General features: G+C 63.5%; 43 protein-coding genes and 1 pseudogene (2 of these 44 cut by a window edge). 20 read left to right on the top strand and 24 right to left on the bottom strand.

Annotation, left to right across the window (positions count from 1 at the left end; genetic code table 11):
• Both SH412_RS27785 and SH412_RS27780 read left to right on the top strand, forming a co-directional pair.
• A protein-coding gene (locus tag SH412_RS27785) for a phytanoyl-CoA dioxygenase family protein (RefSeq protein ID WP_336521299.1) crosses the window boundary here: on the top strand, positions 1-449 show its 3' portion. Its footprint begins 352 nt before the window's first position; only the last 449 of its 801 coding nucleotides appear in the window; its start codon lies off the left edge, out of view; the stop codon is at positions 447-449.
• Between the two features lie 53 nt (positions 450-502).
• Positions 503-1,579, top strand: a complete 1,077-nt coding sequence (locus SH412_RS27780) for an App1 family protein (RefSeq protein WP_336521298.1) — start codon at positions 503-505, stop codon at positions 1,577-1,579.
• A 71-nt stretch (positions 1,580-1,650) separates the two neighbouring features.
• Here SH412_RS27780 and hemP read toward each other — a convergent pair whose 3' ends face one another.
• Positions 1,651-1,839 carry a hemin uptake protein HemP gene (hemP, locus tag SH412_RS27775; protein ID WP_336521297.1) on the bottom strand — a complete coding sequence of 63 codons (189 nt, stop codon included), beginning with the start codon at positions 1,837-1,839 and terminating at the stop codon, positions 1,651-1,653.
• 232 nt (positions 1,840-2,071) lie between these two features.
• Here hemP and SH412_RS27770 point away from each other — a divergent pair, with 232 nt between their 5' ends.
• Positions 2,072-3,055, top strand: a complete 984-nt coding sequence (locus tag SH412_RS27770; RefSeq protein WP_336521296.1) for a DUF1559 domain-containing protein — start codon at positions 2,072-2,074, stop codon at positions 3,053-3,055.
• Between the two features lie 62 nt (positions 3,056-3,117).
• On the opposite strand, the gene SH412_RS27765 is transcribed toward SH412_RS27770, so the two are convergent.
• On the bottom strand, positions 3,118-4,098 hold the full coding sequence (locus SH412_RS27765) for an AAA family ATPase (RefSeq protein WP_336521295.1): 981 nt from the start codon (positions 4,096-4,098) through the stop codon (positions 3,118-3,120).
• Between the two features lie 122 nt (positions 4,099-4,220).
• On the opposite strand from SH412_RS27765, the gene SH412_RS27760 reads away from it, so the two are divergent.
• Positions 4,221-5,018 (top strand): LOG family protein, encoded by a 798-nt coding sequence (locus SH412_RS27760; protein ID WP_336521294.1) that lies wholly within the window; start codon positions 4,221-4,223, stop codon positions 5,016-5,018.
• 364 nt (positions 5,019-5,382) lie between these two features.
• On the top strand, positions 5,383-6,747 hold the full coding sequence (locus SH412_RS27755) for a sulfatase family protein (RefSeq protein WP_336521293.1): 1,365 nt from the start codon (positions 5,383-5,385) through the stop codon (positions 6,745-6,747).
• A 647-nt stretch (positions 6,748-7,394) separates the two neighbouring features.
• On the opposite strand, the gene SH412_RS27750 is transcribed toward SH412_RS27755, so the two are convergent.
• The gene (locus SH412_RS27750; RefSeq protein ID WP_419555811.1) at positions 7,395-8,696 is read right to left on the bottom strand and encodes an IS4 family transposase; all 1,302 of its coding nucleotides are present in this window, start codon (positions 8,694-8,696) and stop codon (positions 7,395-7,397) included.
• 819 nt (positions 8,697-9,515) lie between these two features.
• Between SH412_RS27750 and SH412_RS27745 the strand changes: the two genes are divergently transcribed.
• The 3 genes from SH412_RS27745 (at position 9,516) to SH412_RS27735 (ending at position 12,902) form a co-directional block, all read left to right on the top strand.
• Complete coding sequence (locus SH412_RS27745) at positions 9,516-10,097, top strand: ECF-type sigma factor (RefSeq protein WP_336521292.1); 582 nt, start codon at positions 9,516-9,518, stop codon at positions 10,095-10,097.
• A 140-nt stretch (positions 10,098-10,237) separates the two neighbouring features.
• Entirely contained in the window at positions 10,238-12,565 is a 2,328-nt protein-coding gene (locus tag SH412_RS27740) for a bifunctional serine/threonine-protein kinase/formylglycine-generating enzyme family protein (RefSeq protein ID WP_336521291.1), read from the top strand.
• A 127-nt stretch (positions 12,566-12,692) separates the two neighbouring features.
• Positions 12,693-12,902, top strand: a complete 210-nt coding sequence (locus SH412_RS27735; RefSeq protein WP_336521290.1) for a hypothetical protein — start codon at positions 12,693-12,695, stop codon at positions 12,900-12,902.
• Between the two features lie 304 nt (positions 12,903-13,206).
• Here the strand turns inward: SH412_RS27735 and SH412_RS27730 are convergent, their stop codons facing one another.
• The 4 genes from SH412_RS27730 to SH412_RS27715 form a co-directional block, all read right to left on the bottom strand.
• The gene (locus SH412_RS27730; RefSeq protein WP_336521289.1) at positions 13,207-14,226 is read right to left on the bottom strand and encodes an SIS domain-containing protein; all 1,020 of its coding nucleotides are present in this window, start codon (positions 14,224-14,226) and stop codon (positions 13,207-13,209) included.
• Between the two features lie 113 nt (positions 14,227-14,339).
• Positions 14,340-15,548, bottom strand: coding sequence for a diphosphate--fructose-6-phosphate 1-phosphotransferase (locus SH412_RS27725; protein WP_336521288.1), 1,209 nt, complete (start codon positions 15,546-15,548; stop codon positions 14,340-14,342).
• A 173-nt stretch (positions 15,549-15,721) separates the two neighbouring features.
• The gene (locus tag SH412_RS27720) at positions 15,722-16,480 is read right to left on the bottom strand and encodes a glutamine amidotransferase (RefSeq protein ID WP_336521287.1); all 759 of its coding nucleotides are present in this window, start codon (positions 16,478-16,480) and stop codon (positions 15,722-15,724) included.
• Positions 16,481-16,673: 193 nt separating this feature from the next.
• Entirely contained in the window at positions 16,674-18,506 is a 1,833-nt protein-coding gene (locus SH412_RS27715) for a M3 family oligoendopeptidase (RefSeq protein WP_336521286.1), read from the bottom strand.
• Positions 18,507-18,758: 252 nt separating this feature from the next.
• Between SH412_RS27715 and SH412_RS27710 the strand changes: the two genes are divergently transcribed.
• Positions 18,759-20,081 (top strand): nucleotide sugar dehydrogenase, encoded by a 1,323-nt coding sequence (locus SH412_RS27710; RefSeq protein WP_336521285.1) that lies wholly within the window; start codon positions 18,759-18,761, stop codon positions 20,079-20,081.
• Positions 20,082-20,262: 181 nt separating this feature from the next.
• A complete protein-coding gene (gene sthA, locus SH412_RS27705; protein ID WP_336521284.1) occupies positions 20,263-21,684 on the top strand; it encodes a Si-specific NAD(P)(+) transhydrogenase in 1,422 nt (473 codons plus the stop codon).
• Between the two features lie 157 nt (positions 21,685-21,841).
• Here sthA and SH412_RS27700 read toward each other — a convergent pair whose 3' ends face one another.
• Together SH412_RS27700 and SH412_RS27695 are read right to left on the bottom strand one after the other, a co-directional pair.
• Positions 21,842-22,525, bottom strand: coding sequence for a class I SAM-dependent methyltransferase (locus tag SH412_RS27700; protein WP_336521283.1), 684 nt, complete (start codon positions 22,523-22,525; stop codon positions 21,842-21,844).
• Between the two features lie 19 nt (positions 22,526-22,544).
• A complete protein-coding gene (locus SH412_RS27695) occupies positions 22,545-22,952 on the bottom strand; it encodes a GNAT family N-acetyltransferase (RefSeq protein WP_336521282.1) in 408 nt (135 codons plus the stop codon).
• A 352-nt stretch (positions 22,953-23,304) separates the two neighbouring features.
• On the opposite strand from SH412_RS27695, the gene SH412_RS27690 reads away from it, so the two are divergent.
• From SH412_RS27690 to SH412_RS27680, 3 genes are all read left to right on the top strand, one after another.
• The gene (locus tag SH412_RS27690; protein WP_336521281.1) at positions 23,305-26,640 is read left to right on the top strand and encodes a transglutaminase family protein; all 3,336 of its coding nucleotides are present in this window, start codon (positions 23,305-23,307) and stop codon (positions 26,638-26,640) included.
• A 140-nt stretch (positions 26,641-26,780) separates the two neighbouring features.
• Complete coding sequence (locus SH412_RS27685) at positions 26,781-29,312, top strand: circularly permuted type 2 ATP-grasp protein (protein ID WP_336521280.1); 2,532 nt, start codon at positions 26,781-26,783, stop codon at positions 29,310-29,312.
• Positions 29,312-30,211, top strand: coding sequence for a transglutaminase family protein (locus tag SH412_RS27680; protein ID WP_336521279.1), 900 nt, complete (start codon positions 29,312-29,314; stop codon positions 30,209-30,211). The genes SH412_RS27685 and SH412_RS27680 overlap by 1 nt, the downstream gene beginning before the upstream one ends.
• Positions 30,212-30,237: 26 nt before the next feature.
• Here SH412_RS27680 and SH412_RS27675 read toward each other — a convergent pair whose 3' ends face one another.
• Positions 30,238-31,566 (bottom strand): DUF1501 domain-containing protein, encoded by a 1,329-nt coding sequence (locus tag SH412_RS27675; protein WP_336521278.1) that lies wholly within the window; start codon positions 31,564-31,566, stop codon positions 30,238-30,240.
• Between the two features lie 227 nt (positions 31,567-31,793).
• On the opposite strand from SH412_RS27675, the gene SH412_RS27670 reads away from it, so the two are divergent.
• The 3 genes from SH412_RS27670 to SH412_RS27660 all read left to right on the top strand — a co-directional run bounded on the left by SH412_RS27670 (position 31,794) and on the right by SH412_RS27660 (position 33,830).
• Complete coding sequence (locus tag SH412_RS27670) at positions 31,794-32,855, top strand: DPP IV N-terminal domain-containing protein (protein ID WP_336521277.1); 1,062 nt, start codon at positions 31,794-31,796, stop codon at positions 32,853-32,855.
• A 95-nt stretch (positions 32,856-32,950) separates the two neighbouring features.
• Positions 32,951-33,310 (top strand): exodeoxyribonuclease VII small subunit, encoded by a 360-nt coding sequence (locus tag SH412_RS27665; RefSeq protein ID WP_336521276.1) that lies wholly within the window; start codon positions 32,951-32,953, stop codon positions 33,308-33,310.
• Positions 33,311-33,686: 376 nt separating this feature from the next.
• Entirely contained in the window at positions 33,687-33,830 is a 144-nt protein-coding gene (locus SH412_RS27660; protein ID WP_336521275.1) for a hypothetical protein, read from the top strand.
• A 76-nt stretch (positions 33,831-33,906) separates the two neighbouring features.
• Here SH412_RS27660 and SH412_RS27655 read toward each other — a convergent pair whose 3' ends face one another.
• The 3 genes from SH412_RS27655 to SH412_RS27645 all read right to left on the bottom strand — a co-directional run bounded on the left by SH412_RS27655 (position 33,907) and on the right by SH412_RS27645 (position 36,980).
• Positions 33,907-34,779 (bottom strand): UDP-3-O-acyl-N-acetylglucosamine deacetylase, encoded by an 873-nt coding sequence (locus SH412_RS27655; protein ID WP_336521274.1) that lies wholly within the window; start codon positions 34,777-34,779, stop codon positions 33,907-33,909.
• Between the two features lie 346 nt (positions 34,780-35,125).
• Entirely contained in the window at positions 35,126-35,821 is a 696-nt protein-coding gene (locus SH412_RS27650) for an OmpH/Skp family outer membrane protein (RefSeq protein ID WP_336521273.1), read from the bottom strand.
• A 250-nt stretch (positions 35,822-36,071) separates the two neighbouring features.
• On the bottom strand, positions 36,072-36,980 hold the full coding sequence (locus SH412_RS27645; RefSeq protein WP_336521272.1) for an acetamidase/formamidase family protein: 909 nt from the start codon (positions 36,978-36,980) through the stop codon (positions 36,072-36,074).
• A 421-nt stretch (positions 36,981-37,401) separates the two neighbouring features.
• On the opposite strand from SH412_RS27645, the gene SH412_RS27640 reads away from it, so the two are divergent.
• Both SH412_RS27640 and hemQ read left to right on the top strand, forming a co-directional pair.
• On the top strand, positions 37,402-37,776 hold the full coding sequence (locus SH412_RS27640) for a hypothetical protein (protein WP_336521271.1): 375 nt from the start codon (positions 37,402-37,404) through the stop codon (positions 37,774-37,776).
• 63 nt (positions 37,777-37,839) lie between these two features.
• Complete coding sequence (hemQ, locus tag SH412_RS27635) at positions 37,840-38,682, top strand: hydrogen peroxide-dependent heme synthase (RefSeq protein WP_336521270.1); 843 nt, start codon at positions 37,840-37,842, stop codon at positions 38,680-38,682.
• A 332-nt stretch (positions 38,683-39,014) separates the two neighbouring features.
• Here hemQ and SH412_RS27630 read toward each other — a convergent pair whose 3' ends face one another.
• The 6 genes and pseudogenes from SH412_RS27630 to SH412_RS27605 form a co-directional block, all read right to left on the bottom strand.
• Positions 39,015-40,793, bottom strand: a complete 1,779-nt coding sequence (locus SH412_RS27630; protein WP_336521269.1) for an ArnT family glycosyltransferase — start codon at positions 40,791-40,793, stop codon at positions 39,015-39,017.
• On the bottom strand, positions 40,790-42,883 hold the full coding sequence (locus SH412_RS27625) for a M3 family metallopeptidase (RefSeq protein WP_336521268.1): 2,094 nt from the start codon (positions 42,881-42,883) through the stop codon (positions 40,790-40,792). The genes SH412_RS27630 and SH412_RS27625 overlap by 4 nt, the downstream gene beginning before the upstream one ends.
• Before the next feature lie 176 nt (positions 42,884-43,059).
• Positions 43,060-44,799 (bottom strand): SMP-30/gluconolactonase/LRE family protein, encoded by a 1,740-nt coding sequence (locus SH412_RS27620; protein ID WP_336521267.1) that lies wholly within the window; start codon positions 44,797-44,799, stop codon positions 43,060-43,062.
• Positions 44,800-44,851: 52 nt separating this feature from the next.
• Positions 44,852-46,270: a sulfatase gene (locus SH412_RS27615; protein WP_336521266.1), complete on the bottom strand. Its 1,419-nt coding sequence runs from the start codon at positions 46,268-46,270 to the stop codon at positions 44,852-44,854.
• Between the two features lie 229 nt (positions 46,271-46,499).
• Positions 46,500-46,838 (bottom strand): tetratricopeptide repeat protein, encoded by a 339-nt coding sequence (locus tag SH412_RS27610; protein WP_336521265.1) that lies wholly within the window; start codon positions 46,836-46,838, stop codon positions 46,500-46,502.
• Positions 46,838-47,273 (bottom strand): annotated as a pseudogene (locus tag SH412_RS27605) (transposase); the annotation flags it as partial. The gene SH412_RS27610 and the pseudogene SH412_RS27605, both read right to left, overlap by 1 nt.
• A 448-nt stretch (positions 47,274-47,721) precedes the next feature.
• Between SH412_RS27605 and SH412_RS27595 the strand changes: the two are divergent.
• On the top strand, positions 47,722-49,338 hold the full coding sequence (locus SH412_RS27595) for an ArnT family glycosyltransferase (protein ID WP_336521262.1): 1,617 nt from the start codon (positions 47,722-47,724) through the stop codon (positions 49,336-49,338).
• Positions 49,339-49,354: 16 nt separating this feature from the next.
• Here the strand turns inward: SH412_RS27595 and SH412_RS27590 are convergent, their stop codons facing one another.
• From SH412_RS27590 to SH412_RS27575, 4 genes are all read right to left on the bottom strand, one after another.
• The gene (locus tag SH412_RS27590) at positions 49,355-51,022 is read right to left on the bottom strand and encodes a tetratricopeptide repeat protein (protein WP_336521261.1); all 1,668 of its coding nucleotides are present in this window, start codon (positions 51,020-51,022) and stop codon (positions 49,355-49,357) included.
• Positions 51,023-51,769: 747 nt separating this feature from the next.
• Positions 51,770-52,759, bottom strand: coding sequence for a DUF1559 domain-containing protein (locus SH412_RS27585; RefSeq protein WP_336521260.1), 990 nt, complete (start codon positions 52,757-52,759; stop codon positions 51,770-51,772).
• 613 nt (positions 52,760-53,372) lie between these two features.
• Complete coding sequence (locus SH412_RS27580; RefSeq protein ID WP_336521259.1) at positions 53,373-54,254, bottom strand: ThuA domain-containing protein; 882 nt, start codon at positions 54,252-54,254, stop codon at positions 53,373-53,375.
• A 59-nt stretch (positions 54,255-54,313) separates the two neighbouring features.
• On the bottom strand, positions 54,314-55,102 hold the full coding sequence (locus SH412_RS27575; RefSeq protein WP_336521258.1) for a carboxylesterase family protein: 789 nt from the start codon (positions 55,100-55,102) through the stop codon (positions 54,314-54,316).
• Positions 55,103-55,491: 389 nt separating this feature from the next.
• Between SH412_RS27575 and SH412_RS27570 the strand changes: the two genes are divergently transcribed.
• The gene (locus tag SH412_RS27570) at positions 55,492-57,315 is read left to right on the top strand and encodes a chloride channel protein (RefSeq protein ID WP_336521257.1); all 1,824 of its coding nucleotides are present in this window, start codon (positions 55,492-55,494) and stop codon (positions 57,313-57,315) included.
• A gap of 21 nt (positions 57,316-57,336) precedes the next feature.
• Here SH412_RS27570 and SH412_RS27565 read toward each other — a convergent pair whose 3' ends face one another.
• Positions 57,337-57,671, bottom strand: the end of a protein-coding gene (locus tag SH412_RS27565; RefSeq protein ID WP_336521256.1) for a DUF4956 domain-containing protein. It continues 352 nt past the right edge of the window; only the last 335 of its 687 coding nucleotides appear in the window; its start codon lies off the right edge, out of view; it ends in the stop codon at positions 57,337-57,339.

The raw sequence follows: 57,671 nt of genomic DNA, 5'->3' as shown, positions 1-57,671 counted from the left end.
ACGGCTACTGGTACAACAATGGCTGTCTGTTCCCGGACATGGGAAGCTGCATGATCGCGGTCGACCGGGCGACGCGCGAGAACGGCTGTCTGCAGGTCGTTCCCGGTTCGCATCTGCTGGGACGGATCGACCACGGGAAGGTGGGCGAACAGACCGGGGCGGATCCGGAGCGGGTGCAGGCCGTGCTGCAGCGGCTGGCACTGGTCTATTGCGAGCTTGAGCCGGGCTCCGCGATTTTCTTTCACTCCAACGTGCTGCATCGCTCGGACCAGAATACGAGCGACCAACCGCGGTGGGCCTTTATCGCCTGTTACAACACGCGGCATAACGATCCCTGCAAGGAGTCGCGGCACCCGCGGTATTCGCCGCTGGAGGTCTGGGACGACGGTCGGGTGCGGGAGGCGGGCCGGCGGCAGCGGCAGGCGCTGGAGCCTGTTGCGGACGTCTGAACCGGCCTGAGCGCTCCGCGGCCACTGCTTCTGACTGATTCGGGAATGATTGCGTGAGTCTGTTTCGACCGTTCCATCCGCCCCGCAAGACTCTCTCGCTGCACGAGCAGATCGTGTTCTATCCGTCGTACGCTTCGCGTGCCGCAGGAGGATGGAACATTGTCATTCAGGGGGTCGTCTTCGATTCCCGGATGACGTGGCTGCGGCGGATGCCGGTCATGGGACTGCTCCGGCGGGCGATGCGCGTCGATCACAGCGCCCTCGATTTCTTCCGCGACCGGATGCGGCACTTTCTGCTCGACTGCCCGCACGGACGGCAGATCGTCGTCGATATCGCGGGACGGCCGCAGGTCATCACCGAGTCGGGCGTGGCCGGGCTGTTCCGCAGCGAGGTAGCCGTCAGCGAAGACCAGCTCAGTGCGTTTCCGCAGGAGATCGTCGGCGGGGCGCCGTGGGTCGAGTTCCAGGCGGTGCTGCCGACGGGCGATCATCGGGAGTTTGTGGGGCGGGCGCAGCTTGTGGAGCCGGTGGGGGTCTCGGTGATTTCCGATGTGGACGACACGATCAAGCACAGCAACGTGCCGAATCGGCGGGATCTGTTCCACAACACGTTTGCGCGGTCGTTCAAACCGGTGGTCGGAATGCCGGAACTGTATCGGGACTGTCACGCGGCCGGGGCTGTGTTTCATTACGTCTCGGCGAGCCCGTGGCAGCTCTTCGGGCCGTTGAGCGAGTTCTGGAAGGCGGAGGGATTTCCTCCCGGATCGTTTCACCTGAAGCGGTTCCGGATCCGGGATACGGCCCGCAAGCTGCGGATGTCGCGGCAGGTGCCGCACAAGCGGGCGGCGATTGCGCCGATTCTGGACGCGTTTCCCCGGCGGAAGTTTCTGCTGTTCGGGGATTCGGGGGAGCAGGATCCGGAGATTTACGGACAGTTCCTGCGCGAGCGCCCCGAGCAGATCGCCGGGGTCTTTATCCGCGGGATTCGGGGCGAATCGCGGCGCGACGGCAAGTTGCAGAAGGCGTTTGCCGGGACGGACGAGTCGCGCTGGAATGTCTACGCGGACGGCCAGGCGATGCGGGATGCGGCGCTGGCCCGGCTGAACCAGGCGTTGATGGTTGATCGTTGATGGTCGATGGTCGAATTCTTCTGAACGATCAACGATCAACGATCAACGATCAACGATCAACGATCAACCACTCATTTGTTGAGAATGAGCTTGCCGGTTTTGGTCAGCCGCAATCGGTAGACTTCGCCGTGATGCTCGATCAGCAGCTCGTGCCCCCCCTGGAAGAGGTCGTCCGAGGAGACGGTTCGGGGTGGGGTGACGGCGGATTCGCGGACGGGTTCCGGCGTCTCCGGCGGGTTGGAAGTCTTTTCTGAGAGCACAGTTGCGCCTTTTTTCGTCCTCGGCCGATTGGGTCGCGAGGCGCTGTGGCGAGAAAATGAGACGGCTGGCTTGCGTGGCTGGCTGATGTCGTTACCATATTGATATTGAGACTCAATGTCAATGAGTCGCCGTTCGTCCCGCCAGCCAGCTTCCTGCCAGCCACGTCGCGGACACGGTATCCGGCGGTTTTCCGCCGGTCCGCAGGTCCTTCTCGTCGTCAGGAACCTTCGCATGTTGCGCCAGCCCGCCCGCAAGCCAGCCAGCCGCTCTCACGGATTCACGTTGATTGAACTGCTCGTCGTGATCGCGATCATCGCGATTCTGATCGCGTTGCTGCTGCCCGCCGTGCAGCAGGCGCGAGAGGCCGCCCGACGGACGCAGTGCAAGAACAATCTGAAACAGCTCGGCCTGGCGCTGCATAACTACCACGACACCTTCACGGTGTTCCCGCCGGGGGGGACGTACTACGCGAACATTGCGAGCCAGCCGGGGAGCTGGTCGACTCAGTCCCGGCTGCTGCCGTATGTCGATCAGGCGAATCTGCATAATCTGATCGACTTCAGCCAGGGCTACAGTGCGCAGACGACCGTCTCTCAGATTCGCATCGCCATGTTCATCTGCCCGAGCGACGTCAACGATCGCGCCAACGGCGCGCACTGGCCGATCACGTATGCGGCGAACTTCGGCGAGTGGCTGTTGTGGAATCCGACGAACAACCAGTTCGGGTCAGGGGCCTTCGGTCCGAACAGCCGGACTGGAGCGCGCGATTTCACTGACGGGACCAGCAATACGATCGGCTTTTCGGAAGTGAAGGCGTGGCAGCCGTATCTGCGGATGACGAGCGGGACGCCGACTCGACCAACCAGCCCGATGGGCGTCGCCAGCCTTGGCGGAACGCTCCGGCTGACCGGCCACACCGAGTGGGTGGAAGGTCGGGCCGCTCAGATGTCGTTTACCACGACGTTCGGGCCCAACGCGGAGTGCTTATACGATGACGCCGGCACGCCGCGAGATATCGACTTTATGGCGGTTTCCGAGGGAAGCAGCGCGACGGAGTCGTCGTTCGGGTCCCTGACGTCGCGCAGCTACCACACGGGGATCGTGCATTCGCTGCTGATGGACGGCTCGGTTCGGAGCGTCAGCGAAAACCTCGACATTAACGTCTGGCGCAACCTGGGGACGCGGGCCGGAGGCGAAGTGGTGTCGGAGTTCTAGCTGCGGCCTGACGGATCGCACGGAGCGTCGGCGGAGTCCGGCGCTTCGCGGCGGTGGGGGCGTCAGATTTCGTCGTCTTCATCTTCGAAATCGTCGTCATCATCTTCGTCGTCATCGTTGTCCGGGTGGAGCGGGTCCTGGGGGTTGAAGAAGAAGTCGCCCAGGCCCATCGGGAGCGTGGATCCGCCCAGCGTCTGCTGGCGTCGCGCGGCGAGGCGGTCGAGGTCGAGGGCTTCGTCGCCCAGGCAGGCGATCAGCGCCTCCTGCCAGAAGTGATCCTTGCCGACGGGGTGCGACGGGTCCTGGGCCAGCCGCTTCATGGCATAGCGCAGCACGTTGATGCCGTCGCGCGTCGAAAAGTCGAGATTGAGGTCGTGAGACTGCTGCAGGAACTCCACCGTGAGCTGCAGCATTTCCGCCTCGGCGAACGGCAGGTGGTAGCGCAGAATCGCCAGTTCGTCGTCTCGATTGGGATGGCCGAGCGTCAGCGTCGGCTGCAGCCGGCTCTGGATGTAGTCCGGAATTTCGAACGTCGATTCGTCGTCGTTCATGGTGACGGCGCAGCGGAAGTCGCGGTGGGCGTGAATGGAGATTCCCGCCACAATCGACTCGACGTACCGCCGGTGGTCGAGCAGCGGGGCCAGACTGGCCCAGGACTTCTCGTTCATCCGGTTGCCTTCGTCGAGAATGCAGATGCCCCCCCGGACCATCGCCGTCACAAGCGGCGAAGCGTGGTACTTGATCTGCCCGTCCTCGGCGAGAACGGGAGTCACCAGCAGGTCTTCGGGGCGGGTGTCGGCGGTGCACTGATAGATGTAAAGCTCCTGCTGGCGGACGCGGCCGGCGGCGACCGCCAGGGTGGTCTTGCCGATGCCGGGAGCGCCGACGAGCCGCGGCGCCAGAGGCTGGTCTTTGTCGTCGACGACCAGCCAGCAGGCCAGGAGTTGCTTGAGGACCTCGCGCTGGCCGATCCATTCGCCGGGCGAGTTGTCCGACTGGCTGAGGTTCAGGCGGACACCACCGATCTCGACATGCTCTATCATGAACCGTTCGTCTTTCCTACATTTTCCGCGGCGCGTCGAGCGCGGCTGACCGGCGATCCGCCGGACGACGTCGCCCCCCGTCGCATCATAGCCGTCCCGGGTCCTCTTCGCACGATTGCACCATGTCAGAGATCCGCTTCAAACCGGGACGGGCGCCTGCGCGATTGTGGATTCCCCCGGCGCCGGAGCGTTCGCTGCTCGAAGATCGGCGGCTGCTGGGAGGGCCGCGGTCGCGAACGGCGGAGTTCTTCCGAGTCCTGCGGATCGTCTGGGAGTTTATTTCCGGGTTCCAGAAGCTGCACTGGCTGGGACCGTGCGTCACGGTCTTCGGATCCGCCCGGTTCGACGATCCGCACCCCTATTACCAACTGGCGCGCCAGGTCGGCGCGGCCGTGGCGCGCGAGGGGTTCACGATCATCACTGGCGGGGGGCCGGGGATCATGGAAGCGGCGAACCGCGGCGCCAAGGACGTGCGGGGCCGGAGCGTCGGCTGCAATATCGTGCTGTCGCACGAACAGCACGCCAATCCCTACATCGACAAGCTCGTCACCTTCCGCTACTTCTTCGTCCGCAAGGTGATGCTGGTCAAGTACTCGCAGGCGTTTCTGATTTTTCCCGGCGGTTTCGGCACGCTGGATGAAGCGTTCGAAGCGGCGACGCTGGTGCAGACCGAGAAGATCTCCAATTTCCCGCTGATTTTCGTCGGTTGCGATTACTGGCAGCCTCTTTTCGACTTCCTGCGCGACCGGCTGCTGAAGGACCACGCCATCGATCCGCTCGATCTGGACCGGCTGGTCCTCACCGATTCCGTCGAGGAGATCATCGAACACCTCAACGGCTGCCCGTCAGTGCCGCAGAAACGCGAGGGGGGACGGGTCGTCACCCGCAAGTGGCAGTCCCAGCCAGGATTCAGCGAATAGGGGAAAAGCGACCAGGGAATCGTCAGCGAGTGCCGAACGATCTCCCCTGGACTTCCACGAAAGCCTCCGCCCGGAATTTCCGGGATGAGCTCCTGCGATGCCGCCGCACGGCACGCGAAGATCTCGGGACCTGTCGCAATCTCGATCAACGCCTGCCGATGGGACGAAGTGATCCCGACGGTTCTCGAATTCACGACTTGGCGCGCATTCTGTTTGACCTCCACCCGATTCGGCCTAAGAATGGAGGTCCCGTCGCAGACTTCACCATTCACAGCGCTGATCAGCAACCCGTCCGGCGACCCGACGACGTATTTTCCTATCGCCTTGCTCGTCGTGCCCGATCAGGCAGGAGGTTCACTCGCTCATGCTCGACCAAGCGGTCCCTGTGTTGCGCTGCGCCGCGCTCTGTCTGGCTCTCGTTCTGGCCGGCTGGTCCTCCGCGTCGGCTGCGGACCGGCCCAACATTCTGCTGATCCTGGCGGACGACTTCGGCTGGGGAGATCTCGGCAGTTATGGGGGCAAAATTGCCCCGACGCCCCGGCTCGACCAGTTGGCGGCGGAGGGGACGCGATTCACGCAGTTCTACGCGGCGGCGCCGATCTGCTCTCCCTCGCGTTGCGGCCTGCTGACCGGTCAGTTTCCCGGTCGGTGGCGGCTCAACAGTTACCTGCAGACCCGGGCCGGCAACCGCTGCTGCGGGCAGGCGGACTTTCTCGACGCCAAGGCGCCGTCGCTGGCGCGGATGCTCAAGGAGGCCGGTTACGCAACGGCTCACGTCGGCAAGTGGCACCTGGGGGGCGGTCGCGATGTCAAAGAGGCGCCGCTGTTCGAAAGCTACGGGTTCGTCGAGTCGGCGGGGACCTGGGAGAGTCCCGAGCCGCACGCCAAGCTGGGGAAGCCGTTTCCGCCGTGGGACCGTCGGCTGGCGCCGGGGCAGGTGTCGCGCTGGGAGCGGACGGGCTGGATGGTCGATCATTCGCTCGATTTCATCCGTCGCCACAAGGACCAGCCGTGGTTTGTCAATTTGTGGCTCGATGACACGCACGATCCCTATGTTTCCGCCGAAGCCGACTGGAATGGCGACTTGAAGACGCGGGGCAAGTTTGTGGAGGTGCTGGAGCGGCTGGATCAGCAGATGGGGCGGCTGCTGGACGGTCTGGCGGCGGCGGGAGAAGACCGGGACACGCTGGTCTTGTTTCTGGGAGACAACGGGCCGAGCCCCACCTATGGGCGCGAACGGACCGGCGGGCTGCGAGGGGCCAAGCTCAGTCTGTACGAGGGGGGGATTCGCACGCCGTTGCTTGTCCGCTGGCCGGGCCACGTTCCGGCGGGGGCCGTCGACGAGACGACGGTGGTGTCTGCGGTCGATTTCGTGCCGACGGTCTGCGCGCTGACGGGGGCCGCGGCGCCGCTGGCCTATGATTCGGATGGCGAAGATCAGTCCGCCGCGTTGCGGGGCGAAGCCCGGCTGCGGACTCGGCCGCTGCTGTGGGAATATGGTCGAAATGCCAACTGTTTCCGCTACCCGGCTGACGCGGAAGAGCGTTCGCCAAGTCTGGCAATCCGGGAGGGGGAGTGGAAGCTGCTCGTTCAAAACGACGGCAGCGGGGTCGAGTTGTACAACCTGAGCAGCGATGCTCAGGAGACGAGCAACGTTGCCGATCAGCAGCCGGAGATTGTGAAGCGGCTGACGGAGCAGGTGCTGGGCTGGAGGAAGACGCTGCCGTAGAGGGGGGCAGGTGCGCGAGTTCGGGGCGGGGAGACGCAGTGCAAAATGAAAAGTGAAAAATGCAAAGTGCAAAATGAAGGAGGCGGAAGGTGAATGGACGAGCGGCTGGCCGTTTAGGATTCCCCTCGTTCCCAGGCTCCGCCTGGGAACGCACTCTTGGGACGCTCCGCGTCCTCTTCTTCCCCTCCTTACCCACCACCTCTTCGCCCTCTCCTCCCCATCCACGACCCACCAACCACCTCTTATGTGAATTCCGCGCAACAAACTCGCTATTTATGACGGGGACATAGGAGCATGCGCGTCGGCGGGCCACCGCCGGCGTTCCGGACGATTCCCGTCAAACCGGGCCTGATCAGGGCCCAGCGACGGACCGTTCGCAAGAACGGTCCGAGGGGCGCACCCCGTGTGCGCACAGCCTCGACGTCGAGCTTTCCCCGTTCACCCGGCCAAACGACCGGCGAACCTGATCAAGTCATTGAACCGCCGGGACTTCCACCGGCGCAACATCACCGCCAGACGGACTCCGGCGGGACGGCCGTAAGAAAGCCGACCCGCCGGAGCCGATCGCGGTACGTACGGCGGACGTCCTCGTCCGCCGCGTAGGGCGGGCTCCCGCCCAATCTCGTTCGGCACGGTGCTTGCATAATCTATGGCGGCTGGGGGAAGGCGGCGAGGAGTTCTTCGTCGTCGGCCCAGCCGGTCATGTAGAGACAGACCATTTCATACGCTCGACGCGACAGGTTGCCTCCCGTCGCCAGGGCCAGGAGCAGCCCGGCGAGCAGCGAACAGTAGAGCTGGATCTCCACGCCCCGCGTCTTCGCCGAGAGCAGTTGCTTGCAGCCCAGCACCTGCTTCAGAAACCGGAAGAACAGCTCGATCTGCCACCGGCATTCATAGATTAGCACCACCTGTTCGGCCGGGAGATCCAGCAGCGTCGTGGCCAGGATCAGGCCTTCCCGCCCGGTCTGGTCGCTGCGAAGCCGCCCCTGCCTTGCCGAACTCGGTCGACCGGGCACTGGCTCGACGGTGATCCGCCGCACGACGTGATTGGTTCTTGCGGGACTGGCTCCGCTGCCGCCGCCCAGCGCGATCAGTTCATCCGCCACGACCCCCGCGGCGCGATCGGCTTCGGTGAGCGCGGGGAGTTGAACCGCATGACCGTTCGCGTCGTTGACCAGTCCCTCGACCACGCGACCGTCCCCGCGATTGAGCCGGCAGACGTAGTCGCAGCGGGCTTCGACCAGTTCGTTGAACACCACGGCCGAGCGATAGCCCCGGTCCAGAATATAAAGGTCTCCCGGCGCACCGGCGGGTTGCGGTTCGCGGGCCTGGATCTGCTGGAGCGTGACGGCGCGCTCGGAGTGCGGCCCTTTGGCCGGCTCCTCGGTGAGGGTCGAGGCCACGACCCTCTGGTCGTGAATGCGAAGCTGGGTGTGCAGCCGCCACTGGCCTTGAGAACCGCGTCCCAGCCGGGCGGCGATCTGCGGCAAGGCCGACAGCACGGTCCCGTCGACGGCGACGAGACGTTCGACGATCGGGTTGGGAAGGCGTCCCAGCCGACCGCTGCGGCTCACGCGGAACTGATGCCGGGCGAACTGGCGGCGGAGTTCGTGAACGAGTCCTTCCAGGAGCGAGGGATCGAAGACGGACGAGGCCTCGGAGAAGGCCCCGGCCGAGACCTTTTGCCCGCCGGCGAGCTGTTGGACCTTTTTCAGTCCCGAGGCTGCGACGAGCGCCCGGGCGGACTTGAGAACGGGGTTGAAGAAGCCGATCAGGAGGAGCGCGGCATACTGGCTGTAGAACAGCTGCCGGTTGCGAGCGGTGTCGCGTTCTGTCCCGCAGGGAGCCAATCGTTGCAGCAGCGGAAAGATGCGCCGCAGCAGGACGGTCCCGGCCAAAGGACCAATCAGCTCCCGCCGCTCCTCCTCCGTCAGCCCCTTCTCCGCCATCGCCACTCCCTCCGCAGGGAGAAAGACTACAATCTCAATCGGCCTGCGCAAAAAGCGTGCCGAACGAGATTGGGCGGGAGCCTGCCCTACGTGAATGACGTCCGTGGTACGTACCGCGATCGGCTCCGGCGGGTCGGCTTTCTTACGGCCGTCCCGCCGGAGTCCGTCTGGCGGTGATGTTGCGCCGGTGGATGTCCCGGCGGTTCAGTCACGTTGATCAGGTTCGCCGGTCTTGCGGCCGGGTGAACGGGGAAAAGCTCGACGTCGAGGCTGTGCGCACACGGGGTGCGCCCCTCGGACCGTTCTGGAGAACGGTCCGTCGCTGGGCCCTGATCCGGCCCGGGTGAAGGGGTCATTCCGGACGCCTGCGGAGGTCCGCAGACACGAGTGCACTTCCTTGACCCCTTCATAAATAGGGGGTTTGTTGTGCGGAATTCACATAAGCGGTGGTTGGTGGGTAGTGGCTGGTGGATGGGGAGGAGGAGGTGGCCTCGGTTGCGAGTCTTCTCGCGACCGGGGCCACGAAGCCGAAGGAGGCAGAATTCAACAATTGCGACTGATCGGCCGCCTGTCGCTCTGCGACCCCGGTCGCCGTCGGGACGGCAACGGGGCCACCGGCCGTCATCCGAAGATGGTGCACCGAAATCACCTGACATCTGTCCCGGATGTCGCGTTTCAGTTAAGCTATCATTCCCGCGCATTTCTGTCCGCGGTTGATCAACTGTGGCCAATTTGAGGCGGCGGCGTCTACTTCTCTGGACACGACTACGAGACGATCCGCATTTGACGTGCGTCAGCGGACCGGGGTTTTGATGCCGATTGAACGAGAAGCACAACGTCACGCAGATACTCCAGAACGCCGAACGGGGCGATCCGACGACCGCAGAGGCGTTGTTACCGCTTGTATATGGCGAACTCCGCCGACTGGCTGCAGAGCAGTTGGCGAGTGAACAACCCGGACAGACTTTGCAGGCGACCGCGTTAGTGCATGAGGCGTGGCTGCGACTGGTCGATGTCAACTATGTTCAGAACTGGTCCAGCCGACGGCATTTCTTCGGGGCCGCAGCAGAAGCGATGCGGCGAATCCTCGTCGATCAAGCCCGCCGTCGGAAACGGAACAAGCACGGGGGCGACTTTCGGCAGATCACCATTCCGCTTGAAGAGGTATCGGTTGCCAAGGAGGACGGCCTTCTCGAAATCCTCGACGACGCGCTCGGCCGTTTTGAGCAGGTCGACGCCGTTGCCTGCCAACTGGTCAAACTTCGGTATTTCGTCGGTTTGTCGCTTGCTGACGCTGCCCAGGCCCTGGAGCTGCCATCCCGAACTGCTGATCGAATCTGGGCTTACGCCAAGGCGTGGCTGCTGCGGGAAATCCAGCGGGAGCTTACTGATTCTTGGTGATCAAATTTGTCAAAGTACGTCTCCATTTTGTTGGCGCAATTGATCCCCGAAAAGCGCCACGGATTTTCAGACGGGCTTTCCTGATTATCCATTGACCTCGACGACGTCCTGGTCGGTGTACTTGATAGCGGGACGACATCATGAACGAACGCGACATTTTTCTGGCGGCCATCGAGTTCGCCGATTCGGCCCAGCGCACCGACTATGTGGAACAGGCCTGCGGGACCGATGCCGCACTTCTCGCGCAGGTCGAGGCCCTGCTCAAAACCCACGCCCAGACCAGCCAATTCCTTGAGACCCCCGTCGCAGCCAATGACTCAGTGGCTCAAACCATCGCCACGCAACCTTCGGAGACCGGCGGCGATTCCGCCGCCGAGCGGGCCTCGGGCGAGGCAGAGTTCCTCAAGTACCTGAAGTCGGCCGAGCGGCCGGGCTGGCTGGGACGGCTGGGGCACTACGAGATCGAGGCGATTCTCGGTCGCGGTGCGTTTGGCATTGTCGCCAAGGCGTTCGATGAGAAGTTGCACCGGGTGGTGGCGATCAAGCTAATGAATCCCGAGTTGGCCGCGACATCGCCCCCTCGCCAGCGGTTCCTGCGCGAAGCCCGTACGGCCGCCGCCGTCATGCACGAAAACATCGTAGCCATCCACGCGGTGGAAGAGGAGCCGATTCCCTACCTGGTGATGGAATGCATTCGCGGCCAGACGCTCCAGCAGCGGATGGATGCGCGGGGGCCGTTCGAAACCCAGGAGATCCTGCGGATCGGCCAGCAGGTCGCCGCCGGTCTGGCCGCGGCACACGGCGCGAAGCTGATCCATCGCGATATCAAGCCGTCCAATATTCTGCTTGCGGGCGGTTCCGCCGAGCGGGCGAAGATCTCCGACTTCGGGCTGGCCCGCGCGGTCGATGATGCCACCATGACCTCCAGCGGCCTGATTGCCGGGACTCCGATGTACATGGCTCCCGAGCAGGCGCGGGGGGAAACACTCGACCATCGGGCCGACCTTTTCAGCCTGGGGAGCGTCCTGTACCAAATGGCGAGCGGTCGCCCCCCGTTTCGCGCGGCCAACACCGTGGCCGTCCTAAAGCGGGTCTGCGAAGACACGCCGCGGCCCCTGGATGACGTGCTGCCGGGGATTCCCGGCTGGCTGGAAACGATCATCTTCAAGCTGCTCGAAAAGAAACGGGAAGATCGGTACCAGACGGCTCAGGAACTGGCAGACCTGCTGGCTCGTTGCGAGAGCGAATTGCAGCATCAGGGCCAAGTGACTTGCGTCAAGGGAAGCCCCCGCGTCGCGGAAACACGGAACTTTCCACCAGCGAGATCGACCGACCGGGGAGCGCGGTGGAAACCGATCGGAGGCGTCCTCACTGTGACAGCGGTAATCGGGTTCGCCCTGATGAACAGCGGGAAGAAAACGTCCCAGTTGGACACAACCAGTCCTCGCACTCCCTCGCCGATCAAGGACACGGCGGTGAAGCCGCCGGAAACCATCGGCTGGCAGGGCTGGCCGGCGGACGCCCCGGCCCCGGCGGTTGCGCCGTTTGATGCGGCCCAGGCGAAGAAACATCAGGAGGACTGGGCGAAGTACTTGCAGATCGAAGTCGAGTACACGAACACGCTGGGCATGAAGTTCGTGCTGATCCCGCCGGCGGAGTTCACGATGGGGAGCACGCCGGAGGAGATCGCAGCGGCCCTCAAGAACGCTGATCCGAACGACAAGCTTCAGGATCAGCGCATCAAGTCGGAAGCCCCGCAGCACACGGTGATCCTGACGCAACCGATCTATTTGGGCGTGAATGAAGTGACACAGGCCGAATACGAAAAAGTGATGGGCGTGAACCCGTCCTATTTCTCACCGATGGGTGCTGGAAAAAACGCGATCGCCGGACTGGAGACGGCAGAGCATCCGGTCGAAATGGTGAGTTGGAATGACGCGGCCGAGTTCTGCACCAGGCTGAGCAAGCAGGAGAAACTCGCGCCGTTCTACTTCCGGTCCGGTCGTACGATCACGCCGCTGGACGGGACCGGTTACCGCCTCCCCAGCGAGGCGGAATGGGAGTTCGCTTGCCGCGCTGGCACCGCGGAAAAATACTGGATTGGCGGCAAAGATGAAGACTTGTTGCCGGCCGGTTGGTTCGTTAAGAACTCGGGGGATCGGACACACGCGGCGGGCGAGTTGAAGGCGAATCCGTTCAGGCTGTCCGACATGCACGGCAATATCTGGGAATGGGTGCAGGACGGTTGGGATGCGGCCTCCGATCGTCAATTCCACGAGAAACCCGCGGTTGACCCAATCAGCCCTTTTTCCGCCGGTTCCAAGCGCGTGTACCGGGGCGGCAGTTGGCACCACTCCGCCTCCGACTGCCGGTCGTCGAATCGCCTCACCAACGTCCCGGCGTTCCGTAACTACTACCTCGGTTTTCGAGTGTCGCTGGTAGTTCGTGGCTCGCGTGTTCGTCGTTGATCTCTGTCCTCTGAATCGTCTCTGAGCCGGGTGAAATGGCCGCGGCTCCTGCGATCGTCAAAATTTAGAACCCATGTCGACCCCTGAAACACCATTGTTCGTGAAGACCCTTGACGTTCTCTAGTGGTTGTTCCGTCATACCCAGCGGTTCCCGAAACATCTGCAGCAGTCGTACACGCTCAAACTGGAATTGCTGGCCTTTGACTTCCAAGAAGCAAGTTTTATAGCCAATACCGTGCGCGGCGCGACGAGCCAGTTCTTTCCGAACGTGCTGCTCGACCCTGTAGACCATTTCGTGAAGGAAGATTTGCGGATTCCCGCTTACGTCCGGAAGTAACCGCTCACGCCCCGCTCAGCAGTGACGGAGCCGGTTGACGGGCGAAGGGGGCTGCGACGGCGGCGGCGACGTACCTGAAACTGTTGCGACGTTGCCGTTGGCGGGTTTCGACAACATTCAGGATCGTCTCCACGCGGATGCCTCCGGTTGCGAGTCTTCTCGCAACCGGGGCGTCGAAGCCGAAGGAGGCAGAGTTCAACAAGCGCGACTGGTCAGCTTCCTGTCGCTTCGCGACCCCGGTAGCCGTCGGAGGCAACCGGGGCCCCCCGCCTCCCTCGCTGCAGAGCTGCTGTTTCCCTCCCGATCAGCCCGTGAACTCGTTCCCCACTTTGCGGGCGCGCGTCGGCTTGTCGACGTTGATGCCGAGCTTCACGCCGATCTCGACCAGCAGGTTCCAGCCGGCGGCCAGTTCCACGAAGCCGCTCAGCTCGCCGGCGTCGGGGATCTGGATCGTGGGGAACATCGTCGGCCGGCTGGAGATAGCGATCACCGTCAGGCCGACCCCCTTCACCAGGCAGTCGTGGAACTTCTGCTCGGACTCGGGATACGGATCGATCCAGACGACCACGTCGTCCGCGTTCATAATTTCTTCGATGCCGTGGACCGCGTAGGTTCCTTCGAGGAAATCGCTCCGCTTGCGGGTGATCTCGTTCGCCTTGAGGGCCAGCTCTTCCGCCACGCCGTCGTTCCGCCCGGCGATGTAGATCGTCCTGGCCGCGCAGAGTTTCTCGGTCAGCGCGGGATCGATCGGCTGCGTCAGCGCCTGCTGGACGGCGTCGGCGAGCCCCGGCAGCTTGCCCGCCAGCGTGGTTTCCCCGGCGACCGCTTCCACCAGGGCCTGGCAGAACAGGGCCTGTTCGATGACGCTCTTCGTCGCCGCGACGGCCCCTTCCTTGCCGCAGCCCAACACGAAGCCTTTGGCCGCCAGGCTTTCCAGCGTCGACTGCGCCATCGCCGTCAGGCTGAAGAGGGCCGGGTGGTCGGCAGCCTTCAGGTCGTTGTAGAGGCGGATGACTTCGGCGGTCCGGCCGGAGTTGGACATGGCCAGCACGGCCCAGTCCTGGAGCTTGTACTCCTGCGACTGCCGCCCGGCTTCGGTGTGCAGCACCAGCGGCCAGCCGTTGATCCGCGACCGCCGGATGGCGCTCTTCCCCGGAAACAGCCGGCTGGAGCCTTCGCCGGTGAAGAACAGTTTGCCCTTCGAGCGGATGGCATCGACGATCGGCGCGACGACGTTCGGATCAAAGCTGCGGATGACCTCGGGGGTCTGCAGCATGTCCTTGACGAGGCCGAAATCGGAGTAGGGGGCGGTGTTGGATTGCATGGGGATGGCTTCCGGGCGGTAGGGTGAGTCGAGTCTTCGAGGCTCACCACGCTATGTCATAGATCTGAATTCAAAGATGGTGGGCCTCGCTCCGCTCGACCCACCCTACAACACTACGGCTTCGCGCGTTTGCCGGCGAGGGCGACGTACTCCGGAAGGTCGCCGATGAGCGGCTTCACGTAGTTCAGAAAGGCCTTCGTCACGTCGAAGCCGTCCTTGCTGATGAACTGGTCGGGCATCGGGCGTTCGTGGTTGGCGACTTCGCTGAGCGACGCCGTTCCGAACTCGATGCGGTAAGGTTCGCTGGCCTTGTTGGCCCGGATCATGGTGACCATCACGCCAGACTGGCCCTGGGTGGCCAGCTTGACGGCCTGCTGGCCGCAGGCGTAGGCTTCGGCGAAGTCGAGTTTAACGCCCCGGTCCGCGGCGCACATCGGCAGGGACTCGGTCACCTGGAACTCGCCGCGCCAGCCGAACTCGTCGCTGATGATGCGGTGCAGATACATCGCGGCGCTGGTGCCCCCCATCGCGCCGAACTCGACGTTGCCGAACTTGTCCTTCGTCTGCGAATTGCTGACGGGGACGCCTTCCGCCGTGCAGATCCCTTCGCCGCAGACGATCGAGACGAAGCCGTACTTCTTATGCGCAGCCGCAACGGTCTGCAGGAAGGCGTCCCGATTGAAGGCCCGTTCGGGGAGGAGCAGGATGTGCGGTGCGCCGTTGGCCGAGCGGCCGGCGGCCGCCGCGGCGGGGAGCCAGCCGGCGCTCCGGCCGATCGACTGGTAGATCACGAACTGATCGACCTTCTGCATGTCGCGGGCCAGCACGCCGGCCTGCATGACGCTCAACGCGACGTAGCGGGCGGCGCTGGGATAGCCGGGGGTGTGATCGGTGCCGAACAGATCGTTGTCGACGGTCTTCGGGACGCCGACGCCGAGCAGCTCGTGGCCGTTCTCGTTGGCGTACTTCACGACTCGATGGATGGTATCCATCGTGTCGTTCCCGCCGGCCATGAAGTAGTAGCGGATGTCGTACTTCTTGAGCTGCTTGAGGATCGTCGGGAAGTGTTCTTCCTGGAGCTTCAGCCGGCTGGAGCCGAGCGCGCTGCCGGGGGTGTGACGGAGCCCCTTGCGGACTTCGGGCGATTCGCTGCCGAAGTCGATCAGGTAGTCCCCCAGCACCCCTTCGATGCCGAACCGCATGCCGAAGACGCGGCCGATGGCTTTCGACTTCAGCGAGGCGTCGACGACACCGGCGAGGGAGGAGTTGATCACAGACGTCGGGCCGCCCGACTGTCCCACAAGGGCATTTCCGCGAAGCATGAGAGCTGAGCTTTCCGGCCGGGGGCCACAGGGTATTAAACGCTTCGGGTGGCCGGGGCTGGACCGCAGGGAAGCCCCGGTTTTCCAACGTTCCGGGGCATCGCGAAGACGCTCCTGCCCCGGCCACCCGTTTCTGTCTCGTCGTGGAGTCATCTCCCAGTGAGCAGGCTGGATTATGCGAGACGGCCGGTCCAACTCAAGAGTTGCCGCCAGAAATCCGCGTACCAGCCGCCGACTTCGACGCCCGGCGCCCCTGCGGCCTGCGCCGTCACCCGCCGATCGCCCCAGTCGACAAAGCCGCCGACCCAGTGGGGGGCGACATCGCTGAGAAACGCGGCAGTCCGGCCCCGGCCATGTTCGCCGACGACCAGCGCCGGCAGTTCCGGCCCGAAACGCGCCTGCCAGGGATGCGGGCCGGCGGCGGACATCTGGAGCGGCCGGGCGGTCAGGAGGACCGTTCCCGCTGGTGCAGCCGTTACGCGGTTCATGCCGCCGATGGCGGGGGGAGTGCTGGACCACGGCAGGCCGGCGATCGCCGGATGGTCGGCAGCCGCCACCGACAGAAATGCGGACTGGGGAAAGTTCACCCGGTCGTCGACGTTGCCGATCCGGACGGGCAGCGCGTTCCCGACATCTGTCCCGTCCCAATCCCCTCCCAGCCCGTGGAAGGACTCCCAGCCGCCGATCATCAGCAGCCCGGCTCCCGCTGAGACCTGTTCGACCAGCGCGGACTGCACAGTGGCCGGCATCTGCGCAGCCGGGTAGTCGCTGACGATCAACAGCTTCCGCCCGGTTCCGAGCGTCTCCTCGGAGAGCGGGCGATCGCTGGGAACATAGTCGAACGACCAGCCGCAGGCGGTCATCAGCCCGGCGAGGTAGCTGGCGGCTCCGGCAAGTTCAGTGTCGCCGCAGTAGAGGATCGGAGCGGTCATGCGAGTCTTCCGTAGGGCAGGCTCCCGCCTGCCGGATTGGGGCGCCAAGAATCGACGGCGGGTGGCGGGCCCAGAGGCTTTGCGATGGGCGTGGTATTTCGTTCCTTTGGTCTGAAGACCACGCCCTTCGAGGACTCAGGGCGTGCCACCCGGAATCGCCATCGATCTTACATTTCGGCCGGCACAGCCGGCCCTACACCTGCTGACACTTCCCGACGACTTCGTCGGCAAGCTGGCAGAACTGTTTGACGCGGGCCTCGACGATGTCGAGGCTCTTGTGCCAGAAGTCGGGCTTGCGCAGGTCGAAGCCCAGCGTGCTCTGGACCGCTTCCTCCGCATCCATGCAGCCGGTGGCCAGCAACAGCTTGCGGTAGTCCTCGGCGAAGCCCGGCCCCGCCTCCTGGCCGACCGCGAAGACCCCCATCGAGAGGAGGTAGCCGAAGGTGTAGGGGAAGTTATAGAACGGCCAGCCGGTGATGTAGAAATGGAGCTTCGAGACCCAGAAACGCGGGTTCCAGCCGCCGTCGGCGAGCGCCCCCAGATAGGCCTCCTGCTGGGCCTGCTGCATCAGCAGATTCAGGCGTTCGCTGTTGACTTCGCCGGCGGCCCGTTCGCGATGGAACTCGTTCTCGAACAGGAAGCGGGCGTGGATGTTCATCAGGAAGCCGACCGCGTCGCCGAGCATCCCTTCGAGCATATTGAGCCGCTCGCTGGTCGAGGTGGACTGTTCGAGCCGGCGGGCGCCGAGGACGGCTTCGGCGAACGTGGAGGCGGTCTCCGCCAGGTTCATCGGGTAGTCCTGGAGCAGAATCGGCTCGTCGCGGAGGACCCACGAGTGATAGGCGTGACCCAGTTCGTGGGCCAGCGTCGACATGGCGTCGGCGGAGTCGGTGTAGGTCATAAAGATGCGGGTCTGCTTGGACTTGGGGAAGCCGGTGCAAAATCCGCCCTGTCGCTTGCCCGCGCGATTCTCGGCTTCGATCCAGCCTTTCTCCAGGGCCATCCGGGCGAATTCGCCGAAGTCGGGACTGAACCGCGTGAAGGACTCGATGATCCAGTCGCCCGCCTGGTCATAGGGAATCTTGTCCGCGCCGACGGCTCCGGGAAGCTGCGGCAAGGGGGCGGACAGGTCGTACCAGGCAAGCTGCTTGAGGCCCAGAAGCTGGGCCTTGCGCTCCAGATAATCCTTCAGGACCCCTTTTCGCTCCGTAATGACCTGCCACATGGTCGTCAGCGTTTCGCGGGTCATCCGGTTCAGACGGAGCGGAACTTCCAGGTAGTCCTGGATCCCCGCCCGGCGGTATGTCGTGAGCCGGGTGCCGGCGATGTGATTGATCGCCTCGGTGCAGGGGAGCGTGATGCTCGACCAGGCGGCGTCCGCGGCAAAGAAGTTGTTCTCGCGGACCGACCGCTCCGCGGAATCAAAGTGGACCTGTCCGACCGACTTGGTAACCGGCTGGCCCTTTTCGCTCACGGTGACCCGCAGGCTGCCGCACAGCCGATCGTAGAGCCGGCCCCAGGCATGCAGGCCGTCCACGGCCAGGTCGGCGGCGAGCAGTTCCTGCTCGCGCGGCAGCCGGAGTGCGGCGTTCTTCTGCCGGGTCCGGACAAAGTACGCGATCTGCTCCAGACGAGGGTCAGCCTTGAGCAGCGCGTCAAGCTGTTCGCTCGACGCCTCCTTCAGGGCGAATTCGAGATTCGTCGTCACTTCTTCCCGTTGCGGCGAGAGGGCCGCGACCTCGGCATCGAGCTGCAGGAAGATCGGATTCTCCGCCTCCGCCGCGCAGTGGCACTCCAGGAAGGCCCGCAGATCCCCGCTGATGGCGTCGAGCCGGCCGTAAGCTTCCAGAAACCCGGCCCACTGGTCGGCGGCGGCGGGAGTCACGGCAGGCAAGCTGCGCGACACGGTCACCAGTCCCAGCAGCTCCTGCTTGTACTCGTTCAGGCAAGTGCGGAATTCGGGGGACGACGGATGGGGCAGCAGGCTGGCGAGATCCCAGACCTGGGGAAAGCGACCGGCGGTCATAGACGCTCCTTCGGGACCGGACAAGGCGGCAGGGAACCCGCAATGGCATCGTTGTAGCCCGTCGGTCCCGTCCCGTTCAAGGGTTGAAGCCCCTTTTTAACCCGTCCGAACGGTTTCGGCAAAACCTTAATACAACTCACGTTGCGACGATTTCCGGCGACTGTTACGATCCTGGTCCCGCAGTCGTCCGGAGTCCGTTTCCGACGCTTGCGCTGAAGTTTTTCCCGGGTCGGGCCAAGGATGCAGGGATCAATGAGTCACGGACTGGCCGAAAAGATTCGCGACAAGCAGGCCGTCGTGGGCGTGATTGGCCTGGGATACGTCGGCTTGCCGCTGATCCGGGCGTTCACGAGCAACGGCTTCCGCTGCATGGGTTTCGACGTCGACCAGGTCAAGGTCGACAAGCTGCTCGCCGGGCAGAGCTATATCAAGCACATCGACGCCGGGGCAATGTCGAAGCTGATCGAGACCGACCGCTTCGTGCCGACCGCCGACATGACCCGGCTCAACGAAGCCGACTGCGTCATCATCTGCGTCCCGACGCCACTGAACGAAACGCGCGACCCGGACCTCAGCTATATCGAAGGAACCGCCCGCTCGATCGCCGCAACGCTCCGCCCCGGACAGCTCGTCGTGCTGGAGAGCACCACCTATCCCACCACCACGCGGGACGTCGTCCTGCCCATCCTGGCCCGATCGGGACTGACCGCGGGAGCCGACTACTTCCTGGCCTTCAGCCCCGAGCGGGAGGATCCCGGCAATCCAACCTTCAGCGCCGAGGGAATCCCGAAAGTCGTCGGGGGCTACGACCCGCTCAGCACCGAACTGGCCTGTGCGCTGTACTCGTCGGCGGTGGTCACGGTCGTGCCGGTATCGAGCCTGGAAGTGGCGGAAGCCTGCAAAATCCTGGAGAACACTTACCGGGCCGTGAATATCGCTCTCGTCAACGAGCTGAAAATGCTCTACGACAAAATGGGGATCGACGTCTGGGAAGTCATCGAAGCGGCGAAGACCAAACCCTTCGGCTTCCAGGCGTTCTACCCCGGACCAGGTCTCGGCGGGCACTGCATTCCCATCGACCCCTTCTACCTGAGCTGGCTGGCCCGGAAGTATGGCGAGCAGACGCGGTTCATCGAGCTGGCCGGCGAGATCAATACGCACATGCCGACGTATGTGATCCATCGCCTGGGCGAGTTTCTCAACGACCTGGGCAAGCCGATCAAAGGGAGCCGGATCTGCCTGCTCGGAGCCGCCTACAAAAAAGATGTGGACGATCCCCGCGAGAGCCCGACCTTCGAATTGATGAAGCTGCTGCGGCAGCGGGGGGCGGTGCTGAGTTACAACGACCCGCACGTCCCCCAGCTCCCCAGAATGCGGCACCATCCGGACCTGCCCCCGATGAGCAGCCAGGAGCTGACGCCCGAATTCCTGGCCAGCCAGGACTGCGTGCTGGTCTCGACGGAGCATTCCGCGTACGACTTCGCGTACATCGTCCGGCATGCTCAACTGGTGCTCGATACCCGCAACGCGACGCGAAACGTGGTGGATGGTCGTGAGAAAATCCGCAAGGCCTGACCGGCGCCGGCCTCGTTCCGGAGCAGGTTTGCCTGTGCTTTACGCAAGCCGTCGCGGATCGGTGGCGACCGGGGTTCGCGGCGACCCGCAAATTGGCTAAAAGGCGGCGGGAACCCTGCCCCCGGCCTGCACGGATTCGCGGCACGCAGTTCGCTGTTGTGCAGCCGGGATCAGCAACAGAATGGACCTCGCGACGGAGGCGGTGATGACGGAAGTGGCGGAATTCGACGTAGTGGTCATCGGGACCGGTCCCGGCGGCGAAGGAGCCGCCATGCAGGCCGTCAAACACGGCAAATCGGTGGCGGTTCTCGAACGCGATCCGCTGATCGGCGGAAGCTGTACGCACCGCGGGACGATTCCCAGCAAAGCGCTGCGCTACGCCATCTTTCAGATGATGGAGGTCAACCAGAGCACCCTGTTCCGCGAGCACGGGATTTCGGCCCAGTTCACCGTTCAGGAACTGCTGCGGCGGGGCCGGTCGGTCATCGAGGCCCAGGTCAAGATGCGCACCGCATTCTATGACCGGAACGACGTTCCGATCTTTCGCGGGCAGGCGGTCTTTGTGGACTCGCACACGTTGGCGATTCACGAACCGGCGGGGGCCATCAAGCTCGTCAGCGGCAAGAGCATCGTCATCGCGACCGGCGCCAGGCCCTACCGGCCCGACAACATCGACTTCTCCCATCCCCGGATCTTTGACAGCGACTCGATTCTGACGCTCGGCCAGCACATCAAGTCGATCACGGTCTATGGCGCGGGAGTCATCGGCTGCGAATACGCCTCAATGTTCCGCAACCTGGAGATCAAGGTCAACCTGGTCAATACGCGGGACCGGCTGCTGGAATTCCTCGACGAAGAAATCGTGGATGCGCTCAGCTACCACCTGCGCGATCGCGGAATCCTGATCCGCCATCGCGAGGAGTGCGAAAGCGTCGAACCCTGCGACGACGGCGCGATTCTGCACCTCAAGTCCGGAAAGGCCCTGAAGACCGACGCACTTCTCTGGGCGGCCGGGCGGACCGGAAACACCGACGGGATCAACATCGAGTGCACCGGCGTGGTTCCCGACAAGCGGGGCAACCTGCTGGTCAACGAGAACTTCCAGACCTCGGTCCCCCACATTTACGCGGTCGGCGACGTGATCGGCGCGCCGGCGCTGGCCAGCGCCGCCTATACACAGGGACGTTATGCGGCGGGGCACATTCTGGGCGAGAACTGCGGCCCGACCCCCTCCAACATTCCCACCGGAATCTACACCAGCCCGGAGATCAGCTCCCTGGGCAAGACCGAGCGGGAGTTGACCGACGAAAAGATTCCCTACGAGGTCGGCCACGCACACTTCAAAAGCCTGGCGCGTGCACAGATCACCGGACAGACTGTCGGCATGCTGAAGCTGCTGTTCCACCGCGAAACGACCGAGATTCTCGGCATTCACTGCTTCGGGGCGAGTGCGTCTGAAATCATCCACATCGGCCAGGCGATCATGTCCCAGCCGAAACCGCACAATTCGCTGCTGTACTTCATCAACACCACGTTCAACTACCCGACAATGGCGGAAGCATATCGGGTGGCGGCCCTGAACGGATACAACCGGCTGTTTTGAAGAGAGCGAACAGGGAATGGGGAATAGCGAATAGCCAGAGACAACGGGCTGATCGCGAATCGCTCATCGCAGATCGCCAGACAGGAGGAGACTTCGGTTCTGGCGATCAGCAATAAGCCTCTTCAATTCGACATTTCTTCCGCGAGAGATCCTCTCTTCAATCAACCTTCTGGAACCGCACGAAGTACGACTCTTGCAGCAGGTCCTGCTTCTCGTCGATCTGGCGGAAGCCGGCGCTGACGACTTCTCTCGTAAAGACCTCCTGCCCTGCCCGCACATGGTCCAAGGTCCATTCCGTGCTCTCCCCCTCGATCCGGCGGAAGTCGATCAGGATCACCTGACCGCCCGGCTTCAGGGCCCGATGAATCGACCGCATTGTCTTTTGCGGATACTCGAAGTGATGGTAGGTGTCGCAAATGAATGCGACATCGATGGACGCCGGCGGCAGTTCGGCGGAATCCGCCTTGCAGACGACCCCGACGATATTTTCGAGCTTGTCCTGTTTCGCCGACTCTTCGACGTGCCGGACGAACGACTCGGTGATGTCGACTGCGTACACCGTCCCCTCCGGTCCGACGAGCGGAGAAAACATCCGCGTGAACAGACCGGTCCCGGCGCCGATATCGGCAAGGATCGTCCCCGGCTTAATCTCGCAGGCGTCGACGATCTTCTTGCGATTGTCGTAGACGTCCCGGCCTTCCTTCTCAAAGCGCTCAACGAACTCCGGGACTTTGGCGTTCTCGAAGCTCTTGTTGATCCCCGGCTTCACGCTCTTGTCCTGAGCGAACGTCGCCGCCCCGAGCAGCGACACGAAAACCAGCGAAACCATCGCGCGAATCATTGGAATCGTCTCCGGAAACTCAGTCCGACTGGCGGGGCAGGTACCAGCAGGAATCATGTGGCGTAAATCCGATATGTGGATAATACTCGCGGGCCTTCGGCGCGGCGAGCAGGATCAGCATGGCGTCCGGGCCGCCGGCTTCGCGGGTCCGGCGGATCAGTTCCTGGCCGATCCCCTGCCGCTGAAAGGCCTCATCGACCGCCAGGTCCGACAAGTAGGTGCAGAAGGAAAAGTCGCTGAGCGCCCGCGAGACTCCGACCAGCAGCCCGTCCGATCGCGCCGTCACAATCAGATCGGCTTCCCGCAGCATGCGGCCGATTCGTATCGGATCCGACACCGGTCGACGTTCGGCAAGGGTCGAGCGACTCAGCAGATCGATGAACTCCTGCACCGGCAGATCCGGCTCAAGGGCGTATTCCAGCGGCATGGCAGCGAACTTCCCGGATCAAGCGCGAATCGATTCGTTTTCAGCCTGATATTGAACCGGGACGGACGGGAAATGGCGAGGGCCGGTTCACGCCGCCACACGCGCAATCCCAGACTCTGCAAGGTCGCCCGGCGGAGACTGCACAGTTTTCAGGCAGTCGCCCGATCTGCAGGCACTTGAAACTCAGCCGATTCCTGCGTTGGCGAATCCGGCGCGGCAGTTGCATGGTACATTCGCATGAAAACTGCGCAGGTGTTGCGCCTCGAGGGCCGGTCCGGTTGGAAACGGAGCTGCTGAATCGGCACCTCACTGTCCAGTTTTACGCTGATTCAAATTCCACAACCGGTGATCCATGACCATCCGTGTCGCTCTGCATCATGTGACCGAGTATCGCTTCGACCGGCTGATTACGCTCGGTCCGCATATCGTCCGGCTGCGTCCGGCGCCCCATTCCCGGACGCCGATCGACAGTTATTCCCTGCAGGTCGATCCGACGGAATACTTCCTCAACTGGCAGCAGGATCCGCACGGGAACTTCCTGGCGCGATTCGTGTTTCAGAAGCAGACCAGCATCCTGCGGATCGCCGTCGATCTGGTCGCCAATATGACGGTCATCAATCCCTTCGATTTCTTCGTCGAGGAGGATGCCGAACACTACCCGTTCGAGTACGACGATGATTTGTCCCGGGATCTCCGTCCCTTTCTCGAACGACTGGGGGGCGGCCCCCACTTCTCGGAGTATTTGAGAACCGTCAACGTCACTCCCCGCCGAACGATTTCGTTCCTGGTCGACTTGAACGCCCGGTTGCAGCGAGAAATCAAGTACCTGATCCGGATGGAGCCCGGCGTTCAGACCCCCGAAGAGACGCTGACGAAGCGATCGGGGTCGTGTCGGGATTCGGCGTGGCTGCTGGTGCAGCTCCTGCGGCACTTTGGTCTGGCGGCCCGGTTCGTTTCGGGCTACCTGATTCAGCTCGCTCCGGACCTGAAGCCAATTGAAGGCCCCGTGGGGCCGACGCAGGACTTCACGGATCTGCACGCCTGGACCGAAGTCTTTCTGCCCGGGGCCGGGTGGATCGGACTCGACCCGACATCGGGGCTGATGACCGGCGAGGGGCACATTCCGCTGGCCGCGACGCCCGTGCCTCAGACGGCGGCGCCGATCAGCGGCCTGCTCGATCCCTGCGAGGTCGAGTTCGACTTTGAGATGAGCGTCACGCGGATTCACGAGGACCCGCGCGTCACAAAGCCGTACAGCGAAGAAGAATGGTCCGCCATCGACGCGGTCGGGCATGCGGTCGACGCGAGGCTGGATCAGCACGACGTCCGGCTGACGATGGGGGGAGAACCGACTTTCGTTTCGATCGACGACATGGAGGGCGAGGAATGGAATACGGGAGCCGTCGGCGCGATGAAGCAGCACCTGTCGGACGTGCTGATTCGCCGGCTGCAGTCGCGATTCTCGCGCGGCGCGCTGCTCCACTTTGGCCAGGGAAAATGGTATCCCGGCGAGTCGCTCCCCCGCTGGGCCTACAGTTGTTTCTGGCGCAAGGACGGCGAACCGATCTGGCAGAATCCGGAGCTGCTGGCCGAGCTTTCCGCGCCGACCGGCGTCACCTGCCAGGCCGCCGAAGAGTTTCTCGTCGAGTTCTCCGAACGCCTGGGGGTCGGGGCGAAGTGGATTCGACCGGCCCATGAAGACGTCTGGAACGTCATCGAACAGGAACAGAAGCTCCCCGTCGACGTCGACCCGCGGGACTTCGATCTGGATGCCGACGAGGAACGCCGCCGGCTGGCGCAGACGATTGAGAAGGGCCTCAGCCGCGTCTCCGGCTACGTTCTGCCGCTGACGCGGGCGTGGTGGCAGGCGAAGCCGGAATGGATCAGCGGTCCCTGGCCGTTCCGGTCGGAGCGTCTGTTTCTGATCCCGGGGGATTCGCCGATCGGGCTGCGCCTGCCGCTGGACTCGCTGCCGGCGGGAGGGAGCCGGGACAGCCGGACGGTGTACGCGATCGATCCGTTTGCCGGGCGGCTGCCGCTTCCCGGCTATGTGGAAATCCGCCGGGCGGCCCGAGCCATGCGGGAAATCGAGTCGGAAGTGACGATCGAGACACAGTCGCACGAGGCCCCGGAGAACGGTCACAAGCGCGAAGAGCGTCACCAGCCGCCGCTGTCGTCGCCGGGCATGGTGCGGACGGCTGTGTGCGTCGAGCCGCGCAACGGCCGCTTGCACGTGTTCATGCCGCCGGTCACTTCTCTGGAAGATTATCTGCACCTCGTGGCGACGATTGAAGAGACCGCGGAATCACTGCAGCAGCCGGTCGTGATCGAAGGCTACCTGCCCCCTCACGACGACCGGCTGAACGTGATGAAGGTCACGCCAGACCCGGGAGTCATCGAAGTCAACATTCATCCGGCTCACTCCTGGGACGAGCTGAAAGACATCACCACCGGCGTTTACGAGGAGGCCCGTGAAGCGAGGCTGGGAACCGAGAAGTTCGATCTCGATGGCAAGCACTCCGGGACGGGGGGCGGGAACCACATCGTCCTCGGCGGCGCGACGCCGGCCGACAGTCCGTTCCTCCGGCGGCCGGATGTTCTGCGGAGTCTGATCGGCTACTGGAACAATCACCCGGCCTTGTCCTACCTGTTTTCCGGGCAGTTCGTCGGTCCGACGAGTCAGGCGCCGCGGGTCGATGAAGGTCGGCGGGATGCGCTCTATGAGCTGCAGATCGCGTTCGACCAGATTCCGGATCACGGTCATGTTCCGCCGTGGCTGGTCGATCGGATCTTCCGCAATCTGCTGGTCGATCTGACGGGGAATACGCATCGGGCGGAGATCTGCATCGACAAGCTCTATTCCCCGGATCACGCCACCGGGCGTCTGGGACTGGTGGAACTGCGCGGGTTCGAGATGCCCCCCCACTCCCGGATGAGCCTGACTCAGCAGCTCCTGGTGCGGGCGCTGGTCGCCTGGTTCTGGGAAACGCCGTACCGCGTAAACCCGATTCGCTGGGGGACGACGATTCACGACAGGTTCCTGCTGCCGCACTACCTGAAAGAAGACCTGAAGTCGGTGATCGGCGACCTGCAGAGCGCCGGGTTCGCGTTTGAAAATTCGTGGTTTGCGACGCACGTCGAGTTCCGCTGCCCTCTGGTGGGCGACGTCGAACATCAGGGGGTCCGACTCGAGCTGCGGCAGGCGATCGAGCCGTGGTACGTGCTGGGCGAAGAGGCCGGTCGCGGCGGAACCGCCCGGTATGTCGACTCCTCCGTCGAACGGATGCAGGTCCGAGTGACGGGAATGTTCTCCGACCGATACGCGGTCGTCGTGAATGGCGTCGAACTCCCCTGGCAGGCCACCGGGCAGACTGGCGAATACGTCGCCGGGCTGCGGTATCGGGCCTGGCAGCCGCCGAGCTGTCTGCACCCGACCATCCCGGTTCACACGCCGCTGGTGTTCGACATTGTCGACCGGGTCCACGGACGATCAATGGGGGGCTGCCGATACCACATCGACCATCCGGGCGGGCTGAATCCGGGTCTCTATCCCGTCAATTCACTGGAAGCGGAAAGCCGCCGGGCGGCGCGATTCTACAGATTCGGCCATACGGCAGGCGGAATCACCCCTCAGACGGTCCCTGTCCATCCGGACTATCCTTGCACGCTCGACCTGCGCCGCGTCTAATCGGGGTATCGAGAGATGAGCGTCGAACAGGGACCGTCCGGCGGATGAGAAGCGGTGCGCGACCGGGACCTGTTCTGCGATTTCGTGTATCGTGCGTTCCCTCGGTCGTTTTCATCCCTCTGGCTCAACTTTGAACCACTATGGCCTCTGTGGCGACACCATCGACTGTTTCGCTGCAGGACTATGCCCCGCCGCCGTGGGTCTATGACGAAGTCTTCCAGGCCGACCGTTCGCCACGACCGCACTGGAACCGCTTCCTGGAGGCCTTCCGGAACGTCAGCCCCGACGAGCTGACGCAACGGACGATCCAGGCCGATCGAGTCCTGAAACAGAACGGCGTCACCTACAACGTCTTCGGAGACGGCGGCGAGTCGCAACGGCCCTGGCGACTCGACCTGCTCCCCGCCATCGTTGCGGGCGAAGAATGGGACCGGGTCGAACGGGCGCTCGATCAGCGAGCCAAACTCCTGGACGCAGTGATCCGCGACCTCCACGGACCGCAGAAGCTTCTGAAAGACCGCTGGCTCCCTCCCGAAGCCGTCTACGCCCATCCGGGCTTCGTCCGCGCGTTCCACCACTTGCGACCGTCGACGGAGCAGGCCCTGACGCTCTACTCGGCCGAACTCGCCCGACTCCCGGATGGCGGCTGGCAGGTGATGGCCGACCGCTCCGAAGCCCCCCCCGGAGCCGCGTTCGCCCTGGAAAACCGAATCGTCACCTCGCGGGCCATGCCGCAGGTGATGCATCGCGTCGGAGTCCAGCGACTGGCGCCGTTCTTCGTCCGCCTCCTGAACGCGCTCAAGCAGCGCGGATCGCGACCGTCGGAGAACCTGCGCGTCGTGCTCCTCACGCCGGGCCCCAGACACCCGCTGTACTTCGAGGACATTTATCTCGCCCGGTATCTCAATCTGACGCTGGTCGAGGGCGGCGACCTGGCCGTCCGCGAGGACCGCGTCTATCTCAAGACCCTGGGGGGGCTGCTGCCGGTCGACGTCATCTATTCCCGGGGGGCCGAGGCTCAGATCGATCCGCTGGAACTCGGCGGCTCCGCACCGCATGGCATCCCGGGAATTCTGCAGGCGGTCCGCAAGGGCCATGTGGCCATCGCCAACACGCCCGGCTGCGGCCTGATCGAAACGCCAGTCTTCATGGCGTTTCTGCCGGAGTTGTGCCGACGTTTCACCGGGGAAGACCTCCACCTGCCATCGGTCCCGACCTGGTGGTGCGGGGACCCGCAGCAGCGGCAATACGTCCTCGACAATCTGAATTCGCTGGTCATCAAACCCGCCTATCAGAAGAGCGGCGGCGAAGAGATTCTGCCGGGTTCGCTGAGCGCCGGCCGCCTCGCGGAACTGCGGGCAAGGATCATCGCCCGCCCCCACGCCTTCATCGCCCAGGAAACCGTCCATCGTTCGGCGTCTCCCGTCTGGTCGGACGGCGGCATCCACTGCGGACACCTGGCCCTCCGCGTCTTCCTGGTCGCCGACTCGCCGCACAGCTACAGCATCATGCCCGGCGGCCTGATTCGCGTCGCTACAACCACGGCCCCCATGGAGCTGTCGATCACCGCAGGTCTCGGCAGCAAAGACCTGTGGGTCCTGTCGGACGGTCCCATCGAACACGTAACGCTGCTGGAACCGGACGATCAACCGGTGCCCCTCCGCCGCACTGGCGCCGCATTCCCCAGCCGGGTCGCCGACGATCTCTTCTGGCTGGGACAATCGCTCGACCGGGCCGACTTCCTCTGCCGTCTGCTGCGACCGGTCGTCGACCGCCTCACGGCAGAGTCCGAAGAGGACTGGCCGGAACTCCCCGTGCTGATCCGGGCTCTCGCCGACCAGGGTCAGATCGAACCCGGCTTCGCCGTCGACGGCCTCGACGAACAGTTGCCCGAGCTGACGGAAAATCTCCCCAAAGTCATCTTCGATCCCGCCGAGCCGCGGGGCCTCGCCGCGGCGATTTCCGAGATGAAACGACTGGCCTCGCTGGCCCGGGACTGGCTCTCGCCCGATACCTGGCGGACGATTCATCACATCACCACGATCTTCCAGACTGCGGGCGGACGACGGCGCGTCGACCTCGCCGATGCCTACGGCGCCCTCAATCAGTTGATGGTCGACCTCGCCGCCGTCAGCGGACTGATTCAGGACGGCATGATTCGCGGCCCCGCCTGGAGACTGCTCGACATGGGCCGGCGGATCGAGCGCGGCCGCATCACCGCCAGTCTGATCGTGAGCACGCTGCAGACCGGCAAGGTCGCCGACAAAGCCGTCCTTCGAGTTCTGCTGGAGATCCTGGACTGCCGCATGACCTATCGTTCGCGCTATCTCGACAATGTCCAGCAGAACGCGGTCCTCGATCTGGCGGTGACGGACGAGACGAATCCCCATTCGGTCGCCTTCCAGGTCGTCACGCTCGCCGATCACGTCGACATGCTGCCGCGCGATCTTGTCGCGCCCCTGCGGACCGAAGAGAAACGGCTGGCGATGGCCGCCGTCCACGACGTGCGGATGCTGACCCCCGAACAACTTACCGATTCCCCGCCCCTCGAAGTCGAGCGGGTCCTCACCGATCTGGAGCACCAGCTCCGCACGCTCTCCGACACTCTGACCCGCAAATACCTGGTCCATTCCGGAGCACCCAGGCAGATTACCGACTCGGAGGGACGCTGATGCGCTATCGCGTCACTCACACCACGACCTACTCGGGCGACGAACCGGTCTCGGTCTGTCACAACGAAGCCCGACTGCGTCCCCGGCGGCTGCGCTATCAGATCTGCCGATCGCACGAGCTCCACATTCTGCCCGCCCCGGCGATCCAGACCCTGCGGTCGGACTACTTCGGAAACGACGTCTCCGTTTTTTCATTCAACCAGGGCTACGACACCCTCAAGGTGACCGCCGTCAGCGACGTGCACCTGACGCCGCACGGCCGCGCCGCCAACGATCCGAGCCCCCCGTGGGAGGAGGTCCTCGAGAACCTCACCTCGCGACCGACCGAGTCGGATCTCTTCGCCTGCGAATTCGCCTACGAATCGCCGCGAGTGCGTATCTCCCCCAAGCTGGCCGACTACGCCCGCACATCGTTTCCCGCCGGCCGGCCGATGCTGGCTGCCATCGCCGATCTGACCTCGCGAATTCACCGCGAATTCAAATTCGACTCACGGGCCACCCACGTGCACTCGACGGTCGACGAAGTGTTTGAAATGCGCCGCGGCGTCTGCCAGGACTTCGCGCACGTCGAAATCGCCGCGCTGCGGTCGCTGGGGCTCGCCGCCCGCTACGTCAGCGGCTACTTGCGAACGTACCCGGCCGCCGGGCAGCCCCGTCTCGTCGGCGCCGATGCGTCGCACGCCTGGCTGTCGATCTACTGCGGCACGCTGGGCTGGGTCGATCTCGACCCCACCAATAACGTGTTCCCCGACACCGAACACATTACCATCGCCTGGGGCCGAGACTACGACGACGTCCCCCCCCTGCGGGGCGTTTACATCGGCGGCGGGCGGCACGCGCTGTCGGTCGGCGTCGATGTCCTGCCGATCGAGGACGAACCCGCCGTCGAGATCGCGTAGCGTCACCATCGGCAGCCACTGCCCATTCAGATCAGATCCCGCACCGGACGAAAATCTTCCGGCAGCGCCGTGACCGGGCGGTCATTGGCGTCGCGAACGAACTCGTGCGGATCGACGCCCAGCCGGTGATAAACCGACGCCAGGATTTCCCGGTAATCGATCGGCCTTTCCGCCGCGTACGCCGCCGTCTTGTCGGTCGCTCCGACGACGCGCCCGCCTGAAACTCCGCCCCCCGCCAGCAGCGCCGCCTGGACCGGAGCCCAGTGATCGCGTCCTGCGTCCTTGTTGATCTTCGGCGTCCGTCCGAACTCGCCCCAGACGATCACGCTGCAGTCGCGTTCGAGACCGCGCTCGTGCAGGTCTTCGATCAGCGACGAGATCCCGGCGTCAAAGGTCGGCAGGTGAGCCTTCATGTGCCCGAAGTTGTTGCCGTGCGTGTCCCAGAAGCCATACGCGACCGTCACGACGCGAACCCCCGCTTCCACGAGACGGCGGGCGATCAGCAACTGATCGTTCCACATCGGAGCGCCGTCCCCCAGATGCTTCGCCGAACCCCGCCCATAACGGTCGCGGAGCTTCGGGTCCTCCTTCTCGAGATCCAGGGCTTCCACGACGCGCGAAGACGTCAGCACATCGAACGCCCGGTGATAGCTTTCGTCCATCGCGTCGATGTCCGCATCGTCGACGGTCCGTCGAAAGCGGTCGATCTGTTCGAGCAGTCGGCGGCGATCCGAGAACTTGGCGTGCTCGACGTACCGCAGTTTCATGCTGGCGACGTCTTCGCCGTCGGCGCGGATCTGATTGAACGCCGGGCCCAGGTAGCCCGCCCCCGTGCTGTTGTAGGGTCGGTGCTGCATCGTGGGGAACAGGTCGACGAACGGCGGCACCACCGGATGCGTCGGGCCAAGAACCCGCGCCGCCAACGACCCGAAGTTCGGCCGACCATCCCGCTGGGTCTCACCCATCGTATAGCCGGTCAGATTCTGAAAGCTGGAGTGCTCGTCGCGCTGGCCCACGACAGACCGCACCAGCGTGCAGCGGTCCATGACTTTCGCCATGCGCGGCAGCAGCTCGCAGACCTGCAGGCCTGGAACCGAGGTGTCGATCGGTTTGAATTCGCCGCGGACCTCGGCCGGAGCCTCGGGCTTCAGGTCGAACGTGTCCTGGTGGGCCAGGCCGCCCGACAGGTAGACCATGATCACCGACTTGTGCCGGCCGACCGCTCCGCCAGCGGACTCCGCCCGCAGCAACTGCGGCAGCGTCAGGCCGCCGAGAGCAAGTCCGCCGACCTGCAGAAACGACCGCCGACTGACGCGGTCGCAGTAGCGCATCCGGGGGCCGGAGAGAGTGAGCATGGCAGGCTTTCGGCGGCGGGCGGGAAAATCGGGCGGTCTCTTCGAATTATATCGGAGATTTCCCCTGCGAACGCAAGAGGGAGAGCAGGAAGCGGAAAGCTTCCGGCGAAAAGCGGAAAGCCAGAGAAGACGGTTCGCGAGGATGCCGACTTCCGACCACAGCGGTTAAACTGAGGGTGCCGCCCGTTATGCGGAGCGGGACCAGAATTCTTCCGGAGCTTGAACAGATGCTCTCAATATCGACTTTCGGTCTGGCCGTCACGCTGGCGGCTGTCGCAACGGCTCAGCCCGTCCGAACGGTGGAAACCGACGCCGCGGCGGAAGCGAAGAGCCTGGAAAACATCCGCCAGGTGACGTTCGGCCTGCCGCGGGCCGGCGAAGGGTACTTCTCACCCGACGGCAAATCGATCGTCTACCAGGCGTATCCCATCGGTTATCCGTTCTATCAGATCTACGTCCAGCCGCTCGACGGCAAGGAACCGCGGCTGGTCAGCACCGGGCGCGGACGAACGACCTGCGCGTATTTCTCGCCCGATGCGAAACAGATCCTGTTCGCCTCCAGCCATACCGATCCGGAGATCGAGCAGACGGAAAAGAAGGCCCGCGACGAGGCCGCCGCGGGCGGGCGGAAGCGCTACCAGTGGGACTTCGATCCGCACATGGACCTCTACGTCATCGGCGTCGACGGAACTGGATTGCGGCGGCTGACTGACACCCCCGGCTACGACGCGGAAGGGAGCTTCTCGTCGGACGGCAAGCACATTGTCTTCACGTCGAGCCGGGATGGCGACGCGGACATCTACATCATGGACGCGGACGGCGCCAACGTGCGGCAGATCACCAACGCGCCGGGTTACGACGGCGGCCCGTTCTTCTCGCCCGATAACAAATGGGTGATCTTCCGCAGCGACCGTCACAAGGAGCACATGCTGCAGCTCTTTGCAGTGTCGGTCGACGGCAAGACGGAAGTGCAGCTCACCAGCAACGACAACGAGGTCAACTGGTGCCCCTACTTCCACCCGAGCGGGAAATACCTGATCTGGGCGCGGGCCGACTACTCGCGCGGCCCGATGGGGGCCCACTTCAACCTGTTCACCATGGAAACCGATTGGACCGACACGGACTTTAAGGGGGGAGCCGTGAACCAGGTCACGTTCAGCACCACGGCGGACATTCTGCCGGTCTTCAGTCCGGACGGCACAAAGCTCATGTGGACCAGTACGCGGACGCCCGACGGCAGCAGCCAGCTCTGGATCGCCGACTGGAAACGCGGTATGCCGAAGCCGTAGCGGACCGTTTCCTTACTCTGGAATGCGGCAGTCAAAACCTGTTCCGGTCCGCACATCGGACCCTACGCAGATCCCATCAAAGACGAAGTTTCCTCATGGCCAAGCGCAAAGTCACCGACGACGAAGCACCCGGATTCGAAGATTCGCTCGCCGAGCTGCAGCAGATCGTACAGAGCCTGGAAGAGGGTTCGCAGGGTCTGGAGGAGTCGCTGCAGCAGTTCGAACGCGGCATCGGTCTGCTCCGCTCCTGCTACGCGCTGCTCGAATCGGCTGAGCAGAAGATCGAACTCCTGACCGGCTTCGATGCGGAAGGGAAACCACTGACCGAAGCGTTCGACGCCTCGTCCACGCTCTCGACGAGCGAAGGGGCCAGCCGGCGACGAAGAGGATCTGCTGCGCCGGCCAAGTCCGAAGATGGCGAAGACGCAGCCAGTGGAGCCGGGGCCTTGTTCTGAAGCCTGTACGTCGCGTCTCTTTCCCCGCGGGTGACATTGAAGCCGGCTCGGCCCGTCTGATCGACGGGCGGAGTGAATGGTCCGTCGTCAGTGGTCAGTCGTGAAAGACGGCGCCGAGAATTCTCCTGCTCTAAGTCACCGATCGCGATTACGAAACGCCATCGCAAGTGTCTGCACAACAAGACGTTACGAAACACAGCCGGCTTTCACTGCGAATACTTGGAAAAGCGAGCGGCATTCCAAATCCAGACACTGTCCGGCGCGCCTCACGATCGTGGCCGGTGATTTGGCATTCCGCCTTCAGCTTCCCTGGCTCGACCCGGATTGCAGGTGTTTGGTTTCTGTCGCCCATCAGAGAGGAGGAGGCCATCAGGTTGTGAAGCCAGCGTTCGCGGTCGCGTTTGCCATTGAGCCGATGGGCCGGGCTGTCGCGGGGGCGCAGTCGGTCGCTGCGGGGGGCAAACGGGCGGAAGTTCCAGAGCAGCGCCAAACCCCGCAGGCGACGCTCCGGGGAGCTTAGATGGCCGTGCCGGCCGCGGCCGGCATACACTCCGTCGCCCCAAAGAGTCAGCCGCTTTCTGCTGTCCGCCCTCTCGTCATGCCGCCCGGACGGCGACTTCCGCCTGGCTGGCGAGGATTTCTCGGCAGATGGCGTGATTCATCGCGTGGCCCGAGCGGTAAGCCCGGATGTGGCCCTGCAGGTCGCAGCCGAGGAGTGCGAAATCGCCGATGCAGTCCAGGATCTTGTGCCGGACACACTCGTCCGTCGCCCGCAGTTCGTTGCCGATGGGGCCATCCGGGCCGAAGATCAACAGGTCCTTTTCGGTGACGCGCGTGCCGTAACCCTGAGCTTTCAGGGCCTGCACTTCCTGCTCCAGAACGAAAGTCCGGGCGAAGGCCAGGCCGGCGACGAACAGTTCCGGGCTGAACTCGATTGTCAGGACCTGCGGGCGGATCGGGGAGCGGGGGCCGTAGTCGAGTTCGTACGTGATCGCGAGGAGCCGGCGCGGAATCGGAGCGGCGACGACCTGACAGTCGGCGGCTTCGGAACCGGTGCGGGACTCGTGCTGAATCACGAGCAGGGGTTGCGGGGCGGATTGCTCGACAATTCCGGCTTCGAGCAGCTCGTGGACGAAGTGCAGGCTGCTGCCGTCTCCGCCGGGCGGCTCGGGGGCGTCGAGCTGCACCAGGCAGTTGTCGATCTGCAGTCCGGCGAGGGCCGCCATCGTATGTTCGATCATTTCGACGGTCGCGTCGCCGAGCGAGATCGCGGTCCGGCGTTGTCGGGGGACCACGAAGTCGAGGCGTGCGGGAATCGGCTGTGTGCCGGGAAGGTCGACTCGCTGAAACGCGATGCCGTGGTTCTCCGGGGCGGGGAGGAATCGCAGTTTGACATCCGCTCCGGTGAAGAAGCCGATGCCGTGGACCTCGGCGGATTGCGCCAGCGTGCGTTGAACGCGGACCGACATGGGGGATCTCCCGGAAGGCGGCGCAGTGAGTCTGGATCGACGGTCGAAATTGGGTGAGTCGGGACTGCAGGGAACTGAGCGGATACAGGCCGGTCGGCTATCACCAGCGTCGAATGCGAGGCGCGCCGGCTTTTCTCTGTGGACGGCACTCCGACCACTTCGAAAACCCTCACCCTGGCGCTCTCCCACTGAAGACAGCGGGAGTGGGGACAAGGCTGAAAGACGCACTGTTTCAGAATCGATGCCGGTGATTTCGAGCCGGGGACCCGATCGGCGAAAAGCCGGTCCCGGAGAGATCCGGGACCGGCCGAGTGCCTGACCAGAAGTCGCTGAAGCTCGAGGTCGACTAGCGCGGGGCGCCGGCGCCGGCCGGGGCGGGACGGGTGGCGGACGTCGGAGCCGGACGGCTCGCTCCGCCCGAAGACTTCTCGTAGTTGCGATTGAGGAATTCGACGACCGACAACGTGATGTCGTCATCGCCGCGGTGGTAAACCACCTGACGATTCATCCCCTGGATCAGTTCCTGTGGGTTTTCGGTGTTGAGGTCTTCGCGGGTGAAGCGGATCACCAGGGTGTACTGGAAGTGCTCGGCATACCGCTTCACGGCGTCGGAGACTTCGAGGTAGACCGTGTGATAGATCTGCGATTCCTTCTTGAGGAAGTCGCGCTGCATGCTGCGGCGGAAGGCTTCGGCTTCGGCCGACTTGCCGGCGAGCATCTTCTCGGCGGCGGTGAACTTGTCGCTGCCTTCGGCGAAGGTCTTCATGGTCGCCTGGATCTGCTGGATCTCCTCGACCATCGCCTTCATCTTGGCCTCGCCCCCTTCGATCTCGCTCTTGAGATCGAGACGGAGCTCGTCGAACTTTTTGTAGTTCTTGAAGACGTAGGCCATGTCGATCAGGCCAACCTGATGCGGAAGCTTGGCCGCAGCGGCTGCGCCGCCAGCGGCCGGACGGGCCGCCTGCCCGAAGGCAGTGGCGGGGAAGGCGAGGACGCCGGACAGGACGGCGACCGCGGCTGCCGACAGAAGAGCTTGTTTCACGGCTGAGGCACTCCTTTGCATGGCCGAACGGCAAAATAGGGGTACAGGCAGCAGACTGGTCGATCCTCGACGCGTAGTCAGTGTGCCATCCCGGGTCAGGTGACAGGAAGCGGGCGTATTCTGCACACTGCGGGAAGACCGTCAATACGACTCTGTGGCGACTTTGGGGCCGCCGGAGCGGAATTGCAGGAACTTTGCCCGAACGAGGGCTGCTGCGGCACAATCCGCCGGTCGGTTCTCCACCGGGGCCTCATGCAGCGGGAAGCCAGCGTTTCGCCAGCCGGCAGACCATGGTGAAAGCTGGATCGAAGACGTTGCCCAGGTCGTAGCGGACGCACTGGGCCAGCAGGAGATTGGCGCCGAGGGGGTCGAGGCCGTAGTCCTGCTGCAGCCAGCGGAGCATTTCGGTGGTGGCGTGCTGGACGCACTGGTCGAGGGGCCGGGCGTTGCCGACCGTGAAGATGTGTTCCGCATTTTCGCCCCGGGGCCAGCCGATGGCGTGTCCCTTGAGGACGTCGAGGGTGACCTGGACGTCCATCGAGATTTCGATTCCGCTGCCGACGATTTCTCCGCACCCCTGTGCGGCGTGGCCGTCTCCGAGGAAAAACAGAGCGCCGGGCTCGAAGACCGGGAAATAGACCGTCGTTCCGGCGACGAAGCCGCGATAGTCCATGTTGCCGCCGTGCTCGGCGCTGGTCGCCGTGGAAATGGCCTGCTTCCGGGGCGGCGCCACGCCGAAGCAGCCCAGCATTGGTTCGATCGGGATCGTCAGATCCTGCAGCCGCGAGGGGGGACCGATCAGTTTCGCAGTTCCCGCGACGGCGTCGACGTTCCATTCCGCGAGCGGGGCCTCGGGGAGTTCGCGGACGTATACCGGATCGACGACATTCGGGGCCACGGACGAGCCGCACCAGCCGTAGGAACGGCTGGGGACGATGCGGTCGAGGCGGACGACGAGCGTATCGCCTGGTTCGGCGGTCTCAACAAAGAACGGCCCGGTCATGGGATTGCCGCGGGGACAGACCTGTTCCCGGCGCTGATCGAAGCCGCGGGCGTCGACGGTTGTGGTGGCGATCGAATCGCCCGGCCGGACGGTCAGGACGGGGGCGTACGGTCCGAGGGCGTGGTGGTAGTGAGTCGGGAGAAACTGGTGCAGCACGGAGGGCTCCTGCGGGAGAGTTTGCGGTATGTTAACAGGGAATTCTGTCGAAAATGCGAACCAGAATCGGCAGTCTGAACGGGAGGCCCCCGGCGGCACTGAGTGTCGTCGGTTAATGGTGGTGGAAAGTCCGCGACCGGCGGATTGCTCGGCATCAGACCGAGGTTCGACGAAGAGGCCTCCGATGTACGACGGACGTCCTCGTCCGTCGGCCGCGTGGATCAGGCCGTGCCGCCGACGATCACGACGGACGTGGACGTCCATCGTACGGGGATTGCGCGGGCGGGCGTCAACACCTGTGGACGACCAAATACCGACTGCACCCAGTGACATTGACGGACCGGCGCGCGGATGGCGAATCGAACTGCGGCGCGTTACAAATGCAGGGAGATCCTACTCCCCGCGACCGAGGACCGCAGCGATGGGCTTATTCGGTTCCAAAGACTGGAACGTGCTGGCGATCATTTTCGAGCGCAAGGATCTGTACCGGGTCAACGGTCAGCGGGCGAAGGGGGGGAATGCGACCAAGGTGCGCGACGGCGCCAAGCACCATGCCCGGACGATCTACTGGGCGGTCTTCGATCAGAAACGAAAGTTTCTTGAAGGCGAAGCGGGGCCTGGCGCGAACATGGTCGACCCGCAGATCGTCGCCCGGTTGCAGAAAGAGTTCATCACCAATATGACGGTCCAGATGGTCCTCGGCCTGCTGGAGCGGGGCGAAATGACTATGGCCGCCAAGCCCCTCGGCTGGACCGGTTACCCGAAGGTCGAATACGCCGAAGACGACGAACAATAGGCCGCCGTTGCTGACGAGCGCCCCGTCATCACGATTGATCCCGTTCAGAGAGTCCTGGTTCCCATGAGTCATCCCGGTCACGCTTCGCAAGAGTTGCCGCCTCCTTCGATCGAACTGAGCGAGGGCTGGCACTGCCTGCATATTTATTACCGGATCAACGCAGCGGCGCTCGCGCAGCTTTCTGAAGAGGAGCGAGCGGCGGGCCGGGAAACCGTCGCCCATCTGCTCGATCCCGAACGTCCGGGCGCACCGACACGAATTCAGACGTTCGTCGTCTCGGGTCACAAGGCGGACCTGGGGCTGATGATCATGGACCCGAATCCGCTACGAATCGACGGCATCTGCCAGGCGCTCCGTTCGAGCCCGCTGGGAACGGTGCTGGAGCCGACGTATTCGTTCGTTTCCATTACGGAAGTTTCCGAGTACGTGCCGACGGTCGAGCAGTACGGCGAGAAGCTGAAGCACGACGGCCTGGTTCCCGGGAGCCAGGCGTTCGAGGCCCGGATGAATCAGTACGGACAGCGGTTGCCGATGATGAACAAGCAGCGGCTCTGCCCGGACTTCCCGCCCTGGCCGGTCCACTGTTTCTACCCCATGAACAAGATCCGCCATCCGCTGGCGAACTGGTACATGGAGCCGTTCAGCAAGCGGTCCTCGCTGATGGCGGAGCACGCGACGAGCGGGATCAAGTTTGCGGGCAAGGTGAGCCAGCTCATCACCGCTTCCACCGGGCTGGACGACTGGGAGTGGGGCGTCACGCTGTGGGGACGGACGCCGGAGTACATCAAGGAAATCGTCTACACGATGCGGTTCGACCAGGCTTCCGCGAAGTACGCCGAGTTCGGGCCGTTTTACGTCGGCTACGTGATGTCGCCTGTCGATGCACTTGCGCACGTGCAGATTTGATGAGTCGCGAGACGAGAGTCGAGAGCCAGAAAAGCCGGATCGGGCCGTCGTGTCCTACTGGCAGTTTGCTGCCAGTGCTGATGTATGGCAAAACTGCACGCGTGGGCGAGCCGCCCGTGGCCCACGCTGACTCACGTTCACAAGTCGCTGACCGCCCACCGTTTTGACCCCTCCGGGGTCGAAGATCATCTGCACCGCTTCTTCAGTCCCCAAAAAACGAACCAATGTCGCCGAGTACGTCAGTTCTGGGCGGCGCGCCCGGCGCTGGAATTCCGGAACATCTTCGCGATGCCCCGGTCTGTTCGAGCACCGGGACTTCCCCAAAGCGAAGTCTACTCTTTTAGCCGGTAAACCCGCTGCGTCATGGTTTTCCGCTCCGGATGGGCGGCGAACGTGGCCGGCGCATCGAAGTCAAACAGCACGATCCGGCTGGGATGAACTTCGAACTCGTCGACCAGTTCGAAGCGGTCGGCGACCGGTTTCCAGGCGTTCTGAAACGTCTCGTCCCGCCCGGCCATGTAGCCCATGACCAGATAGACGGGGGCCGGCGGGGGCTGATTGAGGAATTTCAGGTCGTTGACCTGCGCCGTGGCGAAGTTCTGCCGGCGGAGAAGCTGGTGGAACAGGGCTGGGTCGCCGGTGAGGAACGTGACGGGATTCTGACCGGCGTTCTGGTCGCGCAGGGTCCGGGCGATTCGTCCGGCGGACTCGACGGCGGCGAAGCGGTTCTCGCCGGGCCAGCCGGACAACTGGGCGATCCTCAATGCTCCGCCGATCGCCGCCGCTAGGAGAATGGGAATCGCAATCACCCATCTCGAACGGACGCCGATGACTGCTGTCCGCGAAACTCCTCGGGCCAGCAGCCCGCCCCAAAGCAGGGCGGCAAACTCAAGCCAGGGGAGCATCAGGCGTGGGTAAGGGCGATAGAATGGCGTGGAAAGGGTGAGTCCCAGCACCGCGGCGAAAACGAGGCACCACGCAGTCAGAGCTGCGGGAGCGACCGAGCCGGCGCTGGTCTCTGCTGCGTTCCGGCTGTCCCTCCACAACGCAGGAATCGCGGCCAGGCCGAGCGGAATCGAAATCGCCGCAAGAACGCCGCTCCCGATCAGCGTCCAGACAATGAGCCCGCCAGCCAAGGCTGCTGGAATGAACCGAACCCGGCCAATCACGAAAGCTCCGAGCAACGCCAGCGCCAGTCCGAAACAGATCCAGATCTGATCGTAACTGGCAATCGCCGAGAGCTGCTGCACGGCCGCGGCCGGCCATTGATCGAGGCCGTGCACGTAGCCTTGATGGTTCGCCGCGATTTTGTCGTAGCCGCCGACTTTGGCGGCGTCCCACCACCCGACGGGGGACCAGGCGACGACGGCGACGATGGTGGCCATCAGCGAAGTCCGCACCCAGAATCCGAATCGACGCTGGCCTGGCGGCAGGACGAGTTGAGCCGCCATTCCGCCCGAGATCCCAATCGCCAGCACCAGCCAGCCGTTGTACTTGGTCCACCAGGCGATCGCCGTGATCAGTCCGGCGATGACGGCATCACGCGACGAGCCCGTGACCAGCGCTTTCCAGAACCAGTACGCGCCCCAGAGCACGGCGAGTGTCAGCGGGACATCGGTCAGCGCCGAAGCGCCGTAGGCACTGTGAATGCCGCTGACGGCCACAATTCCCGCAGCCGTCAGCCCGGCCGCGGGGCTGAACCAGCGGCGGCCGATCCACCACAGACTGGGGATCGTGACGACGCCGCACAGCCACGACGGCAGCAGAGGCCACCAGACCGGCAGAGAACCGAACACCATCAGGCCCGCGATGTCGAACCATTCGATCACCAGCGGCAACAGCGGCGGCGCAAAGAACTGCCGCCCCGGCCACTCGTAGCCCGACTCCGGTCCAAACAGCAGATTCGAGGCATAAACGGCCTCGTCGAAATGCTCCACTGCAGAACGCGAAAGATCTCCCAGTCGCAGACCGACGCCCACCAGCAGAATGATTGCCAGAACGAGTCGTTCGGTTCGGCCGATGGACGTGAGCGACGAATCGGAAGACTCGCCCTTCGCGGACTCAGGGCGTGCCACCCGGGGCGAGGGATCGCGTGCCCGTTTCGCGGTCATGCCGGCTCCAGCAGACCGGCCTGGCGGAGCAGCGCTTCGACCTGCGGATCGCGGCCGCGGAAGTCGCGGAAGACGTCCATCGGATGCCGGCTCCCCCCCAGTGAGAGGACCGTATCACGGAACTTGCGGCCCGTCTGGCGCACCGCTTCCTCATTGTCGAGCCCGGCGTCTTCAAACGCGCCGAACGCATCGGCGCTGAGAATCTCCGCCCACTTGTAACTGTAGTAACCGGCCGCGTAGCCCCCGGCGAAAATGTGCTGGAATGAACAGAGGAAGCGATCCTCCGGCAGCGGCGGCAAGACGCTTGTTTTCTGGGCGAGACGCCGGTTGACGTCGAAGACGGTCTCGGTCCCGTCCGGATCAAACGTGGTGTGCAGTTCCAGATCGACCATGCCGAACAGGAGTTGCCGCAGAATCATCGAACCGGCCCGGTAAGTCCGGGCGGCGCAGAGTTTCTGGAATAGTTCCTCGGGGAGTGGCGCGCCGGTCTCGAAGTGACCGGTCATCCCCATCAATGTCGGCCGGTGGTAACACCAGTTTTCCATGAACTGGCTCGGGAGTTCGACGGCGTCCCACTCGATGCCGTTGATCCCCGCAGCGTCGGCCTCGTCGACCTTCGTCAGCATGTGCTGCAGGCCGTGACCCATCTCGTGGAACAGCGTCTCGGCCTCGCGAAATGTCATCAGGGCTGGACGACCGCCGACCGGAGGCGTCTGATTGCAGACCAGGTGGGCGACCGGCAACTGAAGCGTGCCGCCGATGCGCCGACGTCCCAGGCAGTCGTTCATCCAGGCCCCGCTCCGCTTATTCTCGGGACGCGAGTAGGGATCGAGGTAGAAGCCGGCGATCTCGCGACCGGATTCGTCGTCGACGCGGTAATACCGTACGTCGGGATGCCAGACGGAAACTCCGGCGGGAACATGCTGAATCCGGATGCCGAACAGCCGCTCGCAGAGCGAGAACAGCCCGGCAAGTACCCGTTCGAACGGGAAGTAGGGCCGAAGTTCTTCGTCGGTGAAGGCGAACCGCTGCTCGCGCAGCCGCTCGGCGTAGAAGGCGAGATCCCAGAGCTGAAGCTGGTCCCCTTCGCCCCGTTCGCGACGGAGCTGCTTCAAATCTTCCAGATCGCGCTGCCCGGCTGGCCACGCGGCGACGCGCAGCCGCTCGAACATCTCCTGAATCGCCGCCACGCTCGGCGCCATTTTCTTCGCCAGGCTGACTTCGGCGTAGTTGTCATAGCCCAGCAAATGAGCGGACTCGCGGCGGAGGCGGAGAATCTGGCGGATGAGATCGGAGTTGTCGTGCGGCTCCTGCGAAGCCCGCGTGACAAACGCGCGGTAGAGGGTTTCGCGCAGGTCCGGGATCCGGCAGTGTTCGAGGAACGGATTGAGCAGCGGGACTTCCAGCGTGATTCGCCAGGGACCGGCTTCCGGCGTGGCGGAAACCGCAACGTCGGGATGAGCCTTGTTCCAGGTCTGCGCCGCAAGCTGGCGGAGCGTCGCCGGCCAGCCCTCGGCATCGGCCTGCAATGTAATATCGAGGGCGTAAGCCTTCGTCACATCGAGCACATTGTTCGAAAACTGCGTCCCGAGCTGCGACAGCTCCTGCTCGATCGCGTTGAAGCGTTCCTTGGCGGCTCCTTCCAGAGCAATGCCGGCCAGTTCGGCATCTTTGATGCGGTCCGTCACGATCCGCTGGCGGGCCGACGACAGGTCGGCCCAGCCTGGGCTGTTTCGCAGCGCCACGAGCGCCCGATAGATCGGCTCGCTCTGCCGGACGCGCAGGCCGAAGGAGACGATCTCGGGCAGGGCCGCTTCGTACGCTTCCCGCAGTTCGGGCGAGTTCTTCACGCTGAGCAGATGGGAGACGGGTTTCCAGGCATAGTCGAACGGCCGGTCGAGCTCTTCGAGCAGCCCGAGGCTTCCCTCCCAGGTTGGCTGAAGCTGCTGCTCCAGAATTTCGAGCCGGGCAGCCGTCTGATCGAGCAATTGCCGGACGGCGGGGGCGACGTGAGCGGGCTCGATGCGGGCGAAATCGGGCAGGCCGGTCGTGGCGAGCAGGGGGTTATCGACGGGGGCGGCCTCGGGCATGAAGGGGACTTTCCGGGATGCGGGAGGATGAAAACGAACGAATTACTGAATGATAGCGAAACGACTCGGTCCGGACACGCGCGGGCTGTGGCCGGGCTGAGCTGGGCAATGCCAATGGGCCGCGAAAGTGCATCCACTCTCGCGGCCCGCGAAGTTCCGGAGATTCCGAGGACAGTTTACGGCTTCAAGTGTTCCTGCAGGAACCCATCAATATCTCCCAGCATCGCATCGAACCACGGACGCTGATTCCAGCAGCCGTGCTGGCCGTCCGGGTAGATCTTCAGGTCGGTCCAGACACCCGCTCCTTTCAGCTTCTCCTGCGAGTCGGCGTTGAGTGCCGGATTGTCCTTCTCGCCGGTCTGGAACAGGATGGGCGGGTCGTCCTTCGAGATCTTGGCGTACGCATCGGCGAGTTCGTACAGCGACCGCGCCTCGTCGATCGAACCGCCGAAGAAATGGCGGGCGAACGACGGCCCCTCGGTCGCGCGGGAACGCTCCGCCACGCTGCCTGTCGCGATCTGCAGCGGACCGGCCAGGACCACAGCCGCCTGCAGTCGCGACGACTGATCGGGGTGACCGCCGTGGCCCTGCAGTTCGGGGACGTCCGAGCCGGTGGCCATCAGGCCGACGAGATGCCCGCCGGCTGAGCCTCCGACGGCTCCGATCCGGTTGGGATCGATATGGTAGGTCCTGGCTTCCGCGCGGAGGAATCGCGTCGCCGCATTGCAGTCGTGAATCGCGGCGGGAAAGCGGGCTTCGCCGGCGAGGCGGTACTCGATCGCCGCGGTCACATAGCCGCAGGCGGCCAGCGAGACAGCCATCGCGCGGAACTTCGTTTTGTCGCCGTGAACCCAACCGCCGCCGTGGACGACGAGGACCGCCGGGAAGGGACCGGCGCCGGTTGTCGGGACAAAGATATCGGCGAGGAGTTTGCGGTCAACCTCCTGAGCATAGACGACGTCGAGATGGGCCTGTACCGTCTCGGGAACGGCCGTCGGCGGAACCTTTTCGTTGGCTGGCTGAACGGAAGCGACGGTCGGAATCTGGGGCGGTTTTCCGGAGATATTCATCTTCTGGCGATAGAGACCGCCGAAGCCCGTGATATACAGGCTCTGCATGTTCGCGTCGCCGAACGCACAATTGATTGGACGGGTGGGGCAGACAATCTTGTGCAACAGCTTCCCGGCGGGGCTCCAGATCCAGACGTCCTTCGCGCCGGCGCAGTAGACATTCCCGGCCCGGTCGGTGGTCATGCCGTCGGCGCCCAGTTCAGGGCCGTCGTCCATGGTGGCGAACAAGGCGCCCGGGCCCGTTTTGCCCGGACCGGTGACGGCGTACTTCCAGATCTGTTTGGGCTTGTACGCGGCCACGTAGAGCGTGTTTTCGTCGGGAGACAGAATCAGCCCGTTGGGCGAGTCGATGCCTTCCACGCCGATGGATCGCTGACCCTGTGGGCTGACGTAGGCGACCTGGTTCTGGCCGGTGAGGGTGTACCAGACGCCGCCGTTCTTATCGACGACCAGATCGTTCGGTCGAATCGGCGGCTTGGCGTCGGGATCCTGCTGGTCCTGGACTTCAAGCGTCTTTCCCTTGAGGACGGAAATCCGGCCGTTGCCGTTGTCGGAGACGTACAGTCGACCGAGATTGAAGAACGAGGCACTGAGCCGGCCGGAGTCTTCCAGCACGACGCTTCGTTCGTTCTTCGCCGGATTGTAGCGATAGAGTTTCGCCCCTTTGACGTCCGGGATGTAGAGCGTGTTGACGCCATCCCAGGCCGGGCCGTCCGGCAGGCCGAAGTCGGTGAAGAGAGTCTCGATGGGGCTGTCAGCGACGAGCGGAGGAGCGTCCTCCGACATCAAGGGGGCAGACAATGACAGCGCAAACATTCCGCTGGCAAGCCATCGAAGCAGCATCATGGAGGTGATCCGGCTGAGGAATAGTGATTGGTCCGTTGTCAGTTGTCAGTTGTCAGTTATTGGCCGCCGCTTTTTTCTTGTTCTTGCCGCGGGCTTTGGGTTGAGCTTCGTTCTTCTTGCCGACGGGCGGTGCGTTGACTTTGGGGAACCAGCGGGCGAGTTCCGCTTTGGTCGCGGCGTGCTCCGCGGCGCTGGCAAGATTGGTCCATTCGAAGGGGTCGGCGGTTTCATCGTACAGTTCTTCGGAGCCGTCCGCATAGCGGATGTAGCGCCACTTTTCCGAACGGACGGCGTGGTTCTGATAGCCGTGCGTGGTGAGCGCAGGACGATCCCAGGCGGCTGCGGGATCGGCCAGCAGCGGACGGAGGCTGGGGCCTTCGACGTGCGCGGGAACGGGGACCTGACAGAGATCGCAGAGGGTCGGGTAGATCGACAGGAAATCGACGGTGCGGTCGCAGACGCCGCTGGCCTGCGTAACGCCCGGGGCGACCCACATCAGCGGCGCCCGGGTGGCTTCTTCCCAGAGAGCGAACTTGCGCCAGTGTTCTTTCTCGCCCAGGTGCCAGCCGTGATCGCCCCAGAGGACGATGATCGTATCGTCGCGGTGCTGACTCTCGTCGAGCGCCTTGATCACGCGGCCCACGTTCATGTCGAGGTACGCAATCGTGGCCAGGTAGGCCTGCACGGCTTCCTTCCAGCGGCCCGATTCGAGCATCCTCGCGTGGTCCCCCTGCGGCCCGGCGATCTTCACGCCCGGAGGCGGAACGTCGGCCAGGTCATTTTCCCGCGTCGGGGGAAGCTGGATCGTCTCCAGCGGGAACATGTCGTAGTACTTGCGGGGGACGTTCCAGGGCATGTGCGGCTTATGGAATCCGCAGGCCAGGAAGAACGGCTTGTCGTGCGTTTTCCGAAGCTGGTCGATGCTCCAGTCGGCAATGCAATAGTCCTCCAGATCCTCGTCGCGGCAATCGAGTTGAGCAAACTTGATCCCGCCGACGCCGTCGCTCACTCCCGCCGGAACTTTGGGATCTCGGCCCAGGTCTTTGGCGATAGTTGTCCATTCGGACTCGCGACCGAGGCCGCCGTGATAGATTTTGCCTGCGCCGAGGACTTCGTAACCGGCGTTCTTGAACGTTGTCGGCAACGTCTGAGACTCTGGAATCAGCGGCAGAAAGTTGTCCGAGTTCGTATACACGGCGGTTGAAGAAGGCCGGCGGCCGGAGAGGAGCGAGGCCCGCGAAGGATTGCACGCCGGGGCCGTGCAGTAGGCTTTGCGGAACGTCACGCCGCGCGCAGCGAGCTTGTCGATGTTGGGGGTGCGGGTCTGGGGATTGCGACCGAGGTGCCCGACCCAGTGGTTCAGATCGTCCACGGCGATGAACAGGACGTTCGGGCGGTCGGCGGCGACCGCGCGGTCGGCGGATGACAGGCAGGTCAGTGTGAATCCAGCCAGAAGGACGAGACGGCTCATGAGGGACGTTCCTGAGGATTTCTGGAAGACCGCGGCGTCCGGCCGCAAGGCCGGTCCTCGGAAAGCGATGCGCGACAGCCACGGATTATTCTCGTAGAGTGCGAAACCCTCGCCGTCCGTGCAATTGCCAGGGCAGACTCCCCGTGGAGCCTGCGAATGCTGCGCCGGTTACTGGCGGATCCGATCGGCCCTGCTGTCACTGACGGCCTGCCTCGTGACCATCGGAAACCTAGGTACCCGACGGCAATGCCCCATCTGTCAACCGCCGCAGCGCCCGATGGTGATGACCGTCAGTCGCCACGCACCGCTCATAGGCCGCTCTCGCCGCGGCAAGCTCCCCTCGCACGCGGTGGACTCCTCCCAGGTAGTACCAGGCCCGCACGTTTTCCGCGCGGAGCTGCACGGCCTGCTGCAGCTCAGCCGCCGCGGCTTCCAGGCTGTTGTCCCGGTACGCCGCCACGCCCCGCAACTCCGCAGCGGCGGATTGTTGCCGCTTCTGGCCGTCGGCATTGCCGTGGATCCGCTCCATCTCGGCCAGTTTGAGGCGCAGTGCCGGGGACGGAGTCATGCTCGACGCAACAGCGCCAGTAGCGGATGATCGCTGCAGAACACGTACAGCGGCAGGTAGCAGTACGCGTCGTAGTAGCCGTGAAAGAACCGGCCGAGCTGATGGCCGTGCAGCGGATCGTCCTTGCCGACCAGGACGGCCAGCAGGGCGTCGTGCCGGAGCGTGTCGTGATCCAGGAGATCCTCGTAGCCCAGACAGAGCCCGAAGATCCGCTGCTTGAGCAGATCGATGAGCGGATGTTCGAGGAGGTCGGGATCGCGATAGTCGGTGAAGCACCCCGGCGAAGCGTTCGATGAAGCGAAAGCGATCTTCAACCTCTTTGAGCAGCAGTCCGCCGCCGTCGGAAGTGACTCGCCCGCCATCGAACCGGGCCACGCCTTCGCGCCCGCCGCCCGCTTGAAAACGCCACGTCCGCCCGCGACACTCAGTTTCCATGGAACCGCCTCCTTCGAACTCCGTAGGCGTGTCTTCGCAAACTCACTGACGTCGAACGGGGCGGTTTCTGTTGGAAACGCGGTGAGAAATGCGGCCGTTCGTGAGCCGCAAGGCGTGTCGGCTTCGCTGTCGTCCGGCTCATTTGGTCATGGCGGAGCGTTCGGAACACTGGGCTGGATTGATCCGGGCAAGCAGAGGATTTTCGTGCTGCTAATCAGTCGGCAGAATTTCGGCAACGGCGACGGAGCCGTCATTCGTGGGGACTTCCAGCGATTGGCAATCGAGAAATGATGACTGTGCCGCGCTGGCGGAACGTGGCCGTTGGCGGATCCCCGGTCGATCCGCTGACCAGTCCTGCAACAAGACTCGAGTGAATCGCTCGAGTCTTGCGTACTGACGAGAAAACTCCTGATCATCGTGGATGATCGCGTTGAGGACTTCGAGAACGATGCTCCGTGATTCGATGGATTCTTCAACGGATATCTCGTCTCGCGTCGCGTTCGGCCTGATGCTGATCGTTCTGCTGGGAGCCGTGCTCCTGCGGATTCGGTTGCTGGCCCTGCCCCTTGAACGTGACGAGGGAGAGTATGCGTATATCGGCTGGCTGATGCTGCAGGGCGTTCCGCCCTATGCTGAAGCGTACACGATGAAGCTGCCGGGGATTCACGCGGCTTATGCCGGGCTGCTGGCCGTGTTCGGTCATTCTGTCGAGGCGATTCGCGGCGGACTCGTCCTCGTGAATCTGGCTTCCGTGATCCTGATCTACTGGCTCGGACGACAGTGGTCCAGCCGAACTGGAGCGGTGGCCGCAGCAGCGATATTTGCCGTCGTGTCCGTGGGACACACGGTTCATGGATTTATGGCCAATGCCGAGCACTTTGTGCTTTTGCCAGCGCTGGCGGGGATCTGGCTTCTGCAGCGAGACGAAACGCGAGATCGACCGCTGACGGTTTGTGGGGCCGGGCTCTGTTTCGGGTTGGCATTTCTCATGAAGCAGACGGCGGTCGTGTTCCTCGTGTTCGCACTGACATGGATGGCCTGGTCCTGGCGAATGACCGGATTTGCCGCGCCGCGTCAGTTCGTGGCGCGAGTCATGGGGTTTCTCGCTGGTCCGCTGCTGCTTTATGGGGTGCTGTGGGTGTGGATGGTCGCGGCGGGGACGTTCGACAATTTCTGGCGTTGGACCGTGGAGTATCCGCGGGAGTATGTGTCGCAGGTTTCGTGGTCTGCGGGTATTGACCTGTTTCTGTTGACGGCCGTTCCGATCGCGATGTTCGCGTGGCCTGCGTTGCTCCTCGCCATCGTGGGGATCTACGCATCGCTGCGCAGTACGGATCGAGCGACGCGGGGTGTTTTCCTCGTGCTCTTTGTGGTCTTCAGCTTTCTCGCGGTGTGCCCGGGACTCTATTTTCGCGAACACTATTTTCTATTTTTGCTACCCAGCGTGGCGTTTGCCGGCGGGTCTGCCATCGATCTTCTGTCACAGACTCTTCGACAGTGGGGACGTTCCGTAGTGCCGCTGGTGCTGGTGATCTCCAGCCTTTCGTGGAGCCTGTACGCCGACAGCGATGTGCTGTTTCGACTGCCGCTCGAGAAGATCTCGAGGCTGATGTACGGCGACAATCCCTTCCCTGAGTCTGCGGCCATTGCTGAATACATCGAAAAATCTACGCCTCCGTCGGCTCGCGTGGCGATGTTCGGGTCGGAGCCGCAGATTCTATTTCTCGCCCGTCGTCGCTCGGCCACCGGGTTTTTGTACATGTACCCCATGACCGAACAGCACGAGTTCGCAGAGTCAATGCAGCGGCAGATGATCGATGAGATCGAAGCTGTTGAACCGCAGCTTGTGGCTGTGGTCACCGTGCCGAGTTCGTGGCTGTATCGTCCCACGGCTCCGCGACTCCTGTTCGAATGGATGAACAGCGAGATTCCCCGGCGATACGCCTTGGAAGCCCTGGTTCCAATTGGTGAAGACGGGGTGACGGAAATTCTGGACGGCGAGTTCGCCGTCGCAGCCGCCCCGCAGATTCCGGTCGCGGTGAAACTTTTGCGGCAGCGGCCGTAGGTGCGACTGAGCGGGATTACAAAGCATCTAGCGCGGATCGTAACTCTGCGGGGAGCGATTCCTGATGAGTTTCTAACTCCGCTCGTTCTTTGGCCAACTCCTCCGACAATCCCAGCCGCTTGAGGTTGAGGCACAACAGCAGCCGGGCTCGGATGTGTTCCGGCTTCAGCGCCAGCGTTTCCCGGAAATGCACGTTGGCACGCGACAGGTCGCCAAGGTCGCTCAAAACTAACGCCATATTGTAATGTGCGGTTACGTAGTTCGGCTTGATTCGCAGGGACTCGCGCAAGTGGCTCTCGGCCTCGTGGAAGTGGTCCGGAGTCGGCGCATCCATCAGCGCGGAGGCCAGGGTTGCGTGAGCCAGCCAGTTATCGTCCGTGACTCGCAGCGTATGGCGGAACAGAGTGATGGAATCGTGCCAGTATCGAGTCTGCATCCAGGCGAGGCTGCCAGTCACGAACAGGACAGCGGTTGCCGTCAGCCAGGTGACACGCACGCTGCCACCCCGTGCTGAGAGGACCTCCGCCAGCCACCATGTTCCGGACAGGGCGGGCCCGATCAGTGGAAAGTACATGTAACGGTCGGCGTGTGCCTGCTCTCCGACCTGCACGATCCCGATGACGGGCAGCAGCGTGATCAGGTACCAGAGCCACCCCATCAACAGGTAGGGCCGACGTCGAGACTGGTAGAGTGCTCCGCCGGTTATCGCCAACAACAACAGCAGGCATGCGCCGACCTCCCAGGCGCTCTTGCCGGCCGGAGGGTAAGGATAAAAGATCGCCAGGTTGATCGGCCAGATTGTCTGCCACAGGTAAATGGCACAGCTGACAACTGCGTTATTGAGCCGGTCGAGCAACGGGAGTTCTTGCAGGTCCGCGAGCGCTTCGCCGGCCGTCTGCGCCCAGACGGCGATGAGGCAGAATCCGGCGCTCAACACGGCGAACGGAACCTTCTCGGCAACCAACGCCCACAGCTTCACATGGGGAACACCGGCCTGGGGGGAGAGTGGCGGCTGCCCTGCCTGAATTTCCGGCGACAACCGACGGAGCGGCCAGAAATCCAGCAACAGGTAGACGCAAGGGAGTGTCACGAACATTTGCTTGCTCAACAGGCTGAGCAGCAGGCAGCACCAGGCCCACAAATAATGACTGGCTTGCCGCCGCTCGATGAATCGCACGTAAGCGTTCAGCGACAAGAGGGCGAACAGGGTACTCAGTACATCTTTGCGCTCGGTGATCCAGGCGACCGATTCCACGTGGAGGGGGTGCACTGCGAAGAGAGCCGCGACCATGAAGCTTCGTCTGGGCGAATTCGCGAGCCGGCAGAATAAGCCGAAGACGAGCAGGCTGTTCAGCGCATGCAACACGACATTTGTAATATGATAACCGCCTGCCCAGAGACCGAATAACTCGGAGTCGAGCATGAGCGAAAGCCAGGTCAGTGGATGCCAGTTCGCGGCATAGCCGGAAGGCGCGAACGCCCAGCGAATGGAATCGAGCGACAAACCCGCCAGGACATACGGGTTCTCGGTGACATATTGGTTGTCGTCAAGCTTGAGAAACTCAAACCGCCAAGTCTGGCCATAGACCAGCAGCACCAACAGCACCAAGGCCAGGCGATAGAGCGGCGGCGATCCGCGAGGCGATAATGACGATTCACTTCCGCGGGGGGCGCTGCCGACCACGACACTCACGTCCCGCTCAGAATTGCGTCGTTATGAGGATCCAGCACAATCCACTGCCTGGGGACCAGCCACAGAGCCGGTCCACGGGCAGCAATGGATAGGAAAAGGTCCGAACGGATTGATGAATCCCGCGGTCCTATCAGGAAGCGGCATCCATCCCGCTTAAACTACTTCTTGGGAGCCCCAATCCCAAATTCGAAGGAGCCACCCTCCGGACTGACCGTGGCTGTGTGGGCTGGATTGGAGGGATCCTGAAACCGGCCAGGGATGGACTCCTTGGCATCCACTTCGATCGGACTCTTCCCGGCGGGGATGGGAGAACCGTCCCTCAGAACCATTCGAGAAAATGTCACCGCGTACTGACCCGGCTCGACACCCGGTTTGCCGCTGCGGTGCAAGAGTTCAAATTTTCCGTCAGCGACCGTCACGCCAGATCCGCCAGTCGTCTTGGTGTCCCCCATGGGCGTAAAAATCACCGTCACACCAGCTGTCGGGGTCCCTTCGATGCTGACGACGCCAGTCACCGGAGCGAGCTTAGGCACCGTTGAACCGCCGCTACAGCCGACGAAACCGACCAGAGTTCCTGCCGCTAGCAGAGAAAGAGTCCGCGGGCATTTCCACATCAACATGCGAGCAATCTCCGAAGAAAACCGGGTGAATCCCGCAAGCCGGGGATTCACCCGGTTGTGCTCATGGCAGCACCGTGAATGAATCTGATGGCAATGAGACAGACGGCCGGGAAAACTCTTAGAAATCACCCAGCGGATTGCCGTCAGAAATCTGGGCCAACCGCAATTGTGTGGTTCGATTGAGATTCTCGCTGAAGAACCGGACAGAACCATCGGCCATCAGGGCATGTGCGCCCCCCGTGTGAGTACTGCCCGGAGTTCCCCAATCGGAGAGCCGACCCGGAATCGAAGTCATGGGAGGAGCCCAGGAGCAGCACGGCCACCAATTGATTCCGTTGGCGTAACCGAAATCAATGCCGTTGCCGACCCACTTCGAATAGCCCCACGTGTTGGCGATCCCGTTGCGGACGTCGAGCGTGCCCTCAGCGACGGCAACCGTATTGCTGGTGCCGTCGGTAATATCGCGAATGCGCGCCGAGTTATTGACCCCGAACATTCTGCGTGTTAGGCGATTCAGCTCATCATAGAAACCCTGGCTGCTTGAATACCTGTCCACATTGAAGTCGTAGGAGGTCTTGGCCCCAAACAGTCCCGCCGCCTGAGCCTGTGTCGAAATCTGATAGTGAATGCTTGCGGTGCGAAAGAACGGATCGCCGTTATCGCTCGGGCAGAGGAACGCCGGCAACGACCTCGAGATAGCTCGTGCGTTTCCGTTTACGAACGGATCGGTACTGAATGTCCAGGGAGTGTTGAAAGCGGCCGCGGGCTCGCTGAAGTTGATCTGATTGTAGAGCGGAGACTGATCAATGTACGGGAGCAGCAGCGACCAGCCCCGATGATTCAAGGCACGACTTCCCAAAATGTTTCGTTGGGTTGTCGAGGCGGTCATAGCGCCATCGTTCATCGTCGAGTACGGGAAAATGCTGTGCGTGTCGTGATAGTTGTGCAGTGCCAACCCGATTTGCTTCAGGTTATTGCGGCACTGCGTGCGGCGGGCCGCCTCGCGGGCCTGCTGGACGGCCGGCAGCAACAACGCGATCAGGATCGCGATGATCGCGATCACGACCAGCAGCTCGATCAGAGTGAAACCGCGACGATGCGTGCGCATGAGCTGACTCCCGATTCGAAGTGAGATGACTCAAACCTAGAAATTACCGCCGATATCACGGGCGGCGAACGACGCTGAGAAAAGTCGCGAAATTGCGATCACTGAATTGCAGAAGAAACTTCCCGGCCAGAATGGCCGACGCTTGATCCATCCAAATCTACTCACGCAACGTTCTGAAATCCAATCAAAAATTCAGGATTCTCAGAGCGAACCCTCCGGTCAGCCCGGAATCCCGGCGCAAACGCCTGCAAACCAGGCGTAGAGCGCTGCCCGCGTTAGCGTGTGACTCTGGTGCTGACCGTTCCAACAAACCAGGGCGGCGTGCAATCCGCTGTGTCACAAGCCATCACACCGACATCATCGGGACATGCGACTCCGCGTACCGACGAACGTCTCAGGCAATTCATATGCCAGTCAATTCGGAGTGCGTCTGCGCTGACGCAAGCCCCATCCGCCCGCGACGCTCGCCGACCCCAGCCTCCCGCCCCTCCCACCAAAAACGGAGGGCGCGGGGACCAGAGACTCGACTCATATTTGTGGCCGGCGATTGAGACGTCGACCGCAAGGTCTTCGCGCGGCACTGCGGGCGGCTGCCGTCGCGTACGTTACGAATCTATTCGCCCCATGCGCGCTTGCTGAGCGCGGTCGCGGTCGGAAAATCCTGCGGCAAAGGCTGCGTCACGCTGCCGGTGGCGGCCCATTCGGTCCCGCGCTGCAGCGTCGCGATGAAGCCGACGCACTCCTGCGAATAGTCGGCGTGACCCATCGGCGTATGGAACACGCGCCCTTTGCCGAAGTCGATCGTGAAGATCATCGGCTCGTGCCGGCCGGAGCCGCCTGTGGCGGGGTCGGCATAGGCGGTCGCGAGGACTTTCATTCGGCCGGCGGGTCCGCGGAGTTTGTCGTAAAGCTCGTCCTTGACATGCATCCATTCGCGGGGCATGCCCTTCGTGATCGGGTGGTTCGAGTCGCGGACGACGACGGAAAAGTCATGCTGAGAACCGTGGTGCCCGCCCGAGCCGGGTTCTTCGTTGCGAATGACCTCTCCCTCTTTGCTCAAATAGACGTACGGGCCGCTTTTCTCATTCCGGCCGCCCCAGCCTCCCAGGCCGATCATCTGGTTGTACTCGGGCCACTCGGGGAAGGAGTTGTCCGCCGCATGAACGACGACGAAGCCGCCGCCGTTGCGCACGTAGTCGGCGAAGGCATTCTGAGTCGCTTCGGGCCAGGGGGCGCCGTTGTAGTTGGAGACGACGACTTTGTACTTTGCGAAATCCGGATGGAAATCGGGATCGATCCCCTTGGGGGCCGTGGTGGCGACGTCGACTGCGAAGAGTCCCGATTCTTCGAGGTACTTTTTCATCATCTGCGTGGTTTTGGGCCAGACGCCGTGATTGTTCTGCCCGTCGACAATCAGCGCCGGCAGTTTCTCCGCAGAGAGCCCGGGAACGGCGCTGATCGCGACCAGCGCGGTGAAAAGAATCAGAGTGCGCATTGAGGAGACCTCTTCCTTCGTGCTTCGTGGTGCAGAACGACGGTGCGGCGGGGGGAGACTCAGCGGGACTGGGCGAAGACCCAGTCCCAGACGAGGCGATTGCCGTAAGTCGCCGTCCAGGAGTTGTGAGCGACGCCTTCGTATTCCGTGTAGACGGGTCTGCCGCCGGCGGCTTTGAGGGCGGCGATCATTTCGCGCGAGCGGATCACCTTAACGGTGGCGTCTGCGTCGCCGTGAAAGGCCCAGATCGGCACGGTCTTGAGCTTCGGGGCGAACGCGGGGTCGCCTCCGCCGCAGATGGGGACGGCGGCGGCAAAGCGTTCGGGCTGTCGCTGCAGGAGATCCCAGGCGCCGAAGCCCCCCATCGAGAGGCCGGTGATGTAGATCCTGCCGGTGTCGATCGGGAATTCCTTTTCCAGCGAGCCGATCAGTTCCTGAACCATCCTGAGCGCAGGGGTGGGCTGCGCGGGCATGGTGTGGCTGTCAGCGGTCCAGGGAGTGTCGACCCATTGCTGGTCGGCAGGACATTGGGGGGCAATGACGTACGCCGGGTGACGCTGCATCATGGCGTCGGTGGCCAGGTCGGCCATGCCGTGGATGAGCTGAATGGTGTTATCGACCCCCCGTTCTCCGGCGCCGTGGAGAAAGACGACGAGGGGGAACTTCTGTCCGGGGGGGGCAGCTTTGGGCTTGAGCAGTCGGTAGGGAAGTTCGCCGCCTTCGGGAGATTTATAGGTCACGGCGTCGAAGCGCGTCTCCGGCATGACTTTCTCGGGAGCGGGGGCCTGGGCGAAGGCCACCGCGGGGACGAGCCAGGCCAGCGCACAACTACGGACAGACAGCCGCATGACAAACTCCGGAGGGATCTCAAGGAATTCGATAGAAGACAAATCCGCCGTTACGATATCGGCCCGGCAGGCAGGCTGTCGAGACGCCGCGGATTTCTGGCCGACCTGGGATGCTTCCCATTCTGCGGAAAGTTTGCGCGCTGGCTGCCCGGCGAGTGACGGGAGTACGACCGCGGTCCGGGTTTGAGGACTCATCGCTTGCAGGAATCGAAGAGGTCGTGTGAACATGCTCATCCGCCCCCTTTTGTTACAAGATCGTCAGCCGACCGGGAATCATACTTCGATCTGTCGGGCGAACTGGCAATAACTCACCACGCGAGTGGCCGAGCGCCTCTCGGACTTGACCGAACACCTTGACGATCCCCCTTTGAGAATGCAGGACTTGTCGAATGTCAACGGACGCCACGCCGCAGGAACGCTCGCTGGTTGATCGACGCGTTGTGCTGATCTGCCTGCTGGCCATCGGATTGGGCCTTGCTGCTGCGCTGGCGGCTCAGATCCTGGTCGGGCTGATTGCCGGTATTACCAATCTGGCGTTCTTTGGGCGGTTCTCGCTGCAGGAAGTCTCTCCGGCGGACCATCAACTCGGATTTCTGGTAATCGGCATCCCCGTCGTTGGCGCGCTGATCGTCGGCGTTATGGCGAGATATGGGTCGGCGGCGATTCGAGGGCACGGAATTCCCGAGGCGATGGAGCAGATTCTGACCAACCAGAGTCGAATTCCCCCTCGCATGACAATCCTTAAGCCACTTTCGGCCGCGATTTCCATCGGGACCGGAGGGCCGTTCGGGGCCGAAGGCCCGATCATCGCGACCGGCAGCGCGCTGGGTTCGACACTGGGACAGTGGCTGACAGTTTCGACCCAGGAACGCAAAACATTGCTAGCCGCCGGTGCTGCTGCCGGGATGTCGGCGATTTTCGGGAGCCCAGTTTCGGCGGTCCTGCTGGCTGTCGAACTGTTGCTGTTTGAGTTCCGTCCGAGATCGATCGTGCCGGTCGCGCTGGCCAGCGTGACTTCCGCCGGTCTGCGGCTGGCGTTCGTCGGCAGCGAACCGGTCTTCGCGATGCCGCATCTGGCGCCTCCCGGTGTTGCGGCCATGGCATTCTACATTCTGCTGGGTGGGCTGATGGGAGTGGCGGCGGTCCTGATTACGCGAGTCGTTTACGGGGTTGAAGATCTGTTCGAGCGGCTGCCGATTCACTGGATGTGGTGGCCGGCCATCGGGGCCGTTGCGGTTGGTGTGATCGGCTGCTTCGAGCCGCGGACTCTCGGAGTCGGCTACAGCAATATCAGCGACATTATCTCGAACCGGCTGACGGTGAGTGCTGTCACCGGGCTGTGTCTGCTCAAGTTTCTCTCCTGGGTCATTTCTCTCGGCAGCGGAACATCGGGAGGGACCCTTGCGCCGTTGTTCACGATTGGCGGCGGGTTGGGAGCGCTCGGCGGAGCGGCTGCGGTCGCACTGTTTCCGACTGCGGGAATTGACGTACGGGTCGCAGCACTCGTCGGTATGGCGGCAACGTTCTCCGGAGCATCGAGGGCCCTGCTGGCGTCGGCCGTGTTTGCGTTCGAGACGACGCTGGAGCCCCTTGGACTGCTGCCGTTGCTTGGAGGCTGCGCCATGGCGTATCTCGTCGCGACGCTGCTGATGAAGAATTCGATCATGACGGAGAAGATCTCCCGTCGCGGCGTACGGACACCGTCCGAGTACGTTTCCGATCCGCTGGATCAGATTCTGGTCGCCGAAATCGCCCGGAGTCCCGTGACGACGCTGCGCGTCGATCAGACGATTGGCGATGTCCGCAAATGGATGGCGTCGGGCGGCGCCGAAACGCAGCACCAGGGCTATCCGGTGGTCAATGCTGCCGGGTTGCTGGTGGGGGTCATCACCCGCCGCGATCTAGCGTCCCTCGACAAGTCCGACGAGACGCTGGCGGAGGTTATATCGGGAATTGTGAAGTTCGTGTATGACGACTGCACGGTGCGACAGGCGGTCGATCACCTGGTCAATCACAACATCGGACGGCTGCCGGTCGTGCGACGAGGCGTGCCGCATCAGATTGTCGGCATTGTCACACGGAGCGATCTGCTCTCGGCTTACCGCAGACGGATCGAGGAAATGCGGACGGACGAGCCTTCGCTTCCGGTCGTGGCGCCTGCGGCATCGAGTCGAAACACCCCGGCAAGTCAGTCGATCGGCGCGGCGCCCTGATCGTCGCGGAGTCCGGGAAGCTTACCCGTCGCTTCGCGGTTGTCGCAGCTCGACGGCCTGAACTCCTGCGATGGCGTTCAGATCCGCGATCAGGGCGGACAGCGACGCGTCGTGTGGAATTCGCAGCCGGTACTGCAGGTTGAGGGCGGCCCCTTGCTTGGCGGTGCCGGCGCCGATGGCTTCGACGTGGCGGGCGTGACGCGCCAGAGTCGCCTTCAACAGCGACTCAACTTCGGGCGACCAGCCGAGGCGAATGTCGAGTTCAAACGGATGCGTCGCCAGTCCGTCGTTCCGTCGAGGAAGGTCCCGAAGCAGCCAGGCCGCGAAGCCGACTGCCACCGTTCCCCCCAGGGCGA

This window comes from Planctellipticum variicoloris (assembly GCF_030622045.1).
In the GTDB taxonomy this organism is placed as follows: domain Bacteria; phylum Planctomycetota; class Planctomycetia; order Planctomycetales; family Planctomycetaceae; genus Planctellipticum; species Planctellipticum variicoloris.
This window is presented reverse-complemented; position numbering and strand designations above follow the sequence as displayed.

Excerpts from the sequence above, each read along its gene's own strand:
- SH412_RS27675 (WP_336521278.1), bottom strand. The coding sequence starts at position 31,566 with ATGCTCACTCTCTCCGGCCCCCGGATGCGCTACTGCGACCGCGTCAGT.
- SH412_RS27695 (WP_336521282.1), bottom strand. The coding sequence starts at position 22,952 with ATGCCGCTGGAATACGCCCTTGAGCCGGATCTGCCGGTGCAGGAGTTC.
- SH412_RS27610 (WP_336521265.1), bottom strand. The coding sequence starts at position 46,838 with ATGACTCCGTCCCCGGCACTGCGCCTCAAACTGGCCGAGATGGAGCGG.
- SH412_RS27755 (WP_336521293.1), top strand. The coding sequence starts at position 5,383 with ATGCTCGACCAAGCGGTCCCTGTGTTGCGCTGCGCCGCGCTCTGTCTG.
- SH412_RS27670 (WP_336521277.1), top strand. The coding sequence starts at position 31,794 with ATGCTCTCAATATCGACTTTCGGTCTGGCCGTCACGCTGGCGGCTGTC.
- SH412_RS27575 (WP_336521258.1), bottom strand. The coding sequence starts at position 55,102 with ATGCGGCTGTCTGTCCGTAGTTGTGCGCTGGCCTGGCTCGTCCCCGCG.
- SH412_RS27770 (WP_336521296.1), top strand. The coding sequence starts at position 2,072 with ATGTTGCGCCAGCCCGCCCGCAAGCCAGCCAGCCGCTCTCACGGATTC.
- SH412_RS27665 (WP_336521276.1), top strand. The coding sequence starts at position 32,951 with ATGGCCAAGCGCAAAGTCACCGACGACGAAGCACCCGGATTCGAAGAT.
- SH412_RS27690 (WP_336521281.1), top strand. The coding sequence starts at position 23,305 with ATGACCATCCGTGTCGCTCTGCATCATGTGACCGAGTATCGCTTCGAC.
- SH412_RS27730 (WP_336521289.1), bottom strand. The coding sequence starts at position 14,226 with ATGCAATCCAACACCGCCCCCTACTCCGATTTCGGCCTCGTCAAGGAC.
- SH412_RS27720 (WP_336521287.1), bottom strand. The coding sequence starts at position 16,480 with ATGACCGCTCCGATCCTCTACTGCGGCGACACTGAACTTGCCGGAGCC.
- SH412_RS27685 (WP_336521280.1), top strand. The coding sequence starts at position 26,781 with ATGGCCTCTGTGGCGACACCATCGACTGTTTCGCTGCAGGACTATGCC.
- SH412_RS27725 (WP_336521288.1), bottom strand. The coding sequence starts at position 15,548 with ATGCTTCGCGGAAATGCCCTTGTGGGACAGTCGGGCGGCCCGACGTCT.
- SH412_RS27640 (WP_336521271.1), top strand. The coding sequence starts at position 37,402 with ATGGGCTTATTCGGTTCCAAAGACTGGAACGTGCTGGCGATCATTTTC.
- SH412_RS27595 (WP_336521262.1), top strand. The coding sequence starts at position 47,722 with ATGCTCCGTGATTCGATGGATTCTTCAACGGATATCTCGTCTCGCGTC.
- SH412_RS27715 (WP_336521286.1), bottom strand. The coding sequence starts at position 18,506 with ATGACCGCCGGTCGCTTTCCCCAGGTCTGGGATCTCGCCAGCCTGCTG.
- SH412_RS27585 (WP_336521260.1), bottom strand. The coding sequence starts at position 52,759 with ATGCGCACGCATCGTCGCGGTTTCACTCTGATCGAGCTGCTGGTCGTG.
- SH412_RS27765 (WP_336521295.1), bottom strand. The coding sequence starts at position 4,098 with ATGATAGAGCATGTCGAGATCGGTGGTGTCCGCCTGAACCTCAGCCAG.
- SH412_RS27680 (WP_336521279.1), top strand. The coding sequence starts at position 29,312 with ATGCGCTATCGCGTCACTCACACCACGACCTACTCGGGCGACGAACCG.
- SH412_RS27750 (WP_419555811.1), bottom strand. The coding sequence starts at position 8,696 with ATGGCGGAGAAGGGGCTGACGGAGGAGGAGCGGCGGGAGCTGATTGGT.
- SH412_RS27620 (WP_336521267.1), bottom strand. The coding sequence starts at position 44,799 with ATGATGCTGCTTCGATGGCTTGCCAGCGGAATGTTTGCGCTGTCATTG.
- SH412_RS27760 (WP_336521294.1), top strand. The coding sequence starts at position 4,221 with ATGTCAGAGATCCGCTTCAAACCGGGACGGGCGCCTGCGCGATTGTGG.
- SH412_RS27655 (WP_336521274.1), bottom strand. The coding sequence starts at position 34,779 with ATGTCGGTCCGCGTTCAACGCACGCTGGCGCAATCCGCCGAGGTCCAC.
- SH412_RS27580 (WP_336521259.1), bottom strand. The coding sequence starts at position 54,254 with ATGCGCACTCTGATTCTTTTCACCGCGCTGGTCGCGATCAGCGCCGTT.
- SH412_RS27740 (WP_336521291.1), top strand. The coding sequence starts at position 10,238 with ATGAACGAACGCGACATTTTTCTGGCGGCCATCGAGTTCGCCGATTCG.
- SH412_RS27710 (WP_336521285.1), top strand. The coding sequence starts at position 18,759 with ATGAGTCACGGACTGGCCGAAAAGATTCGCGACAAGCAGGCCGTCGTG.
- SH412_RS27700 (WP_336521283.1), bottom strand. The coding sequence starts at position 22,525 with ATGATTCGCGCGATGGTTTCGCTGGTTTTCGTGTCGCTGCTCGGGGCG.
- SH412_RS27630 (WP_336521269.1), bottom strand. The coding sequence starts at position 40,793 with ATGACCGCGAAACGGGCACGCGATCCCTCGCCCCGGGTGGCACGCCCT.
- sthA (WP_336521284.1), top strand. The coding sequence starts at position 20,263 with ATGGACCTCGCGACGGAGGCGGTGATGACGGAAGTGGCGGAATTCGAC.
- hemQ (WP_336521270.1), top strand. The coding sequence starts at position 37,840 with ATGAGTCATCCCGGTCACGCTTCGCAAGAGTTGCCGCCTCCTTCGATC.
- SH412_RS27625 (WP_336521268.1), bottom strand. The coding sequence starts at position 42,883 with ATGCCCGAGGCCGCCCCCGTCGATAACCCCCTGCTCGCCACGACCGGC.
- SH412_RS27615 (WP_336521266.1), bottom strand. The coding sequence starts at position 46,270 with ATGAGCCGTCTCGTCCTTCTGGCTGGATTCACACTGACCTGCCTGTCA.
- SH412_RS27570 (WP_336521257.1), top strand. The coding sequence starts at position 55,492 with ATGTCAACGGACGCCACGCCGCAGGAACGCTCGCTGGTTGATCGACGC.